The organism is Pseudomonas sp. TMW22091 (genome assembly GCF_022496705.1).
Lineage (GTDB): Bacteria > Pseudomonadota > Gammaproteobacteria > Pseudomonadales > Pseudomonadaceae > Aquipseudomonas > Aquipseudomonas saxonica.
This window is the reverse complement of sequence record NZ_SCFI01000013.1, coordinates 57,672-115,342: the sequence shown is the minus strand read 5'-3', so window position 1 is coordinate 115,342 and position 57,671 is coordinate 57,672. Positions and strand designations below refer to the sequence as shown.

General features: G+C 55.8%; 48 protein-coding genes (2 of these 48 cut by a window edge). 39 read left to right on the top strand and 9 right to left on the bottom strand.

What is annotated here, in order from left to right; all coding sequences use genetic code 11:
* The 18 genes from EQV93_RS19955 to EQV93_RS19870 form a co-directional block, all read left to right on the top strand.
* Nucleotides 1-253, top strand: the 3' portion of a protein-coding gene (locus EQV93_RS19955; RefSeq protein WP_240892291.1) for a DUF4150 domain-containing protein. Its footprint begins 125 nt before the window's first position; 253 of the gene's 378 nt are visible here — the last part of the coding sequence; the start codon falls outside the window, past its left edge; its stop codon occupies nucleotides 251-253.
* 3 nt (nucleotides 254-256) lie between these two features.
* On the top strand, nucleotides 257-1,552 hold the full coding sequence (locus tag EQV93_RS19950; RefSeq protein ID WP_240892290.1) for a polymorphic toxin type 15 domain-containing protein: 1,296 nt from the start codon (nucleotides 257-259) through the stop codon (nucleotides 1,550-1,552).
* 9 nt (nucleotides 1,553-1,561) lie between these two features.
* Nucleotides 1,562-2,227 (top strand): GAD-like domain-containing protein, encoded by a 666-nt coding sequence (locus EQV93_RS19945; protein ID WP_146387348.1) that lies wholly within the window; start codon nucleotides 1,562-1,564, stop codon nucleotides 2,225-2,227.
* Between the two features lie 129 nt (nucleotides 2,228-2,356).
* Nucleotides 2,357-2,647, top strand: a complete 291-nt coding sequence (locus tag EQV93_RS19940; protein ID WP_146387346.1) for a DUF3396 domain-containing protein — start codon at nucleotides 2,357-2,359, stop codon at nucleotides 2,645-2,647.
* Between the two features lie 85 nt (nucleotides 2,648-2,732).
* Nucleotides 2,733-2,975 carry a PAAR domain-containing protein gene (locus EQV93_RS19935; protein WP_240892289.1) on the top strand — a complete coding sequence of 81 codons (243 nt, stop codon included), beginning with the start codon at nucleotides 2,733-2,735 and terminating at the stop codon, nucleotides 2,973-2,975.
* 12 nt (nucleotides 2,976-2,987) lie between these two features.
* Nucleotides 2,988-5,000: a type VI secretion system Vgr family protein gene (locus EQV93_RS19930; RefSeq protein ID WP_240892288.1), complete on the top strand. Its 2,013-nt coding sequence runs from the start codon at nucleotides 2,988-2,990 to the stop codon at nucleotides 4,998-5,000.
* 9 nt (nucleotides 5,001-5,009) lie between these two features.
* Nucleotides 5,010-6,356: a DUF2169 family type VI secretion system accessory protein gene (locus EQV93_RS19925; RefSeq protein WP_240892287.1), complete on the top strand. Its 1,347-nt coding sequence runs from the start codon at nucleotides 5,010-5,012 to the stop codon at nucleotides 6,354-6,356.
* A 1-nt stretch (nucleotide 6,357) separates the two neighbouring features.
* Nucleotides 6,358-6,696, top strand: coding sequence for a DUF4150 domain-containing protein (locus tag EQV93_RS19920; protein ID WP_240892286.1), 339 nt, complete (start codon nucleotides 6,358-6,360; stop codon nucleotides 6,694-6,696).
* Between the two features lie 21 nt (nucleotides 6,697-6,717).
* A complete protein-coding gene (locus EQV93_RS19915; protein ID WP_240892285.1) occupies nucleotides 6,718-7,872 on the top strand; it encodes a hypothetical protein in 1,155 nt (384 codons plus the stop codon).
* Between the two features lie 96 nt (nucleotides 7,873-7,968).
* The gene (locus EQV93_RS19910; protein ID WP_240892284.1) at nucleotides 7,969-8,982 is read left to right on the top strand and encodes a hypothetical protein; all 1,014 of its coding nucleotides are present in this window, start codon (nucleotides 7,969-7,971) and stop codon (nucleotides 8,980-8,982) included.
* A 320-nt stretch (nucleotides 8,983-9,302) separates the two neighbouring features.
* On the top strand, nucleotides 9,303-9,590 hold the full coding sequence (locus tag EQV93_RS19905) for a DUF7832 domain-containing protein (RefSeq protein WP_442968922.1): 288 nt from the start codon (nucleotides 9,303-9,305) through the stop codon (nucleotides 9,588-9,590).
* A gap of 210 nt (nucleotides 9,591-9,800) precedes the next feature.
* A complete protein-coding gene (locus EQV93_RS19900; protein WP_240892282.1) occupies nucleotides 9,801-10,463 on the top strand; it encodes a GAD-like domain-containing protein in 663 nt (220 codons plus the stop codon).
* Nucleotides 10,464-10,695: 232 nt separating this feature from the next.
* Entirely contained in the window at nucleotides 10,696-11,778 is a 1,083-nt protein-coding gene (locus EQV93_RS19895) for a type VI immunity family protein (protein WP_240892281.1), read from the top strand.
* A 66-nt stretch (nucleotides 11,779-11,844) separates the two neighbouring features.
* Nucleotides 11,845-12,102 (top strand): PAAR domain-containing protein, encoded by a 258-nt coding sequence (locus tag EQV93_RS19890; protein WP_122785571.1) that lies wholly within the window; start codon nucleotides 11,845-11,847, stop codon nucleotides 12,100-12,102.
* A 25-nt stretch (nucleotides 12,103-12,127) separates the two neighbouring features.
* The gene (locus EQV93_RS19885) at nucleotides 12,128-12,349 is read left to right on the top strand and encodes a hypothetical protein (protein WP_146387330.1); all 222 of its coding nucleotides are present in this window, start codon (nucleotides 12,128-12,130) and stop codon (nucleotides 12,347-12,349) included.
* Nucleotides 12,350-12,391: 42 nt separating this feature from the next.
* Nucleotides 12,392-12,706: a DUF4150 domain-containing protein gene (locus tag EQV93_RS19880; RefSeq protein ID WP_240892280.1), complete on the top strand. Its 315-nt coding sequence runs from the start codon at nucleotides 12,392-12,394 to the stop codon at nucleotides 12,704-12,706.
* Between the two features lie 3 nt (nucleotides 12,707-12,709).
* Nucleotides 12,710-13,906 carry a hypothetical protein gene (locus EQV93_RS19875; protein WP_240892279.1) on the top strand — a complete coding sequence of 399 codons (1,197 nt, stop codon included), beginning with the start codon at nucleotides 12,710-12,712 and terminating at the stop codon, nucleotides 13,904-13,906.
* Between the two features lie 5 nt (nucleotides 13,907-13,911).
* The gene (locus EQV93_RS19870; RefSeq protein ID WP_146387324.1) at nucleotides 13,912-14,835 is read left to right on the top strand and encodes a hypothetical protein; all 924 of its coding nucleotides are present in this window, start codon (nucleotides 13,912-13,914) and stop codon (nucleotides 14,833-14,835) included.
* Nucleotides 14,836-15,141: 306 nt separating this feature from the next.
* On the opposite strand, the gene tnpB is transcribed toward EQV93_RS19870, so the two are convergent.
* On the bottom strand, nucleotides 15,142-15,426 hold the full coding sequence (tnpB, locus tag EQV93_RS19865) for an IS66 family insertion sequence element accessory protein TnpB (RefSeq protein ID WP_146387322.1): 285 nt from the start codon (nucleotides 15,424-15,426) through the stop codon (nucleotides 15,142-15,144).
* Nucleotides 15,427-16,038: 612 nt separating this feature from the next.
* Between tnpB and EQV93_RS19860 the strand changes: the two genes are divergently transcribed.
* On the top strand, nucleotides 16,039-17,040 hold the full coding sequence (locus EQV93_RS19860; protein WP_240892278.1) for a hypothetical protein: 1,002 nt from the start codon (nucleotides 16,039-16,041) through the stop codon (nucleotides 17,038-17,040).
* Nucleotides 17,041-17,234: 194 nt separating this feature from the next.
* Here EQV93_RS19860 and EQV93_RS19855 read toward each other — a convergent pair whose 3' ends face one another.
* Complete coding sequence (locus EQV93_RS19855) at nucleotides 17,235-18,008, bottom strand: L-iditol 2-dehydrogenase (protein ID WP_122785578.1); 774 nt, start codon at nucleotides 18,006-18,008, stop codon at nucleotides 17,235-17,237.
* 241 nt (nucleotides 18,009-18,249) lie between these two features.
* On the opposite strand from EQV93_RS19855, the gene EQV93_RS19850 reads away from it, so the two are divergent.
* Nucleotides 18,250-19,182 carry a helix-turn-helix domain-containing protein gene (locus EQV93_RS19850; RefSeq protein ID WP_240892277.1) on the top strand — a complete coding sequence of 311 codons (933 nt, stop codon included), beginning with the start codon at nucleotides 18,250-18,252 and terminating at the stop codon, nucleotides 19,180-19,182.
* Here EQV93_RS19850 and EQV93_RS19845 read toward each other — a convergent pair.
* From EQV93_RS19845 to EQV93_RS19835, 3 genes are all read right to left on the bottom strand, one after another.
* Nucleotides 19,172-19,573, bottom strand: coding sequence for a YybH family protein (locus EQV93_RS19845; RefSeq protein WP_240892276.1), 402 nt, complete (start codon nucleotides 19,571-19,573; stop codon nucleotides 19,172-19,174). The genes EQV93_RS19850 and EQV93_RS19845 overlap by 11 nt on opposite strands.
* 4 nt (nucleotides 19,574-19,577) lie before the next feature.
* Nucleotides 19,578-20,573, bottom strand: a complete 996-nt coding sequence (locus tag EQV93_RS19840; protein ID WP_240892275.1) for a thioesterase domain-containing protein — start codon at nucleotides 20,571-20,573, stop codon at nucleotides 19,578-19,580.
* A gap of 65 nt (nucleotides 20,574-20,638) precedes the next feature.
* Nucleotides 20,639-33,985, bottom strand: coding sequence for an SDR family NAD(P)-dependent oxidoreductase (locus EQV93_RS19835; protein WP_240892274.1), 13,347 nt, complete (start codon nucleotides 33,983-33,985; stop codon nucleotides 20,639-20,641).
* Between the two features lie 303 nt (nucleotides 33,986-34,288).
* Between EQV93_RS19835 and EQV93_RS19830 the strand changes: the two genes are divergently transcribed.
* From EQV93_RS19830 to EQV93_RS19810, 5 genes are all read left to right on the top strand, one after another.
* Nucleotides 34,289-36,607, top strand: coding sequence for a PfaD family polyunsaturated fatty acid/polyketide biosynthesis protein (locus EQV93_RS19830; RefSeq protein ID WP_240892273.1), 2,319 nt, complete (start codon nucleotides 34,289-34,291; stop codon nucleotides 36,605-36,607).
* Nucleotides 36,608-36,775: 168 nt separating this feature from the next.
* Nucleotides 36,776-37,759 (top strand): DUF1852 domain-containing protein, encoded by a 984-nt coding sequence (locus tag EQV93_RS19825; protein WP_240892272.1) that lies wholly within the window; start codon nucleotides 36,776-36,778, stop codon nucleotides 37,757-37,759.
* A gap of 27 nt (nucleotides 37,760-37,786) precedes the next feature.
* Complete coding sequence (locus EQV93_RS19820) at nucleotides 37,787-38,827, top strand: methionine synthase (RefSeq protein ID WP_146387313.1); 1,041 nt, start codon at nucleotides 37,787-37,789, stop codon at nucleotides 38,825-38,827.
* Nucleotides 38,828-38,836: 9 nt separating this feature from the next.
* The gene (locus EQV93_RS19815; RefSeq protein WP_122785582.1) at nucleotides 38,837-39,346 is read left to right on the top strand and encodes a flavin reductase family protein; all 510 of its coding nucleotides are present in this window, start codon (nucleotides 38,837-38,839) and stop codon (nucleotides 39,344-39,346) included.
* A gap of 236 nt (nucleotides 39,347-39,582) precedes the next feature.
* On the top strand, nucleotides 39,583-40,209 hold the full coding sequence (locus tag EQV93_RS19810; protein WP_146387309.1) for a TetR/AcrR family transcriptional regulator: 627 nt from the start codon (nucleotides 39,583-39,585) through the stop codon (nucleotides 40,207-40,209).
* Nucleotides 40,210-40,321: 112 nt separating this feature from the next.
* On the opposite strand, the gene EQV93_RS19805 is transcribed toward EQV93_RS19810, so the two are convergent.
* The gene (locus tag EQV93_RS19805; protein WP_240892271.1) at nucleotides 40,322-43,060 is read right to left on the bottom strand and encodes a beta-glucosidase; all 2,739 of its coding nucleotides are present in this window, start codon (nucleotides 43,058-43,060) and stop codon (nucleotides 40,322-40,324) included.
* A 463-nt stretch (nucleotides 43,061-43,523) separates the two neighbouring features.
* Here EQV93_RS19805 and EQV93_RS19800 point away from each other — a divergent pair, with 463 nt between their 5' ends.
* The 12 genes from EQV93_RS19800 to gspD all read left to right on the top strand — a co-directional run bounded on the left by EQV93_RS19800 (nucleotide 43,524) and on the right by gspD (nucleotide 53,749).
* Complete coding sequence (locus EQV93_RS19800) at nucleotides 43,524-43,751, top strand: hypothetical protein (RefSeq protein WP_122785600.1); 228 nt, start codon at nucleotides 43,524-43,526, stop codon at nucleotides 43,749-43,751.
* A gap of 84 nt (nucleotides 43,752-43,835) precedes the next feature.
* On the top strand, nucleotides 43,836-45,560 hold the full coding sequence (gspE, locus tag EQV93_RS19795) for a type II secretion system ATPase GspE (RefSeq protein WP_240892270.1): 1,725 nt from the start codon (nucleotides 43,836-43,838) through the stop codon (nucleotides 45,558-45,560).
* A 2-nt stretch (nucleotides 45,561-45,562) separates the two neighbouring features.
* Nucleotides 45,563-46,765 (top strand): type II secretion system inner membrane protein GspF, encoded by a 1,203-nt coding sequence (gene gspF, locus EQV93_RS19790; RefSeq protein ID WP_240892269.1) that lies wholly within the window; start codon nucleotides 45,563-45,565, stop codon nucleotides 46,763-46,765.
* A gap of 10 nt (nucleotides 46,766-46,775) precedes the next feature.
* The gene (gene gspG / locus EQV93_RS19785) at nucleotides 46,776-47,201 is read left to right on the top strand and encodes a type II secretion system major pseudopilin GspG (protein WP_240892268.1); all 426 of its coding nucleotides are present in this window, start codon (nucleotides 46,776-46,778) and stop codon (nucleotides 47,199-47,201) included.
* A gap of 1 nt (nucleotide 47,202) precedes the next feature.
* Nucleotides 47,203-47,640 carry a GspH/FimT family pseudopilin gene (locus tag EQV93_RS19780; RefSeq protein WP_240892267.1) on the top strand — a complete coding sequence of 146 codons (438 nt, stop codon included), beginning with the start codon at nucleotides 47,203-47,205 and terminating at the stop codon, nucleotides 47,638-47,640.
* A 29-nt stretch (nucleotides 47,641-47,669) separates the two neighbouring features.
* Nucleotides 47,670-48,005, top strand: coding sequence for a general secretion pathway protein GspI (locus EQV93_RS19775; RefSeq protein WP_122785601.1), 336 nt, complete (start codon nucleotides 47,670-47,672; stop codon nucleotides 48,003-48,005).
* Nucleotides 48,002-48,613: a prepilin-type N-terminal cleavage/methylation domain-containing protein gene (locus tag EQV93_RS19770; protein ID WP_240892266.1), complete on the top strand. Its 612-nt coding sequence runs from the start codon at nucleotides 48,002-48,004 to the stop codon at nucleotides 48,611-48,613. Before EQV93_RS19775 ends, EQV93_RS19770 begins: the two co-directional genes overlap by 4 nt.
* On the top strand, nucleotides 48,592-49,332 hold the full coding sequence (locus EQV93_RS19765) for a general secretion pathway protein GspK (protein WP_240892306.1): 741 nt from the start codon (nucleotides 48,592-48,594) through the stop codon (nucleotides 49,330-49,332). The genes EQV93_RS19770 and EQV93_RS19765 overlap by 22 nt, the downstream gene beginning before the upstream one ends.
* Entirely contained in the window at nucleotides 49,329-50,360 is a 1,032-nt protein-coding gene (locus EQV93_RS19760; RefSeq protein ID WP_240892265.1) for a general secretion pathway protein GspL, read from the top strand. Before EQV93_RS19765 ends, EQV93_RS19760 begins: the two co-directional genes overlap by 4 nt.
* Nucleotides 50,350-50,988, top strand: coding sequence for a type II secretion system protein GspM (gene gspM / locus EQV93_RS19755; RefSeq protein ID WP_240892264.1), 639 nt, complete (start codon nucleotides 50,350-50,352; stop codon nucleotides 50,986-50,988). The genes EQV93_RS19760 and gspM overlap by 11 nt, the downstream gene beginning before the upstream one ends.
* On the top strand, nucleotides 50,985-51,497 hold the full coding sequence (locus EQV93_RS19750; RefSeq protein ID WP_240892263.1) for a general secretion pathway protein GspN: 513 nt from the start codon (nucleotides 50,985-50,987) through the stop codon (nucleotides 51,495-51,497). The genes gspM and EQV93_RS19750 overlap by 4 nt, the downstream gene beginning before the upstream one ends.
* Nucleotides 51,494-53,749 carry a type II secretion system secretin GspD gene (gene gspD / locus EQV93_RS19745; protein WP_240892262.1) on the top strand — a complete coding sequence of 752 codons (2,256 nt, stop codon included), beginning with the start codon at nucleotides 51,494-51,496 and terminating at the stop codon, nucleotides 53,747-53,749. The genes EQV93_RS19750 and gspD overlap by 4 nt, the downstream gene beginning before the upstream one ends.
* An 18-nt stretch (nucleotides 53,750-53,767) precedes the next feature.
* Here the strand turns inward: gspD and EQV93_RS19740 are convergent, their stop codons facing one another.
* Both EQV93_RS19740 and EQV93_RS19735 read right to left on the bottom strand, forming a co-directional pair.
* Nucleotides 53,768-54,250, bottom strand: coding sequence for a nucleoside deaminase (locus tag EQV93_RS19740; protein WP_240892261.1), 483 nt, complete (start codon nucleotides 54,248-54,250; stop codon nucleotides 53,768-53,770).
* Nucleotides 54,251-54,268: 18 nt separating this feature from the next.
* On the bottom strand, nucleotides 54,269-54,928 hold the full coding sequence (locus tag EQV93_RS19735; RefSeq protein ID WP_146426842.1) for an ankyrin repeat domain-containing protein: 660 nt from the start codon (nucleotides 54,926-54,928) through the stop codon (nucleotides 54,269-54,271).
* A 109-nt stretch (nucleotides 54,929-55,037) separates the two neighbouring features.
* Here EQV93_RS19735 and EQV93_RS19730 point away from each other — a divergent pair, with 109 nt between their 5' ends.
* On the top strand, nucleotides 55,038-55,895 hold the full coding sequence (locus EQV93_RS19730) for a LysR family transcriptional regulator (RefSeq protein ID WP_240892260.1): 858 nt from the start codon (nucleotides 55,038-55,040) through the stop codon (nucleotides 55,893-55,895).
* Nucleotides 55,896-55,953: 58 nt separating this feature from the next.
* Nucleotides 55,954-56,514: a nucleotidyltransferase family protein gene (locus EQV93_RS19725; RefSeq protein ID WP_240892259.1), complete on the top strand. Its 561-nt coding sequence runs from the start codon at nucleotides 55,954-55,956 to the stop codon at nucleotides 56,512-56,514.
* Nucleotides 56,515-57,305: 791 nt separating this feature from the next.
* Here the strand turns inward: EQV93_RS19725 and EQV93_RS19720 are convergent.
* A protein-coding gene (locus EQV93_RS19720) for an MFS transporter (protein WP_146426840.1) crosses the window boundary here: on the bottom strand, nucleotides 57,306-57,671 show its 3' end. 915 nt of this gene lie beyond the right edge of the window; the window shows 366 of its 1,281 coding nt (coding positions 916-1,281); its start codon lies off the right edge, out of view; it ends in the stop codon at nucleotides 57,306-57,308.

Genomic DNA, 57,671 nt, shown 5'->3' with positions numbered 1-57,671 from the left:
CTACCCCGTCACCGCCCAACTGAAAACCGCGACGGGCGTGGCCAAGTCCGTGCGCGTCAACGGCTACCCGGTGGTGGTCTACGACATGAGCCTGGTGCCGACCACACAGGGCGATCAGGCCGGTGCGGCCAAGGGCATTAAAAGCAACACCGTGGGCGGCAAATGCTACCCGTTGGAAAAGAGCAGCAGCGTGCAGGCCGAAGGCAAATTGATCGTGCGCCATGACGACAAATTCTGGATGAACGGGATTTAGCGCATGACAGAACCGCTTGAAATCAACATCAGCAAATCCTTCGTGGAGTATGGCGGCAAACAGTGGGCGACCTATGAAAGTGGCGGCGGCGTTACCGTGCAGATCTGGAAAGGTCAGCAACTGGAACAACAACAGAACCTGAGTTACGCCGACTACGCCCTATTCCGGGAAAAAGCCCCAGAGATTGGTCTGCGCGCCTACCCCGACCCGGCACTGAGGCCCAAAGGTGGCACCTCAGCCAATGGCAATACGCTGGGCCGAGTCGTGGGACAAACAGCCCCTACGGCCGTGCCTGCGCAACAGGGCAATCCGCCGATTGAGGTTGAATCCGAAGAAGAAGGCATCACCGGGGAACAGGTGTTGGATGGCATCCAGCTCGGCCTTGACGTGGTGGGGCTAATCCCCGTCGTCGGGGAAGTGGTGGATATTGCAAGCGCGGCGGTCAGTGTTGTGCGCGGAGATTATGTCGGGGCTGGCTTGTCTCTGTTATCGGCGATTCCGTTTTTGGGCTATGCGGGCACCGCTGGCAAGGCCGCCCGCTACGGTGCGAAGATGGCCGAGGCGTCGGGTAAGGCGGGTAAGGAGGCTGTCGATAAAGCCGCGAAAGAGGCCGCAGACAAGGCGGTAAAAGAGTCTGCGGAGAAGAAGGCTAGAGAAGAAGCGGCACGTAAGCAGAAGCAAGGAGCGAAGGTCAAACCCAAAAAATTGCCGAAGAAAAAGCCAGAGTGTTTCGAACCGAGGAACTCTAAAAAATATAAAAATATGAGTGAGGCCGAACAAAAGAAATACCTGCGCGAATATGCCCGACAACTCAAGCGTCAGGAAGATGCCATAAACAACATGTCGGCCAAAGACTTTGCCAATGCACGACGTAAATTCAATGAAACCAAAGAAAAATCGCCTAACAACGAAGGGAGAAATCCCAAGGCCGCCGCAGCTCAAGATGCGTATCGGAACGAGCGAGCTAGTGAGGTCAAAGACAGTATTTATGAAGGCTATCTAAGGAGGAATCCAAAAATAGATCCAAGGATTGCTGAATCAGACGCAGCCGCTCGCGCCAAGGGAATAATGGAATCTTTAGCCGCGCTGCACGAACCGGACATGGTCGCAGGGGGTTGGCATGAACCCAAACCAGCAGCCTTGGGTAATAAAGGCGTAAATAGCGCCATTGGCGGAAGCTGGAGTCAAAAAGGACGCGTAACATTATTGGACGATGCTGCCAAAAAAGCAGTCGCACGCGGTGACGCATCAGACATGATGAATGTGGAATTAACAATCTGCCCGCCTGGAAAAAAATAGGAAAATGACATGACGACAGACCCTCATTTTGAGTATTTCATCGAAAAATTTGGAGAGGCTACACACAGCCTGCCTGTTCCCAACTCCATCCTTGCACAATGGAAAGACAAGCTTCCTCCTATATTGCTCACTCTATGGAGTGAAGAGGGATGGGCAGGTTACGCAAACGGTCTTTTATGGTTGGTTAATCCCGATGATTTCGAGGACATCAAAGACGCTTGGCTTGAGGGGACACCGCTACCCTGTATAGATAACTTCCACGTCATTGCCCGCAGTGCGTTTGGAAGTCTCTATTTATGTGGCGAGAAAACAGGGAGAAGCGTGACGATTTCTTGTCCTCATAACGAAATACTTGCGCTGAAAAAAAAGTTAAAACCTAAACCCTTGCAAGAACAGGATTTTTCAATTCAATCGTTCTTTGGTTCTCGTGACCCTGAGGACTTTGATTTCAAAGACACCAAAGGAAAATTCCTATTTGATCGTGCCATGAAAAAATATGGCCCATTGGAAGCTGATGAAATGTACGGGTTCGAGCCTGCACTCGTCATGGGTGGGGACGCTACATTGGATAACCTTCAGCGCGTTAAGCTGGATCCGTACCTGCTTATCCTGCGTCAGTTTGACGATCCGAAACTTCCCTTTTCCAAGCTGGATTTCGACACTCTAATCAAATAAGGGAAAGGCTACAGTAAAGCTTTCTCAAAAAATCACTATCGAGGGCTGTATTCCGTCTGACTGAACTTCCAGCAGCAGAACGTATAACAGCTCCTCGACGTCGTATTTAAGGGTAAGTCCTGCACAAACGTGCGTCACTATCACAATGCACAGATAAGCGTTAATGCAGTCATTAAACCGTTGCGGGTGAGTAATATCAGTTCACTGAATTACGGCTCAATTGCAGGTGAAGTCAGACTCAACGAGCGCACCAGCAGCCTATGGATGCGCCGCTTTGATCTTCCTGAAGGCAGCCCGAAACTTCCTCCTACATCCCTTTACCGCTGTATATCAGCAGAGGAACAACAACGAATTAATACCGACAACAAGATTCTTGACGACATTTCAAACAAACCTCATGACGAAAAGTTTAAGTTTTAAACAGAGCTATCAATCCGATTAAACATAAAAATAGAAGATAACGCTTGGGGCTCACTCTCGCTAAACATCTTTTAGAGGACGTTTTATGCCTGCAATTGTAATGCTCGGCCACGACCACACGTGTCCGCGATGTGGCCCCACCACTGTTACCAGTGGTGCAGAAGCCTTCGCTATCAGTAACCGCGCCGTTGCCTGTGTCGGTGATTCCTTGGGCTGCGGCGCCACCATCACCAGCGGTTCAGTTTCGCTAACCATCGAACCACTGACCAAGGTGGATCTCTGGAAAACGGCGATGCCAGTTGGCTTGTCGATTAACGTTTGCACATAACAAGGACTACCCATGCCCCGTCAAAGCGATCTGCGTTTTACCTTTGAACCCCTGCAAGGGGATGCCTTCGAGGTGGTCGAATTTACCCTCGAAGAAGGCCTCTCGCAGCCTTTCACATTGAGCCTGGAATTGGCCAGCCATGACCCGGCGGTGGACTTCAACCGCGTGCTCGACCTGGCGGCGCTGTTCACCCTGTGGCGCGGCGACACGCCGGTGCGCCATGTGCACGGTCTGGTCAGCCTGTTCACGCAGGGCGACACCGGCTTTCGCCGCACCCGTTACCGCGCCGTGGTCGAGCCCGCCCTTGCCCGTGCGGGATTGCGCTCGAACTGGCGCATCTTTCAGCAAAAAACCGTGCCTGAAATCATCACCGCAGTGCTCGCCCAGCAATCATCGAGCGACCTCAAAACCTTGCTGTGTTTCGATCATCACCCCCGTGAGTATTGCGTGCAGGCGGGTGAAACCGACATTGATTTCATCGCCCGCCTGGCCGCAGAAGAAGGCCTGATTTACACCTTTGAACACCGTCCTGACGGTCACACCCTGATCCTCACTGACCGTATCGGCGAACTGGGCACGCTCATGCCTGCCTCTGAGTGCTCGGTGCTCTACCAGCCCATGGGCGGTGGTGACAGCCCGCAACCGGCACTGCACCGCTTTAGCTACACCGAGCAGGTGCGCACGGCGCGTCAGGTGCAACGCGACTACACCTTCACGCACCCGCGCTACAACCAGCAGCACAGCGCCGATGGCGGCCTGAGCCTGAACAACCAGCACAAGGATTACGAGCGCTACGACTACCCCGGTCGCTACAAACGCGATGCGGTCGGCAAGCCGTTCACCCAGACCCGATTAAGTGCACTGCGCAGCGATGCGCGCACGGCGCACCTCGAAGGCGACGACGGGCGCCTGCAACCGGGGCTGGCCTTCGACCTCTGCGAACACCCGCGAGCCGACTTCAACGACCGTTGGCGCAGCATTGCCCTGGAACACAGCGGCAAGCAGCACAGCAGTTTGCTGGAAGACGCAGTGGGCAGCGAACACGGCACCGAGTATCACCTGCAGGCCAGCGCCATTCGCGGGGATGGCGACTGGAAAGCGCCCCTGTGCGCCAGACCCCGCATCGACGGCCCGCAAATTGCGACGGTGGTCGGCCCGCCGGGCGAAGAAATCTATTGCGATGAATGGGGCCGGGTCAAAGTCAGCTTTCCGTGGGACCGCGACAGCCCGCAAGACGACCACAGCTCATGCTGGATCCGCGTGGCCCAAGGCTGGGCGGGCACCTTGTGGGGCGCGATGGCCGTGCCCCGTGTGGGCCAGGAACTGATCATCAGCTACCTCGATGGCGACCCTGACCAGCCGATCGCCACCGGGCGCACCTACCGCGAAACCAACCTGCCGCCGTACGAACTGCCCAAGCACAAGACCCGCATGACCATCAAAAGCCGCACCCACAAGGGCAAGGGCTTTAACGAATTGCGCTTTGAGGATGAGCTGGGGCAGGAAGAGGTTTATATCCATGCCGAAAAAGACAAGAACGTTCATATCAAAAATGACAACACGACGTTTGTGGGCCATGACCGCAGCGAGCGGGTGGAGCACAACGAAACCATCTCCATCGGTGACCACCGCGTGGAGGACGTGGGTAAAAACGAAAACATCCAGATCGGCGCTAACCGCAGCGTCCACATCGGCGCCAACAAGACCGAAACCATCGTCCTGACCAAGGCTGAAACCATCGGGCTGGGCAAGGCGCTGAGCATCGGCGCTGGTTATCAAGTCAGTGTCGGCGCCGCCATGAACACCAGCGTGGGGCTGAGCCAGAGCGAACAGGTCGGTCTGCACAAATCCGTGGTGGTGGGCAAGCGTTTCACCATCGAGGCGGGTGATGAATTCAGCGTCGCGGTGGGCAAATCCAGCTTGACGCTGAAGTCCGACGGCACGGTGCTGATCAACGGCTGCACCTTCGATTTCAGTGCCAGCGGCCCGGTGCAAATCAACGGCAAAGACGTTGACATCAACTGAGGAGGCGTCATGCAATTTCGAAATCTGACGCCCTTCGATGCGTTGAGGTTTAGCGCCCTGGGTGTGGACGATCAGGAGTATCCGGTGCTGGCCATGAAGGTCGGCTACAGGTTGATGCCCATCGAGGGTCAGCCGGGCAGGTTCCGCGCCGAGGTGATGGACGACACGCCCGTGCCGTTGTGCATGGCCGACAGGTATTACGGCGAAGACGGTTCCTCCAGCGTCTGCGAAGAAAGCGACCTGGCGCCGTTCAAACCGCGCTGCGACGTGATTGTGGTCGGTCGCGCGTATGCGCCGCTGGGCTTTGCGGCCCCGTCGTGGCAAGCCGGCCTGCGCCTAAGCGTGCCCGTGGCGCCATTACAACTGGACGTGCCGCTGCCCGAGCCGCTAAGCCCCGGCGAACCATTGAACCAGTACCAGCTTCAGGACTGGCAAGCCCGACGCATGGCCGCAGCCCAAGCCCTGGCTAATGCACCGACCCGCCGCAATCTGCTGGACAAGCAGCTGCGCTTTACCGGGCCACGCCAGTTCAAACACAGCCTGTTCGGCGGCTGGCAACTGACCGAACCGCAGCCTGCGCTCAGCGTTCCGCTGCGTTGGGAATGTGCCTTCGGGGGCAGCAGCGTGGTGCGCAATCCCGAGCATTTGCTAAAGCCGGACATTCCCGAATACCTGCTCAACGAGGTCTGCTACAGCAACCCGCTGGGCTGTGGCTGGATCGAAAAACGTCAGGAGACCTTGGGCTATACACTGGATGCACCCCTGAGAGTGTTGCCCGCGCCGCAGATCGAAGCCATCGACACACCCGTCCTGCATCTGGACAAAGCCAAACATCCCGACGGGCAGCTCGACGCCACCGACATGCTGCGAGTTACCAGTACGTATAAGTATCAACCTGCCGGGTTTGGCGTGGTGGGTCGGGCCTGGGCGCCGCGTCTGGCGCTGGCAGGCACCTACGATGAGGCGTGGAAAACAGCGCGCTGGCCCGGTTTGCCACTGGATTTTGATTTCAGCTACTGGAACGGCGCGCCTGCCGATCAACAAATCGAATTCCCTCCACCCAACCTGCGCATCGAACTGTTCAACCTGACAGACCCGAGCCTCACCCCAGATGGGCAACTGTGTGTGGAAATGCCCGGCCATCGCCCGTTTGTCCTGCTGCGCCTGAACAACGGCGCCCTGCTACCACTCCCCCTGCTCACCGACACCCTGCGCATCGACACCGACGCCATGACCCTGGTGCTGACCCACCGCATCAGCCTGCCCGACGGGCTGGACATACGGGTGCTTGAAGCGCGCTTTGAGATCGACCCCACTGCACCACTGCTCAAGCGCACTTCGCAGGCGGTGCACTGACATGGCCGACAACGTCATCGCCCGCAAACAAGACCAGTGGACCGTGGTCAGCCTCGTCCCGGACGTCTGCAAAACGCCGATGGGCGCCGCCCTCCCGCCGGTGCCCTACCCCGTCACCGCCCAACTGAAAACCGCCACTGGCGTGGCCAAGTCTGTGCGCGTCAACGGCAACCCGGTGGTGGTCTACGACATGAGTCTGGTGCCGACCACACAGGGCGATCAGGCCGGTGCGGCCAAGGGCATCAAAAGCAACACCGTGGGCGGCAAATGCTACCCGCTGGAAAAAAGCAGCAGCGTAAGGGCCGAAGGCAAATTGATCGTGCGCCATGACGACAAGTGATGGATGAACGGGGTTTAGCGCATGGCAGAACCGCTTGAAATCAACATCAGCAAATCCTTCGTGGAGTATGGCGGCAAACAGTGGGCGACCTTTGAGAGTGGCGGCGGCGTCACCGTGCAGATCTGGAAAGGTCAGCAACTGGAACAGCAGCAGAACCTGAGTTACGCCGACTACGCCCTGTTCCGGGAAAAAGCCCCAGAGATTGGTCTGCGCGCCTACCCCGACCCAGCCCTGAGGCCCAAAGGTGGCACCTCAGCCAATGGCAATACGCTGGGCCGAGTCGTGGGGCAAACAGCCCCGACGGCTGTTCCTGCGGAACAAGCCAATCCGCCGATTGAGGTTGAAGGCGACACGGAGCAAAGTTGGTGGGGAAGCGCAAGCCCCTGGGTGCACGGGGGCCTTGACGTGCTGGGCTTTGTGCCCGGACTGGGCGCATTACCTGACGTTATCAATGCCGGAATTTATGCTGCGGAAGGCGATGCGGCCAATGCCCGCCTGTCAGCACTGGCGGCGATCCCCTTCGCAGGCGATGCGCTAAAAGGTGGAGTGCTGGTAGGTAAGGGCATTCATAAAGCAGGAGCACATGCGGGGAAAGAAATTGCAGAGACCACAACCAATACTGTTGGAAAGAAAACAGTAGAGCCACCGCCCCCAAAAGAAACAAGTGGTGGTAAATCCAAAGGCCAGAACAGAAACTGTCGTTTAAGGGCGTATGGGAAGGGCAAAAATTGCCCAATGGGTAAAACGGCGCATCATGTTGTCCCTGATCGCGTATTCAAGACAGAAAAAGGGGTACGTATCGCAGGGGGGGTTTCTCACTCGAATGGCTATTGCCTCTGTGTCGATGGAGCCACTCCCAGACGTAAAGGGGCCAAGGCGAACGAACATGGACTCATCCATAAAATCTACGACACTAATGAAAAACTGTTGGGCAGCAAGGGAAATCCTCCAGGAACGGCAACGCTGGCGGAACTGGAGATTCTGGGGGTGATGGCAGCTGCAGCGGTCACCGGGTGTAACCCCGTAGTCATGCTTGCGGAGCTTCATGCTTATCATGCAAGCAGAGGCATGGCCGCTGATGATTTATTTCGGGCAGACCCAAATGGAAGATGGATCAAGCATGTGGACATTACAACACTGGGTAGTCACACCACGAAAGGATCAGGCGGGCTATAAGCAGTCAAATAATCTGACCCGCGCTGTATACAAAAATTGGCAGCTGTTAGTTCTCGCAAACATTGCACCCACTTGTTTGATACTGGAATGTGACAAATGAATAATGCAAAAAACACATCAATTACCTTCGGAGCAAGTTGTGCGATAAATGATGACATGCTCTATGTCAGTTCATTTATTGATGCTCTACCACACGATACTGACTACACGCGCATGTTTGTGCTAAACCTGAAACTTCCAGGCGCATGGTTTTATCACGATATACCTGACAAAACAGTAACATCCGTCGCCATGCGGCATGCATCAAGTGAAGTGCCTAGAGCTACCTATGCATTATGTAGCGACGGCACGATAGAAATTTATAACTCAACGGCTGTCATTACTGAAACAATACCCATTCACAAGAATGCGGGAGGGATGAGTAGCATCACCCATATAGATGACAAGGTATATGCCTGCGGTGCCGGGAATCAAATATATTGCCGAGATTCAGATACCTGGATTGAAACAGCTGAGAACCTAAGAGAGCAAGCACAGAACATAGTGAATTCGATAATCGAAAAAATATCTTCTAAACAAGAAATAAACATAATTGAACTCACCGGCACTGCGCGCACATTAACCTCGCTTGAGTGCATTAAAGGCACCCATGATGACAATGTTTATGCCTGTGGCACAAATGGCACAGTCCTTCATTGGGACGGCCTTGAGTGGCAAACAGTACATAGCGGCACCCGGCAGCACTTACATGATATCCATTGTGTCACTGCAGACGACATTATTATGTGCGGACATAATGGCGTAGTCATTCGAGGCAATCATCGTATTGGCTTCAAACGCTTGCTCATTGAGAAAACCGACGTCAATTTTTGGTCTGTGCGGCTCTTTAATCAAACGTTGTACCTAGGTTCAACTTCCGGACTTTTTAACGTCCACGAGAAAAATTTAGTTAAGACCCGATTCGACTCATTGGCATTGCCCAGCCACATTAGCATCGAATCCATGGATGCCACCGATCAAACACTTTGGGTCGTTACCACTACCTTTGTTCTGCGGCTCAACTCTAATGCGTGGGAATTAATTGAACACCCCGACAATGTCCCGCTTTAACACATGATTAATGGAAACTATCTCCCACAAGCTGGCGGGCATCCCCCGTCCGCTGCAATACCCAATAAAGAATTGCCCGTCTACATAATTTTCACTGATTAGAAATAATTGTCCCTTTCCAGAACGGGACCTGTCAAATTTAATGACATCGCACCGAAACTTAGAAGACCATGAACATGGTCTCAGCATTCACCACAATCAACAGGCAGAAAAATGGACGACTTACTAAAGCCATTTCTTGAAGACGGAAAAAAATCCTTGAAACACAACCCTTTGACTTTTTCCCGATATCAAATGAGGCTAGCGAGGGCAGCGGAATTTTGCCATTTTTTTATTTAAGGTGGGCGACTGCCCACGATTTACTTTTGAACCAAAATGAACTAATCATAGTCATGAGCAACCAAGACTCACTCGAATCAAAAATCAAAAATATTAGAAAAATACTTGGCGACCAATTATTACCGTCCCACTTCAATCCAAATGGAAATGCGTTTACGCAAGATTATTATCGCCCAGGATGGAAATATTTCTACATAACAGACTTTGGAAAAACATTTGATGACTATGATAATTTAGACGATGTCACTGACACCAACTATAAAAAATAGGGGCGGTGCTAGAAGACCGTTTTTTTAATTGGTCATCAAAAAGTTAGTCCCCCTCCACGAAGGACAATAAAAGAACAGGGTGTACAGCAACATGCCACCTAACCAATACATACAAATTTACGCGGACAAGGAATTCGCCCACGGTGACGGTTCAGAAACCATGAATATGGAATTGACCATCTGCCCTCCTGGCACGAAAGGAGAATAAAGATGAAAGACCCTCATTTCGAATACTTCATCGAGAAATTTGGCGAGGCTACTTACAGAATGCCTGTTCCAGAAATCACCCTTGCACAATGGGCAGACAAGCTTCCTCCCATCCTGCTGACTTATTGGCGTGAAGAAGGCTGGGCGGGATATGCAAACGGTCGAGTGTGGACAGTGAATCCTGATGAATATGAGGACATCAAAGAAGCTTGGCTTGAGGAGACGTCGTTTGCCAACATAGACAAATTCCACGTCATTGCCCGCGATGCCTTTGGCGACCTCTACTTGTGCGGCGAAACAACAGGCGCAAGCGTTACCATTACCTGTATCCACAATGAAATACTTGCACTGAAAAACCAACTAAAACCCAAATCCTTGCCAGACCTTGATCCTTCCATCCAAGCACTATTTGGTTCCGCCAAGTTGGAAGACTTCGACTACAAAGACACCAAAGGAAAATACCTTTTTGATCGTGCCATGAAAAAATATGGCCCGTTAAAGCCTGATGAAATGTATGGTTTCGAGCCTGCACTCGTCATGGGTGGGGACGCTACATTGGATAACCTTCGGCGCGTTAAGCTGAATCCGTACCTACATATCCTGCGTCAGTTCGACAATCCGGAACTTCCCTTGTCTCAGCTTGATTTCGACACTCTAGTCAAATAAGGAAAAGGCAGCAGCAAAGAGTTACTCAGAAACTCGCTATCGAGAGCTGTATTTCGCGCGACTGAACTTTCAGCAGCAGAATGTATAACAGCCCCTCGACGTCGTAATTCAGGGTAGCCTCTGAACAAATGTGTGCAACTGTCACTCTGCGCAAAATGGAATCAGCGCCAACAGCATCAACTTACCACTGTACAGAACTATGTGTTTTGGGAAGATTTGCCGGAGACAAGCAATGAATGAAGATCTGTTTTTCAAGGATTTAGACGCTCATCGGTGGGATTTAACCGTCTTCGATGAGGAGAGCGTTGAAAAGCAACCCGTTCTAAGAGTAGGTTTAGTGGCGACTTTCTACCTTGTGGATGCCTATCTGCCTGTAAGGAGAAAGCATATCGCTGAAGCGTTTGAGCTGTATTGCAACCATTATGGTGACAAACTTACATGGGGGTATATGGGCAGTGAGGAGGTCATAACTCAAGATTATTGCCCGAGCACAATGCGTCATTGCCTTTCCTACATTCAATCTGATGGGTACTCTGATTCGGCTTCATTTATGTGGTCATCTCAACAGGGCTTTGAACATCCTGGGGAGTATATGTTTGAGGCTCTGCTTCCTGTTGAATGGTTCGAACGGATCCACAACGCTCTCTCAGTGATAAGATTTTATCTTCCACTAGAGGAAATCAAAGATAACGGGGCAGGAGGCATCGATAAACTTATATTTGACATGTGCAATATTCTACGCCCCCTGCATGGATCAGCAGGGTTAGGGATACAAAATTCTTATGAATTACAAAACTACCAACATATCGAGTACGACCTCTTGGAAAACTATAGAGGTTTAGATTTAACTCTATTAATTGCCAATGAGAGCTGGCGCACTGGCTACACAAACCTCAACTGGTACACCTATATAGCCCATCACTGGGTACGCAAGCTGGGCACAACCGAAGACTTGCTCAAACAACTCGATGATGTGCGTATTGGTATCTTGCCGTACGAATGGGGCACGATTTTTCGTGCCGGTGATTGGCCTGCCTTGGGAAAAGCAGATATCGATCCACGTCCAGAACTCTATGTGATGGTCAATGAAGTAATCAAACCGTTGCGGGTGAGCAATATCGGTTCACTGCATTACGGCTCAATTGCGGGGGAAGTTAGATTCAACGAGCGCACCAGCAACTTATGGATGCGCCGCTTTGATCTCCCAAAAGGCAGCCCGAAACACCAGCCCACACCGCTGTACCGTCGACTATCTGCAGAGGAGCAACAACGATTAAATACTGACAAGAAGATCCTTGACGATTTTCTAAAGTAACCCAAGACGAGAAATTAAAAATTTTCGCAGTTCCTCCACTTGAGCAGCATGTTTAGAGGACGTTTTATGCCGGCAATCGTATTGCTCGGGCACGACCACGTTTGTCCGTTATGTGGCCCCACCACTGTTACTAGTGGTGCTGAAGCTTTCACCGTCAATAACCGCGCCGTTGCCTGTGTCGGTGATTCCTTGGGCTGCGGCGCCACCATCACCAGCGGTTCAGTCTCGCTAACCATCGAGGGCAAAGGTGTTGCCCGCATCGCAGACACCACTGACCACGGTGGCTCTCTGGAAAACGGCGATGCCAGTTGGCTAGTCGATTAACGCTTGCACATAACAAGGAGTGCCCATGCCTCGTCAAAGCGATCTGCGTTTTACCTTTGAACCCCTGCAAGGGGATGCCTTCGAGGTGGTCGAATTTACCCTCGAAGAGGGCCTCTCGCAGCCTTTCAAAATTCGCGGGGAGGACGAATGGAAAGCGCCCCTGTGCGCCAAACCCCGCATCGACGTCCCGCTAATTGCCACCATGTTCGACCCGCAGGGCGACCACAGTGCTTGCTGGGTGCACTGACAGGCCGACAACGTCATCGCCCGTAAACAACACCAGTGGACCGTGGTCAGCCTCGTCCCGGACGTCTGCAAAACGCCGATGGGCGCCGCGCTCCCGCCAGTGCCCTACCCCGTGACCGCCCAACTGAAAACCGCCACCTGCGTGGCCAAGTCTGTGCGCGTCAACGGCAACCCGGTGGTGGTCTACGACATGAGTCTGGTGCCGACCACACAGGGCGATCAGGCCGGTGCGGCCAAGGGCATCAAAAGCAACACCGTGGGCGGCAAATGCTACCCGCTGGAAAAAAGCAGCAGCGTAAGGGCCGAAGGCAAATTGATCGTGCGCCATGACGACAAGTTCTGGATGAACGGGGTTTAGCGCATGGCAGAAGCCCTCAACCTACCGCCGCTGCACATACACGCGGTTCGCGTTCCCGTCCGCCGCCCCCCTGACAGCATCGCCGGCCCCGATGAAATGATGCTGCAACAAGGCGAGAACGGCGGCGTGCAAGTCGACATTTTCGGACGCGATGCCCAAGGCAACGCACTGCACGACAGCAAGGAGATGCAAGAAGACGAATACGAAGCCTTGCGGGCGAGCTACCTGCGGGCCGAACTCGCAACCATGCCACCGTTCAGTTCATTCAAAAGCGGCAATACCGTCGGACGTGTGGTGGGGGAATCCGCCCCGGCCGCTGTTGCGGCCACAGAGGCCAATCCGCCGATAGAGGCCGAAACGGAAGAAGAAGGCATCACCGGGGAACAGGTGCTGGATGGCATCCAGCTGGGTTTGGATGTGGTGGGGCTGATACCTGTGGTCGGGGAAGTGGCGGATATTGCCAGCGCGGCGATCAGCATTGTGCGCGGGGATTATGTCGGGGCTGGCTTGTCGCTGTTGTCAGCGATTCCGTTTGTGGGCTATGCGGGCACCGCTGGCAAGGCCGCCCGATACGGTGCGAAGATGGCCGAGGCGTCGGGTAAAGCGGGTAAGGAGGCTGTTGATAAAGCTGCGAAAGAAGCCGCAGACAAGGCGGCAAAAGAGGCAGCGGAGAAGAAGACTAGAGAAGAAGCGGCACGTAAGCGCGAACTTGAAACTAAAGATGGAGAAACTGGGGGAAATGTAAAACCTAGAAAAAACAGCAGAGAAAAAGGAAAGTGCGGTGAATGGTTGGCGTCAATGGATTTGATAAATGATGGTTTCGACGAGGTCATCAGTGTAGAGAACAATTCCGGGCATGGAGTAGACCTTATTGGCCGAAATAGTAGAACAGGAGAGGTCAAAGTTTGGGAAGTAAAAACTACCGATGGCACTGTTCCCGGTCGACTCAGCAATGCTCAGAGAGGCTTAGGTGGTGAGAGTTTCACAAATGATCGGCTCGCGAAGGCGGCCCGAGGAAGTGGTAATTACGGAAAAGTCCCGGCAGCAATGCGCAACGCTCGAAAAGCGCAAGGTTGGCTGCAAGATGCAAAAAAGAATAAACTCCCACCAACCTATGAAAAATATTATGTATTTGTGGACGACCTTGAAAAACGATGTAGAAAACATCCAAGCAGATCTTCTAAAGCTACCACATGGTGACGGCAATGAGTATTGCGGATAGAAAAACCAATCCAGCAGCAACAATTAAAAAACTTGATAAAAAAATCAAAATATGGATATCGAATTGGGTCAGCTCCCCAACTCCAAGAGCGCTTTTCCTAGATGAGCCCATGAATGCATTTACTGATTATTTGAAAGGCCAAGATATTTCGCATACTCTCGGTGATCAATCGGAAAACTTGGCAACTTGGCACCTTATCAATTATCAAAATACTGCACTTAATGGTGATCCCGACTACGAAGAGCTTGCACGTGCCTCTTTCCATTACGGTCAAATGTTGGAGCTTAAAAAATTACTGGCTGATAGTGATAGCGGAGCATCTATGCTACTTGCTGTATCAGCCCTATCATTTTCAATGGCAGCAATCTCTGGCTGGAAGGATGAATGCTCCTCACGCTTCAACATATTAAAAACAGGCTTAGATACATCATTACTGCAACTCCGGAGAAATGAAAAACATGAGGCCGGAAAATTATTTCGTCACTTTTGGTTTTTACTAGAGCTCTTTGCAACCAGTATCGGACAAAAAATTGATACATCATTATACTCGTACCCAACAACACTCTCACCCTATGACCAAGCGCTTCAGAGCTGGGACACTTCAGACCAGACTGTTTTGCAAGAAGTAATCTCACAAATGGCCAATTTCCACCTAGCACAAACTCTCTCCTCCGAAGAGGATGATGTACTAGAGTTTGATTATGAGGAACGCATGCTTTTCCCTTATGAAATTCTTGCATTTCTTAGAATCAGAGAATGGGCTAACCTTAAAAACCCCGTGACTTTTGATCACCCATTGATGCAACACCCTCTCGCCCAACTTCCTCCGGTGCTTAACATACCAAATATTCAATTATTCAAAGACGTCATTGATACATTTAATAAAGATTTATTTCACGAGAATTGAAGCATATGCACACGACGCATGGCCTAAGAGCGCGTCTGAAGCCTTTGTCACTTAGGGCAATGTCCGCTTAAACGCACTTGCTTTACAACTCGTTAGACCGTAGCGGGATACGGGTGTGTCGGTACTGAGCTAGAAGGCATAAATAATGATTGTCACGGGCAACCAATTGAAAGGTTTCACTGTCATCACTCGAAAAGAACTGAATACTGACTTCAATGCCATCACTGAACTAAACGGATATATCTATATCGCTACCACGGATGGCTTTTACACAATGGTGGACAGGGAAATAGCCTATATCGCCCATCATTGGGTAAGTAAACTGGGTACGATTGAAGACTTTCTGAGAACTCGATGATGTGGGTATTGGTATCTTGCCGTATGAGTGGGGAACGATTTTTCCGCGAGCCAGATTCCCAGCCCATCGTGCACCAGCACTTTCATGCGAGTGGCGCGACGATTGGCAAACAAATAAGCGCAGTGCCGCTGCGCCGCACCGAACACGGCCACCACCCGCGCCAGCGCGGACTCGGTGCCGGCCCTCATGTGCATAGGCTCGGTGGCGAACCAGATCGCGTCGAAGCGGATCATCGTGTCACACCGCGAAGAAACCGGGCACACCCTGTTGGGTCACCAGCCGGCCATGTCACGATCAGGGTCCATTGTTCGTACAGTATCTCGTTGTTGACCGATTCTTCAGGTTTTACCTGAGCCGCAGGTGGACGTTGTAAGGGTACTTCGCTTGAATCCTTGGGTGTGAGCGCCTGGATTCTACCGGTGGCTGGCTCTCTGCCTCACGTTTCAAGTGTTGCAGTTATTCCAAAGCGCTCTATGAGCCTATAAACCAGGCTGCGCTATCTCAAGTTTATTGATCTGTGTCGGAAATGGTCTGGAAGACCAATGGGAAAACGGTAACCAAGATATCAGCTAAGCTGTGTAGTAATGTGGCCGCAGTTAGTTTTGCCACCCGTGAATATACAGTGTTAGGGATGCCCTAGCCAACATGGCTTTAACTGGTAGAGGTTCCAACTCGCTCAGGGATGGTTGTACCTGGAAAATATAATGGCCTTATTTTCAAAAAATCAGCTGAACCACTCAGGTGAATATAAGCAGCGCCCTGACGATCGAGCAGCCTTTAAGGCTAGCGATGGGGCAACGCCGCCTTAGTCTCTGATGGAGTTCAATCAATAAAAGGGTTGTTCTATGTACAAACATCCTAGTGAAAAAAATCATCAGCGTAGAGGTTCATTACCTGATAGAGATGATTCCAAGCATCCAATAAATCAGCAGGTTTCGCCTGCCACAGCTTCGCGACAGCCCGTTTTCCTGTCCTCTTTGATCGGAAGGCAGCAGCAGGTTGCCCAGCAGAATCAGAGTTCGACCATAGCTTCCAGCTCCGGCTATTCAGGCGATTCAATTAATCCGCAGAAATCTCATATTTATCATATTGTTGATACGCGAAGCGAAAACGCTCTTGTGGGTAAGGCCACGATCAATTTTGATATGCCAAAGATTAGTCCTGGCAAAGACATAAAGGATTCTGAAGGGCGTACTTATAAAGGAACAGTTGATTACTACCTGAGCCACTCATCACCAGGAAATATGTATACAGGCGCATTAAATATTAAAACAGGACAGATAGATTTATACCCGATTTCTATTGACAGGGGTGACATGATAGATTTTGGCTGGGGACAAAAAGAATTTTTAAATAAAACCCATGACTCCGGAAACGCAATAATGCACCCGGGCCAGGGTAGCAATGTTCCCGTTGCTCACTTACAACTGTTATCAAAGTTAAACGCAAGCGATATAAGTGACGACTATATAGGTTTTACTTTTTGCGACACAAGACATATAAGAAAGCATGCTAATTTCCATACCAACTCCCAGGTAAGCATGCTATATGGTGCATCCCGAAGCTTAAATTTAAAGCATGTTAATATATTGAAAAACGATAGCGCCGCTGTTTCAGGCGCAAACAATCTAGACGCCCACAAAAGAAACGAATCGATATTTACGTACCACTTACCTATTGAAATCAAGAGAGATATCCTGACCGGAATAAAAGCTATTATGGATAATAGTGAGGGCTGGCAGAGCGAGATTGATAAGGAGTTATCCAGGGCGGATATGAAGGTAGATTATTATCATGAACAAAAGAATAAGCAGAGCAAACCTGAGCCCTTTAGAATTTATACCTGAATTCATAGAATACGTGCAACGCTTGAAAAACACATTGCTGGGCTGGACCCGTACCTGCATATCCTGGGTCAATTCGACAATCCGAAACTTCCCTTTTCCAGCAGTGATTTAGACAATCTCATGAAATACACAGGGCCGGGAGCAGCGGGCAATTGTACTTCTGCCGCCCGCACCGCCCGCCCACACGGCCACCCTCAGCTCATCCAGTTGCCCCCGTCGACATTGTAGGTCTGGGCTACCACGTACTCGCTGTCGGGGGACGCCAGAAATATGGCCATTCCGGTCAAATCATCAGCAGTGCCCATTCGACCAAAAGGCACCTCTTGCCCCACGCTTTTTTTCTTCTCGCCCAATGGGCGGTTCTCGTAGCGGGCAAACAGTGCATCTACGCCGTCCCAGTGTTCGCCGTCGACGACACCGGGGGCGATCGCGTTGACGTTGATGCCGTGCTTGATCAGGTCTAGGCCCGCAGATTGGGTCAGGCTGATCACCGCTGCTTTGGTGGCGCAATACACCCCCACCAGCGCTTCGCCCCGGCGACCGGCCTGGCTGGCCATGTTGATGATTTTGCCGCCATGACCCTGGCTAATCATCTGTTTGGCGGCCGCCTGCAAGGTAAACAGGGTGCCCGCCACGTTGATCGCAAACAGACGCTCAAAACTGTCCCGGCTGATGCCTACAATCGGAGCCAGGTCAAACAGGGCCGCATTGTTGATCAAAATATCCAGTTTGCCCGTCTGCGCGATGACGGCGCCCAGCGCATCGTCGATGGAGCGCTGGCTGGTGACATCCATTTCGACCGCGTAAGCCTGCGGCCCCAACTCCAGGGCCGTGGCGTGGGCGCGCTCAAGGTTGATGTCGGCGATGGCCACCGTAGCCCCCTCGCGAATGTAGGCTTGAGCAAAGGTGCGGCCGATGCCTCGGGCAGAACCTGTTATCAACGCGCTTTTACCTTCCAGTCGTTTCATGGGTTATTCATCCGTTTTTATTAGAGGGCAATGCCCGTGGGCATCAAGGCTGGGGATGATTTCAACAGGTTAAAAATTACCCGACAAATGCACAGCGGATGCCCGGCTGATACTTTTTTAATCGGGTAGCCCTGGGTTAAAAAAATATCAGCCCTGCGCAATGGATGATCTAGCCGCCGCCGACCACAAACGCGTATGTTGCTGCGACTCATCGCACACATAACGATAAAAAGGGCATGCCATGTCTGATCACCGAGCCGCCCTGTTTGAACAGCGGCCCGCCGAACTGGAGGTCATTCTCCCTGAGCCTCATCAGTGTTTTCGCTGGTATGAGCATGACTACCCTTATGAGCTGGCACGCTGGAACCATCACCCCGAGTTTGAAATCCATCTGATTCGCCAAGGCAGCGGCAAGTTGGTGGCGGGCGATTACATCGGTGCGTTTGCGGCGGGGCATGTCGCGCTGATTGGCCCCGACCTGCCCCATGACTGGATTGGCGATGTGGCACCCGGTGAGCACTTGGCCGGGCGTGATGTGGTGTTGCAGTTTGATGGTGCTGCGATTTTGGCCTTGCGCAGCACACTACCGGAACTGGGTGGCTTGCAGGATTTGTTTGAGCGGGCTCGCCGCGGCCTGACGTTTACCGGTTCAACCGCGGTAGAGGCCGCCCGCCTGCTCGAAGCCATCGGTTTGGCTGAGGGCCTGGAACGGCTGATTCTGTTTCTGCAAGTGATCAATGTCTTTATCAAGGCACCCGCGCAAGAGGTGCATTTTCTGGCCAGCGCCTGCTACAGCCCCTCCCTCAATGCGCACAGTTCAGAGCGCATAAACAAGGCGTTTGACTATTTGCTGGCTGAACTCACAGGCGACATTCGGGTGTCCGTCATTGCTCGCCAGTTGAAGATGAGCGAACCGGGGTTTTCGCGTTTTTTCAAGAGAATTACCGGTCACGGTTTCATCGACCTTATGCGCAAGTTGAGGGTTCAGCGTGCGTGTCGGCTGCTCATGCATACCGAGCTGTCGGTGGCCACCATTTGCTTTGAAGTGGGCTATGAAAATATCTCGAACTTCAACCGTCACTTTCGTGTTGAAATGGGCCAAACGCCGAGCGAGTACCGGCGCGCGACCGCCATGACGCTGTTTAATCGCAGCGCCCTAGGTGTTAACCCTTGACCTCAGGCGCGAGCAATGAAGCTTGCAACAGGCTAAAGGCATCCCTGTGGATGAGCCAGCCCTGTTCTTCATGGTACTTCCAGACAATCATGTAATCCCCTTTGACCACACACTGCTGGGCCCCAGTGAACATTTCATAACGCCCGACTTCGAGAACGGCGCCGCCCAGGTCTTCTGCTGTTTGAGTCGTAAAGATGGCGCTGTTTATATTCTGTTCAAACATCCGCCGGATGTAACTTTCTATGGCATGACTACCTGACAAGACGCGTTGATCACCGGCCAATAAACAAGCCTCGGGCGTATACAAGGCCATGACGTTTTCTATACACCCGGTGGCGATGGCCTCTGCCACTTTATTGATGGCCTGTTGAACAGTTGACTTCAAGTCCATGACTTCACCTCGCGAGTGTAACCGGGCCCAGCTGATAAAGGTTTCTGCATCGCTCAATGCACGGCATTAATGACTCGGCCTCAAAGAGCAACATGAAGTGAGTCGTACACGCAAGTTCTGTGATGCTGAAGTGACGACACTTTAATAGCCACTCGGTGTTGTAGTTTTCTTCAACCCCTCTGGACAAGTCATCACTCATTAAAATATAAGGCGCCGCGGAGCCTTGCATGGCCCGGCTTCGATTAACGAAAAGATAGCCTTGTACTTCACAGTGTTCAGGCAAGGTGCGGTTGTAGCCGTTGCAGACCAGGCTTTCCAGCAATTGATGGTCCTGGATTACCCTGAGCATAAACTGATCTTTGGCAAGCCTTAACCCGCGCTGCACGCCCACGTCATAAATACGCTCGATAAAAGCTTCCAGGTTCTCGTAACCTGACACTTCGTCTCGATGGATAAGCGTTCGCTGGGCACTGCGCCCCTCTGTCCACTCATCGAGCAGCAAAGAAAAATTCATGGTTCTAAGCACCAGGGATTGCGCCCCCAGTTCACTGTTGTTATGAGCCGCAGCCCATGCCTGAACACTCGACATGTCTGTCGGGTCGATCAGCACCAGTGTTTGCACCTTGTGCCCCATCAACACCAGCTGCCGGGTCACTTCATAAGCAAGGGTACAACCCATCGAATACCCGCCCAGATCATACGGCCCCTCAGGGTCGATTGAAGTAATCAGGGCGATATAGTACGACGCCCTGGCTTCAATCCCGGATAACCAATAGTGCGTAATATCAATAGAGGGCGGTTTAATGGCATACAGCGTACGCTGACTGACATTGGCAATGCGTTGATATTGCCAGATTGAACTTCCTCCTGCCGCAGCATGTATCCAAAACACCGGTCGGCCAGAAGCAGCCTGTTTAAAACACACCACTTCGTGTGGTAGCGCTTTGAACGCCAATGACGGAGCTGGCGCCTGATTCACATTACCGGTCATTGAATGCATTTACTTTTCCATCGCACATGAAAACCACCCTTGTCAGGCCCCAGGAAAGTTGATCCGTTTAATATTCAATCTTGCGTGTTGCGTACAAATAAATGCTTCCAGACACTTTCAACATCGGCCTTCAAGGCACTTGTACCTGCCAGATAAACCCTGTCATTAGCCGGCTCGATGTGTGCAACGTCACGCTCGGGTTCAGCGGCTGCGCTCCTCGGAATGTCGACGGGCTGCTCAGCGGCCTCAATGTACAAAGATAAGCGTTTGACACTGGGATACTCATCCAGCACGGCATTCGAGAGCGACAGTTCAAAGTGTTGATTGAGTGCTCTCACCAACTCCATTCGAATAATCGAGTCGATCCCATAGCAGGCAATATCGACGTCATCACGCAACTGCTCATCCCTTAAAGCCAGCACGCGCTTGAATATCCCGCGTAATGCCTGGCGAACGCTTGCAGATGCCTCGTTGCTCGCCGCTGGCATTGATGGGCTGACACGGTTGACAGCAGGAGTTTGCGCCGTGGTAGGCAGTGGCCAATACCGCTCACGGGCAAAGGGGTAAGTCGGTAGACGAATCCTGCGCCGTGAGGCTCTGTCAAAGATTCGCTCCCAGGGTAATTCAGCGCCCTGCACATACAGGCTGGCCAAGCCAGACAAGGCCTCTTTCAACCCTTGAGGTGATGAAGCGTTCTGGCAGGTCTCCAACAGTTGCCGCACGGCAGATTGCGCCTGCAAAACGTATGAACTGGCGTGACCACTGATCACCTCTCGCGACTGCTGTTCATCGAGCCATTGGTTCAGTTGCTCGCACACCTGTGCAATGTCGGCTGCTACACAGGCCAGTCGGACGTCGTGATGGCGGCGCCCCATCAGCAGCGTGTAACTCATGGCCCCCATATCAACAGGCTGGCGACTGATCTGGTGCGCAAGGTGTTGAGCCAATTGACGCAGTTGTTCTGGGGTGCGCGCCGATAGAACAATCAAAAAGAACGGTCGATTGGATACAGGCTCGGTGCGGCTGGGGGCTTGTGCGATGACTGCATGGGCATTGGTGCCACTAAAACCAAATGAGCTGACCGCCGCCATGCGTTCACTCCCCTGAGGTACCTCCCAGGCAACCGCTTGCGTCGGGACGTAGAACGGGCTGTGAGCGAAATCGATGTGACGATTACCTTGATGAAAATGAAGCGAAGGTGGAATCTGCCGGTACTCCATTGCCAGCAGCACTTTGATCACGCCCACCACACCTGCCGCTGTTGCAGCATGCCCCAAATTGCTTTTGATTGAAGCGATCGCGCACTTGGCCCTGGGTAACGCAGTGCCATACGCATCTGCCAATGCATTGAATTCAATCGGATCACCTAAAACGGTGCCGGTGCCATGCGCTTCAACCAGTTGAATGGCGGCGCAGTCAATGGCGAAGCGCTCATACACTTCGCGCACCAAACGCGTTTGCGCAGGGCCGCTGGGCGCCGTGATGCCATTGGTGGCTCCGTCGTAATTAATGCCGGAACCACGGATCACGCCATAGACCGTATCGCCATCCGCCTGTGCGTGTGACAGTCGCTTGAGCACGATGGCCGCCACGCTTTCACCGGGTACAAAGCCATCAGCCTGTTCGTCAAACACACTGCACCGCCCCGTGTTCGAGAGCATGCCGGCCTGATTGGCCTGGCGGAAAAGGCGCTGCGTGCACTGCACAAACACCCCGCCCGCAAGGGCCATATCGACTTCATCATCACGTAACGCCTGACAGGCCTGATGAATCGCGACCAGCGAACTGGAACATGCCGTATCTGTGGCGACGGCAGGACCTTGCCAATTCAGGTGGAAGGCTATTCGAGCAGGAATAACCGACGCCGCATTCCCCCAAAACGCCTGAGCGGGTGCCGCCTCGCCCAGCAGATCCAGGTAGTCGCCTGCCGAACAACCGACATACACGCCGCAACGCGCACCTTCTATGGCCCGCCCCGCATGGCCTGCATCTTCCAGGGCATGCCATGTCTCCTCGAGCAGCAATCGCTGCTGAGGATCCATCGCTGCCGCTTCCATGCTCGAAATGTTGAAAAATAACGGGTCGAAGCACTCAATATCCGATAAGAAACCACCCTGTTTGCAGGACGAACCTGCTGACTCGGAACTCAGTGACGACAACTCCCAGCGCGACACCTCTTCAACCAAATCCACACCGTTCACCAGTGCGTCCCATAACGCCTCTGTCGTCGGAGCACTGGCAAAACGGCCGCTCATACCAATGATCGCAATAGGCTCCAGATCATTTGAGGCCGCTGGCACTCCAGCGCTTTCTTGGAACTGCAGTGCCGGGGGAATACTCACCACGCCTTTGCCTATATGGTCACGCGATTGCAGCCAACGGTAAGCGCTGTGAACGTCATCGAACGGGAAAGTTTTGCTCAACGTCGCAGCGATAGCACCTTGCTCAAGTAGCTCCACCATCGTTTGAAAGTTGTTGCGTAACCGCTCGGGCCGCTCCAGACCCAACTTGCGCATGTCAATGCAGTGCACCGATTGGTTGTTGTCCAGCAACGATAAATCTATGGCGCGAGCCGACTTCAAGGCCGTCATTGCGATTTCGATATAGCGCCCGCCTGCACTCAGGCAGCGCAAACCTTTTTGCATCGCATCACCGTCGAGTGTATTGAGCACCACGTCGACACCTTGGCCTTGTGTCATGCGGTGAATGGCGTCGGCAAAATCCTCTTGCGGGTAGTTAATCAAGTGACGCACACCGAGCGTCGCCAGATAGTCGAGCTTTTTTCGAGAGCCGGCCGTCGCAAAGACCTGCGCGCCGATGTGTTGGGCCAGTTGCACGGCCATCAGGCCCACACCACCTGTCGCGGTCTGGATCAGAATTCGCTCGCCCGCCTTGAGCTGTGCTCTGGCGAAACACTCGATCACTGTCAGCGCCGCGGAGGGCATGGCGCACGCGGCCTCGAACGACAGACCCGCAGGGCACGGAAAGACTTGCTCTTGTGAACAGGTCATAACCGTGGCGTGCGCCCCCAGCGCGTGGTCGGCCAACGCCACGACGCGGTCTCCCGGAGTAGCCCTGACGACTTCAGCACCCACGGCGGTGACTATACCGCTCGCCTCATAACCGGGGGTGAACGGGTACTCCGGTTGAGTGGGGTAAAGCCCGCTTACGCACAGCAGATCACCGAAATTCAGGGAAAAAGCCTGAACGGCGATCCGCACGTCGTTAGGCCCCAAGGCGGCAAGGGGCTCATCGACCACGCGTATCTGGTCAATAGAACCGGGACGCTCCAGCAGAACGCGGCGATAGGTTTGGGCAGCTGATAAGGGTTGGGCGCTCACGAAAAGCGCTTTTACAGGTGCCCTCGTCACCGGGGGGACCGGCGGTTCGCTCATCGCAGAGTCAGTAATCTCTGGCTGTAGCACCGCGGTCTCTGGCACCGCGATCTCTTGCAAGTGGGCGCACAAACGCGCCAGTGTCGGATAGTCATACAACACTGTGGCCGGCAGCCGCAGACCTAATCGGCTATTGAGGGTATTGACCAGCGCCACGCTGCTGATCGAGTCCACGCCATAACTGATAAACGCTTGATCATCCTGCAACTGGGCCTCCTTGAGGCCCAGGGTTTCCAGTAAACAGGCACGAAGTGTCTGGCGCAGGCTGGCGTGCGCGCCCACAGCCGCGGCTGTGACCCGAACCGGCGCGGCTGATTCAACGTCACGGGTAACCGGCTGAGGGTCTTGCGCCTCACCCTCAAAGCAGAGAATGGCGTCGCTAAAGCCTTCTATGATGTGCTGCCCCAGTTCACAGCTCGCCGGTTGAGTGATTCCTATCGAATTAAAGCCCGCCTCTGTCAGTGCTTCACGCCAGGCAGCGGCGCTCAGGGCAGGCGTGTCGGCGATACGCCGATCCCTGTCTTGCGCCAGCCACCAGCCATCCAGCACTCCAAAGACAAGGTGCTGAAAAAGGCTGACCCCGGATAATTCGTTGAGTAGCAGTAAACCATTGCCTTTAAGTAAGGCCTTGGTATTGCGCAGCGTGTTGCGGATATCGCGTGTGGCATGCAACACGTTGGTGGCGACGACAACGTCGTAATCCCCCTGCCTGAAACCTTGGGCCATTGGGGAGCGTTCAATATCGAGCAACTGCGTGTGCAGGTACGCTACCGAAGCGCCGAATTGCGCGTGCCCATGGCCTAGAAACACGCCCGCCAGATCGGTGTAACAGTATTGATCGATATGGGCGGCGTACGGGCCAAGTCGTGCAATCAAGATGGTAGTCGTGCCACCGCTGCCTGCGCCCACTTCCAAAATCCGCAAGCGGGCCTGCGGATCCCGGGCAAGCCGCTGCTCGATATAAGCCTGCAGCCGATCCCCAAGCAAGGTGTTGAAATAGTTAGCCACCGGGTGCTTGCCATACACCGCTTCAACTTGCTGCACCTGCCCTTGGGAAAACACCACCTGCGTGGCCTTGACCTCGTCGCGCAGAATCTCTGGCAAGCGTTGCAAAACGTCATTCGCCAAACGAACTTGAGCCCCTGTCTGAGCATCGTCCTTGTGCGATTCCACATAGGCACTCCATTGCACGCCAGGTGCCGCACCCGGCTCATCCAGCGCACTGGATGAATGTATGCGGCGTAAGCTTGCCTCGTACCAAGGGCGGTGCTTGTGACTCACCGACTGTGATTCTATCGCCAGCAACCGCTGCCGAAACACAGGGGCCAATTGCTGCTCAAAAATACGCTGCGCCGGTTCAATGCCGGCTGGCGGTGAGGGTGGGGGCTGATCGATTGGCATTTCAACGCTGGGCAACCAGGGCGCCACTTCGACAACCATTTGCAGGTACACACCCAAGGCGGCCGGGAGCTCAGTCTGACTGGTTTTAAGGAACACGGCTTGTGCAACAGGTGAGGCCACGAATTGATCCAGTACAGCCATGGCGGGACCCGGTTCAATAGAACCCAAGCCCATCTGAGCCAAACGATTCTGATAGGTCGGGGTGGCCACCACTCCGACAGTGCCCCAGTAGCCCCAATGCATAACCTTGACAGGATACGGGCGCTGTTGCCCGAGCACGCCAGCCAGAGCGTCTGAATAACAGCAGCCAGCGGCATAATTGCTTTGCCCTTGTGCCTTCAAAAAACTCTGCAATGAGCCAAAAAACAACACAAAGTCCAGCGTGTGATGCCCGAACACCTCATCCACTCTCTGTGCCGTCAACGCCTTGGCGGACACGGCCGCCTCGAACGTGACTTCATCCATACTGGCCAGACCTTTGTCCGCCAGCACCATTGCACTGTGAATCACCCCATTGGGTGGGCCAAAACGTTGCACTATCTCAATCTGTGCAAGTGCCAACGCATCACGGTCTGTCGCATCGACCTGAAGATACAAGGGCGTAGGGCCCAGCTCACCAAGCCGGCCACGGGCTTGGGTGATAGCGTCATCCTCCTCCCGGCGCCCCAGCCACACCATCTGTGCCCGGCACTGACGAATCAGGTGCTCACTCAGCACCACCCCCAACCCGCCTGCGCCGCCGACCACTACGTACACGCCGCTGTCGCGATACACCCTGGTGGTTACAGGCGCCAGTACACAGCGCGCCAACTGTTGCTGATACCAGCAACCCTCTCGCCACAGGCGGGCATTGCCATACGTGTTGACAGGCTGAGCCAGCAGCACATCTTCGGGAAGGCTGTGCGCCTCAGGCAGGTCCAGTAATCTAATGCGCCAATGGACGTATTGCTTGGCCAGCGAACCGATTAACCCATGCAGGGCTGCCTGTTCAGGGTCAATTTTTTCATTTGCACTCAGCCCCTGTGCTTGCCGGGTCACCACCGTCAATTCCAAAGGTTTGTCAGCAAAACCCGACGCCAGCAACGCCTTGATCAGCCGCAGGCCCATTCTCGCCAAGTGCACTTCACCCTGCGGAACATGCCACAGCAGACGCGTGAATGTGCTCAGCCCTGTCAGGTGTTCAAGCAATGTTTCGCTACTGTCTGCGGCACGCCACTGTACGGACACCTGACCTTCAATAAACTCGGGATCTGCCATTAGTCGCACAACCTGCCCCGTCTCATGAGCAGGACTCACGACGTGTGCGGGCACTGGCAACCAGACAGGTGTGAGGGTCAGCTCATCCGCTTCAGCCGGCTGTGGTGTCACCCTCACACGCGCACTAAAACCACACATACGCAACGCAACGCTGCCATCGGCATTGACGATGTCGATATCAAAGCTGGGCGTCAGTTTTTCGCCATCACTTATCCGACGTGCAACCACTCGCGCGGTTTCAGGCATCGCCCCCCATTGCTCGACGCTGTGTACCGCAAACGGCAGCGCTAACGTCGTCTGCGAACTCAGTTGCGCACCCACCTGCAAGGCTCCATCCAGCATGCCGGGCGGTAACACCCAGCCTGCGCCGGGCTCAAAACCTGTCACCGCTTGCAGCTCTCCCAGCGCCACGGTTTCAGCCAGTTTGACCTGACGTATTACCTGAAAAGCCGGGCCAAGTTCGAGACCTGCGGCGGCAAACCGGGCATAGCAATCCTCACCGCTAAGTTGAGCCAGGGAGTGCTCACCCACGCTGGCCAGGTCAACCCTTGGGGCGGCACGGTTCGGCGCGTCGATCTGCTGCACCCAGCCTTGGCTATAGCGCACGACATTTGCACCCTCGCCCCTATAAATGTGGAAAGCGATCCGCCCTTGCCCTTCCTGCACCAGCTCGATATGCACCTGTAATTCGGCGTCGACGATCAAGGGCACTAGCCAGGCCACTTGCTCCAGACGAACAGGCAGATCGTTACCCAGCCACAAGTGCACGGCGGCCCTTGCCCATTCCAGATGGGCAACACCCGGCAAGATACGTGCCCCTGAAACACGGTGATCGCGCAGCACCGTTTCCTCTCCCGTCAGTCGCGTGGTGTAGCGCTGACGGTCCGCAGTGCGGGTATCGCGATGCACCAGAGGATGCAACACCTGTGGTGTTGAGGGGGCTATTGCCCAAAAGCGCTCGCGCTCAAACGGATACGTCGGCAAATGGATACGTGTCGGCAAATGATCGCCAAACAGCAACCCCCACGCTAAGTCATAGCCCTCGCGATACCGCTGCCCCAGCGTTTCAAGAGTGGCCCTGAGTGCTTCAGGATCATAGCCAAGGGCTGTGTGTGCGAGCAAAGCGTGTGCCTGCTCGAGCCTGGCTTTATCCACGGTAAAACCTCGCGCAACCTGCCCATATCCAATGGCAGTATCTTGCCCAGCATCAAGGCATCGTTGCAGTTGGCTAGCGGCGTGGTCTTTGTCCTTGATCACCACGGCGCAACGCCAGGCAAAATGATGCCGGCCACTTTGCAAGGTATGACTCATTTTTTGCAGTTCGGCTTGACTCCATTCGCGTGCTTGCAGTGCGCCAATCAGGGCTTGAAGCTGCAAGCGCAGCGCCGCTTCGGTTTTTGCCGACAGCACCATCAAGGCATAGGCAAACGTAGGTGAGTCTATGGCTGCGGGCAACGCCTCAGCCCCTCGAATGACCACATGGGCATTGGTGCCACTCATGCCAAAAGCACTGACAGCGCCCAGACGTGCTGCGCCTGATCTTTGCGGCCAGGGACGCGCAGCCGTGTTAACGAAAAACGGACTGCTCGCCCAGTTGACGTAAGTGCTCTGCTGTTCGGCATGCACGCTCGGCGGGATTGTTTCATGCTCAAGCGCTTGCACCAGGTTAACCACGCTCACCAGACCCGACGCGGCCAGGGAGTGCCCCACGTTGGGCTTGTTCGACGTTAGCGCACAGAACTGCTGCCGTTGGGTAAAGGGGGCAAACGCGTCACACAGGGCATTGACCTCAACCGGGTCACCCAACGGCGTTCCGGTGCCGTGAGTGACGACATACTCCAACTGATCCGGATTGACGTGGTAACGCTCGTAAACCGTCTGTAACAGCTTGGTCTGAGCCTTACCGCTGGGGGCTGTAATGCCCTGGGTTTTACCATCGTAGTTGATGCCGCTGCCTGCGATCACGGCGCGGATCGGGTCACCGTCGGCCAGTGCATCTGACAGGCGTTTGAGCACCACCGCCACTGCGGCTTCGCCGGGCACCATGCCGGTCGCACGTTGATCGAAAGCGTAACAAACACCCTGCGCTGCCAGCATGCCCGCCTCGGCCATCTGGTCGTACAGCTGGGTACTCAACAGCAAGTTTACCCCGGCCACCAATGCCGTATCGCACTCCCGCGCCCTCAAACTCTGGCAAGCCTGATGCAGCGCCACCAGACTGGAGGAACAGGCCGTGTTGATGGCGATGGCGCCACCGCTCAGGTTCAAGACATAGGCCAGACGAGAGGCCAGTATGGCTTCATGATTGGCCGTCAGCGTATTGCGCTCGGCGATCAATCGACCATAGTCCCCGGCTTCTACACCCACAAATAAACTGATGGTGTGTTTGAGTAACTGGGGTTCACCGTAAGCCGCATCCTCCAGCGCACGCCAGGCTTCCTGTAACAACAAGCGCTGACGAGGGTCGATGAGGGCCGCATCATGGGGGGATATTTCAAAAAAAAGCGGATCAAACTCCTCCAACCCCGGCACAGCGGCCAGCCATCGCGGGTGTAATGCATCCGCCGTTGAAACGCGTGTGTGGGGGAAGTCTTTAACAGCAGAGCGTGCGCCGCGCAAAATATCCCACAGTTGATCCACGCTGCGGGCATCGGCGAAACGCCCACTCATGCCAATAATGGCAATCTCTTCATCAGAGGCCTGGCGCACGGGTGCAGCAGCATCCGCACGGACTGACTGAGATGCGCTTGGCGGGTGCTCAGGCGAGACGTCGGGAGCGTAAAAGCTGATCATCGCGGGTGTAAAAAACTGCAAAAGATAGGCGGCAAACTGCAGCAGATTGGTGTGGCTGAAAAACAATGACGGCGACAGTGTCAAACCATAGCGATCGCTCAATTGGCGGGCGTACTCCATCAACAAGATGGAGTCAAAACCGTAGGTGTTCAGGTTCAGGCTCGGGTCTATTCCGTGAGCGGGCAATTTCAGCAAGCGGCAGGCTTGATCAGTCAGGTCTTCAATCACGGACTGTTCAAGATCAATAGGGGGGTCGATTTCGCCAAGGGCGGCACCTTGAATCGGCGTGACGGAAGGCGCACTGGTGATGCCCAACATCCGGGCAACGATGTCCTTGGAAGTCTTGGCAAACAACAGGTGCGCTAGCGGGCCGGCCAACAATTGTTCCAGCAGGGCCATAGCCTCCCCCGGCGGGATGGACGTCATACCGATTTGCGCCATAAACGCTCGGTACGCGGGCGAGCAGCCTCCTCCGGTATCGCCCCAGTGCCCCCAGTGCATGACCTTGACCGGGTAGCCACGACGCTGAAAGTTATGCGCGCACGCATCAGCAAAACAGCACCCGGCCGAATAATTGCTGGCATTGGCGGTTTTGAGGAAGCTGTTGATCGACGAGAAAAACAGCACAAAATCCACGGGTTGCCCGCCCACCAAGGCGTCCAGATTGTGGGCCGTCATCTTGGCTTTCAGCCCCACTACAAACGTTGCTTCATCCATTTGGGCAAGCGGGCTGTCCGCCAACTCCATCACCGAATGCACCACACCGTGTACAGCACCAAAATGCTCGCGTATCACCTCATGTGCGCGGCGCAGTGCCTGGGGATCATTGGCGTCTGCCTGCAGATACAAAGGCATCGGCCCCAAAGCGGCCAACCGGGTACGCTGCTGAGTAATCAGCTCATCTTCCGCGCGACGACCGAGCCAGACCATCTGTGCGCCGTAGCGTCGGATCAAGTAATCACTGAGCACAACACCGAGCCCGCCCGCTCCGCCTACCACGACATAAACACCGCCCTCGCGGTATACCGGAACAGGCGCAGCCCCCGCCTCGCAAGGCACCAGACGCTGCCTGAACCACCCCTCTTTGCGCCACACCAAGACGTTGCCCTGCGGATTGGCTGAGCGTCGAATCCACGTGTGCAAGGGCACATCACACTCAACAGGCCGATCCAATACACCCACCTGCCAATGAGGATATTCCTTGGCCAACGATCCCATAAGTCCCAGCACGCTGGCGTGATACGCATCTATTGGCTCATGCGCGACAATGGCCTGAGCCTGACGAGTGACTACTGTGAGGTTCAATGCCTGGTGCGCGTACCCCAGGGTCAATAACGCTTGTATCAGACGAAACCCCATCACAGCAGCGCCAGGCTCCTCAGACGGAACCAGCCAGACCAGGTGATCCCAGCCACGGGTTGCCTGCAAACGTTCAACCAGCACCGCACTCGTGTCGGCGGCAACAAAGGGTATCGCCGAAGGGCGTTGCGCAAACTCGATGCTTGATGGATCAGCACTCAGCCACAGGTCCTGAGACGTACCTACCTCAGTTCCCTCGTTTGTCCGTTCCCATGTTGGGGTGAGCAGAAGCGAGCGCTCCACAACCGGTGCCAGTGCAACTGCAGGTGTCCTCATGAAGGGCAACCAAAAGCGCTCATCTGCAAAGGGGTACGTCGGCAGGTTCAGCCGTCGAGGTTTTACTGCGCCATAGAAACGGTGCCAGTCTACCTGTCCACCGTTGACCCAGCCCTCAAGCAACGATTCTGAAAATGGCCCCTCATCCGCCACTAAGGGTGCGGCTGTTTTGCCAGCACCTGAAGCCACACCCTTAAAGATCCCCTGAGACAGGCGGCCTGCGCCAAGCCAACCCTTCAATAGCGTCCTGACTTCAACGACTGAGCGGGCCATAAAGGCCAGCCGGACTGCCATCGCATCACGGCCCGTTTGCAACGTATAAGCCAGCGCGTTTAATTCAACGTCTTGCTGCTCAAGAACAAGGGATAACTGCTGCGCCCGCGACACCAGTTGCGCGTCTGTACGTGCGGACAAAATAATGGCACACGGCAGATCGGTGGCTATATCAGCAACGGGCTGTTGCGAATACGCCTCGACAATAACGTGAGCATTGGTGCCGCTGAACCCGAACGAACTGACACCGGCACGCTTGTTGCCTTGCGGCCATACACGGGTTTGATTCACTACCTGAACCGCCAGCGTTTCCCATGGGATATGGGGGTTGGGCCGATCAAAGAGCACCTGTCCGGGAATCCGCTCATGTTGCAGGCACAACACCGTTTTGATCAGCCCCGCAATGCCTGCCACCGCTTCTAGATGCCCCACACTGCTCTTCACTGAGCCGATCAGCAACGGCCTGTCCTGTGACCTGTTCAAGCCCAGCACCTGCATGGCCGCCTGGACTTCTATCGGATCTCCCAAGGGGGTTCCCGTGCCATGCGCTTCGAGATAGGCAATCGACGGCGCGTCAACATTCGCACTCGCCAATGCGGCCTCGATTACCGCTTGCTGGGCCTTGGGATTGGGAGCCGTCAGACTCGCACTGCTCCCGTCTTGATTAATGGCACTGCCTCGAATCACAGCCACAATCGGGTCGCCATCCGCTTGCGCATCAACAAGACGTTTAAGCACCAGTGCTGCGCAACCTTCGGCGCGCACATAACCGTCGCCACGCTCATCAAAGCTGTGGCAGCGCCCGGTGGGTGACAGCATTGCGGCCCGATCGAATGCCTCAAAGCGGTTGTCATCGAGCAACACACTCGCACCGCCCGCCAACGCCATACCACATTCGCCTGTTTGCAGGCTGCGGCACGCCAGATGCACCGCCACCAACGATGAGCTGCATGCGGTGTCGACTGTCAGAGCCGGGCCTTGCCAGTCAAGAAAATAGGCCAGTCTCCCCGCCGCCACCGAGCAGGCGCTGCCCGTAGCAAACTGTGCCTCAATACCTTCGGATTCGCCCTGGCCCAGAAGCGCAGCATAATCACTGCCCATCAAACCAATGAACACGCCATGTTTGCCGCCTCTCAGGCTGTTCGGGGCGATGCCGGCGTCTTCAAGTGCCGCCCACGACGTCTCCATAAGCAGGCGTTGCTGCGGGTCTAACCACTCGGCTTCCTTGGGCGAGATGCGAAAAAATCCCGCATCAAAGCGATCGATGTCTTCCAGGAAACCTGCCTGCCAACGAAAATCCCCATCACCCCCTCTGCGCAGTGCTCGGCGCGCCTCAGGCATTGGGCCTATAACATCACGCCCTTCCAACAGCGCTTCCCAGAATTGCTGTGGGTTGTTCAGCCCTCCCGGCAAGCGACACGCCATACCGATAATGGCAATGGGAACAGTTGAGGTAACTGGCGCTGAAGTTTCAGAAGTAACGGTGGGCGTCACAAGCCGCTCAGCCCAGTAAGCCACCACCGCGTCAGGTGTGTTGCAATAGAAAAAGAACGTGGCATCCAGCTCAAGGCCAGATGCAGCGCTCAACAGTCTTCGCAACTCCAGCAACTCAAGCGAGGTGAGGCCCATTTCCATCAGTGGAATATGCGCAGCATAGGCTTCAAACCGTTGCGGGCCCAACACTTGAAGCAGCAGGTCATGGACCGTGCGCTCAATCTGTTCACGGCTCTGAACCTGCGGCTTTGATGCGCAACGAACTTCATCAAGTGCTTGAGTACGCAGTGGCAACTCAAGCTCGTACTGGATTAAAACGCCAGCCCCTTCATTGTCCACATCGCCTGCTCGAAAACCGGGTAAAACCTCACGCACCCGCGCCCCATGGGACACATGAAAATGCAGCATGGGATCCAGTAATTGGCCGAGTGTGTTTTGTGCACGGATATAGGTGTGCATGCCAAATTCAAGGCGATGCTTTGGATAATCGGCACAGCGGGTCACCCCCACCACTGACTTCACGCTTCCCAACAGACGGGCATACAGGAGCATCGACTCAATCAAAACATCGCTGTAGCCTCGCCCTCGCATTGAGGGCAACACATATAACCCCAGCAATTGCACATGCTGGCCATCGTTACGCTGCAGACGTTTACAGTCCGCGTAATCAGTGCCGCGCAGCGCTTCTATGGCATCAATTCTCTGGCTGTAGAGCGCCGCCCCAATACACCCCGAAACATCTAGCAGCAGCGTGGTTTGCGGTGTTGTCGTGACCCGCCGTATGAGTTCTTCGACAGGCGTGTGCAAGCCCGAAGGCTGGGTAAGCCGATCAAGCTCAAGTAATTGCGCGATGTCATCCAGCGTCGGATGCCGCACAAAGAAGGTTTGAGCAGTGCCCGACGGGTCGGCCAAACCCGTCATGGCTTGGGAAAGGAAGGCAGTACGGGCGTTGAACGTGAACACATCCGGGCGAACTATTTCCAAATAGCCCAGTTCACACAGACACAACAGTGCGCCACGCAAGTGATCGCGTTGGCTTTCCTGCTGTGTCAGGTCGTCCAAGGCAAAAGGAAAATGCTCAGGCGTCGTCTGCCAAAAAGATGTTTGGGTAATGGCTTCAATAGCCAGAACAACTAACCGACTGGCGGTCAAATCATCGACTAAAAATTTCAAAGACACCTCTAAAACCAAGTCGCGCGCACACTTACTGCGCGTCAATACAGGCAGGCATCCATGTCAAATGGGGAACGCGGACAACTCATCTCGGTGCAATGAAGCTAACAACTGATCACATAAGAAAGTATTGTTCACATCCGCACAAACGCAATAAACGCTTGTCGCTTATCTCCTACAAAAAAACGTGCACATAATCAATTTCTTTACAGCCCTATATCCACTTCATCTATCAGCGCCTTTACATTGTTTAAGATCACGCCAGACTTTAAACATCCAGCCCACTCAAGAAGGTGTGATGCCATGAAAACGCTACTATTCCCCGGTCAAGGTACTCAATACAGGGGAATGGGCGGCCAACTGTGGAATGACTTCTCGGAACTTGACGAAAAAGCCTCAACCTTATTGGGTTATTCACTGAAAAAGTTATGCCTTGAAGACTCCGACAACCAACTACGGTTGACCCAATACACACAACCTGCCATCTATGTTGTGAGCTCAATGCACTATTATCGTGCACGCGAATCCAACTTAGCGCCCGAGGCCGTAGTTGGGCATAGTGTAGGTGAGTACGGAGCACTACTGGCTGCGGGATGTTTTGATTTTGAAACGGGGTTACGCCTGGTACAAAAGCGCGGTCAACTGATGAGCCAAGTTGGTGCAGGCAGTATGGCGGCCGTATTGGGATTGCCCGCCGACGAGGTGCAAAACCTTCTAAACGCACGAGGATTGACGACCGTCAGCCTTGCGAACTTCAACTCACCCACCCAGTCGGTCATTGCGGGTGATACGCCTTCTATCCTGGCGGCAGAACAATACTTCACTAAACGAGGCTTGCACTGCATCGTTTTGAACGTCAGTGCAGCCTTTCATTCCCCTCATATGCTCCCTGCACAAGCGCTGTTTGCAGAATTTTTAAACGATTTCACCTTTAACGACCCCAACATTCTTGCCATCGCCAATGCCACAGGTCGCCCTTATCTCAGCGGACAGGTTGCTGCCCTGTTGGCCCGTCAAGTGGCGTGCCCGGTGCTGTGGGTCGACAGCATCCGTTACCTGATCGCTCAGGGTGATTTCACTTATGAAGAAATAGGCGCTACCCCCGAACGAGCGGGCAGTCATGTGCTCAGCAAGCTGGTTGAAGAGATACAACGAACAAGCCCGTCACCTCCCCTACAACATGCGCCCACTGAACCTGCTTGCGACGCGCCAGTGATGACACCCGAGCACTCGCAAACAGAGGCTCAACGATTGGGCAGCGCTGTGTTTCGCGAACGCTATGGTTTGAAATACGCCTATGTGGCGGGAGGAATGCTACGCGGCATCAGTTCGCCAGCGCTGGTTGCCCGTATGGCACAGTCAGGCATGCTTGCTTATTTGGGTACCGCAGAGATGAGCCTGGCCGACGTAGAGAAGGCGATAAAAACCCTGCAAGCCACGCTTTCCCATGATCAACCCTACGGCCTGAACCTCATGGCTAACCCCGCGCTGCCAGGGGATGATCGAGCTTTAGTGAACCTGTTTTTGAAGTGCAACGTACAGCATCTGGAAGTGTCTTGGTTCGACAAAATCACCACCGCGCTGGTGCTGTTCCGCGTCAAGGGCCTACGCCGAAATGCCGGCAAGATTGAGTGCACGCATCGGATTTTAGCCAAGGTCACGAACCTCCCGATCGCACAGGCATTCATGAGCCCTGCACCCGACTATCTGGTTCAGGACTTGTTGAACGAAGGCGCTATCAGTGCTGATCAGGCCGAGATGGCCAAACACATCCCCATGAGTGACGACCTGTGTGTCCAGACCGATTCAGGCGGTATGAATACACGAGGTAGCCTCTTCGTACTGTTTCCCGCCGTCCACGAGTTGCGTCAGGTTATGACAAAACGCTTTCAGTACCAGGACCCAATGACCTTGGGCCTAGCTGGCAGTATTGGTACGCCATCGGCGGCAGGGATCGCTTTCATGTTAGGGGCGGACTTTATTCTGACCGGCTCAATCAACCAGTGCACCGTCGAATCAGGCGCCACGGACAACGTCAAATTCTTGCTGGAAAAAGCCAGCATTGAGGACATGACCTACGCACCGAGTCACATCCTGTATGAGAGCGACTCAACGATCCAGGTACTTAACAACAGGTCGTTATTTACCGCCCGCGCGACTTGGCTTACCACGCTCTACCAGCGCCATAACAGCCTTGACGACATTCCGCCAGACGAGCGAGCGAGCCTGGAGCGCGATGTGTTCAGGCGCAGCCTGGCAGAGGTGTGGAGCGAACTTTTGCAAAGGCTCACAAAAGAAAACCGTTGTCGTGACATCAAACATGCTCAATCCAACCCCAAGGTACGCATGGCCCATGTCTTTCGCGAGTACTGGCGTTACTCCATGGACCTTGCATTGAGCAACACAGGCGAAGACCCGGTGAACTACCAGATCCAAACAGGAACGGCGTTAGGCGCCTTCAATCAATGGTGCAAAAACTCGCCTCTTCAACCTTGGCAACACCGACACGTTGACGCGATTGCGCTCGCTCTTTTAAACGGCGCAACAGATCCAGGTTGCAGGCAAGGTCACATCCCAGTTTCACTTGATCCACTGACCGCGCCCGATCATGAACAGCGCTAACGATTCAGTGAAATCAATTCATTGTATTCATCTCAATGCCTCAGCCTAAACTAGGCCCTAACAAACACTCTCAAGACAACTGAGTGAACCGCCGAGAATCTGAAATGCAGATGGACACTTCCCGTCCGCCATCAGATTTAACCTCAGTCATCAAGGCACCGAATCAAGATGAATAATCACTTTACCTTTACCATTAAGAGTATTCCATTCAACGAACATTATCAGCCGTCTGAAAACACCCGCACGACCACTAACTTTGCCAACTTGGCCCGAGGCCAGAGTCGCCAGGAGAACCTGCGCAACACCCTCAACATGATAAATAATCGTTTCAATGCCTTGGCCCATTGGGACAACCCCAACGGCGATCGCTACTCAGTTGAAATCGATATTATTTCAGCCGAAATGAACATTGATACGCCGGGCACTGGCCCTGCCATACCCCTGATTGAAATTTTAAAAACACAGATCATTGATCATAATACCAATGAGCGTATCGACGGCATTGTGGGGAACAATTTTTCCTCTTATGTACGCGATTATGATTTCAGCGTGCTGTTGCAGGCGCACAATAAAGACAGTGCCGAGTTCAGCTTGCCCGAGACCTTTGGTGACCTGCACGGGCAGTTATTCAAGTGCTTCGTAAATTCAAGCAGTTACACCGACAACTTTCATAAGCCGCCTGTCATCTGCCTGAGCGTTTCGAGCAACAAGACCTACCATCAGACTGAAAACCAACACCCGGTACTGGGTGTTGAATACCAGCAAGATGAACACTCCTTGACGGATGATTACTTCAAAAAAATGGGGTTAAGCGTTCGTTACTTCATGCCGCCACACAGTGTTGCGCCGTTGGCTTTTTATTTCTCCGGCGATTTACTGCGCGATTACACAGCGCTTGAACTGATCAGCACCATTAGCACGATGGACACGTTCCAAAAGATCTACCGTGCAGAAATCTATAATGCCAATTCGGCCGCAGGAAAATCCTATCAGCCAAGTTTGAAGCACCAGGATTATTCACTGACTCGAATTGTTTATGATCGAGAAGAACGTAGCCAACTGGCGATTGAACAGGGCAAGTTCGTGGAGGAGCACTTCATCAAGCCCCACCATGCCCTGCTGGAGCAGTGGTCCTCGCAGTACGCCCTTTGACTGTCAAGAAATACAAGGCTAACTTTCATGAAAAAATTACTACCCACTTCAACCGCTGGCAGCTTGCCTAAACCGTCCTGGCTTGCACAACCCGAGACACTGTGGTCGCCCTGGAAACTGCAAGAAGAAACATTGGCTGAAGGCAAACAGGATGCTTTGCTTTTGTCATTGCAAGCACAACAACAAGCGGGCATCGATATTGTCAGTGACGGTGAACAGACTCGCCAACACTTTGTCACGACCTTTATTGAACACCTCAACGGCGTTGATTTTGAAAAACGCGAGACGGTCAGAATTCGTGACCGTTACGATGCCAGCGTACCGACGGTCGTGGGGGCCGTAAGTCGGCAAAAATCCGTGTTTGTCGAAGATGCCAAGTTTTTACGTCAGCACACCGGCCAACCTATTAAATGGGCGCTGCCTGGCCCCATGACGATGATCGATACCCTGCATGACGCTCATTATAAAAGCCGCGAAAAACTGGCTTGGGAATTTGCCAAGATTCTCAATGAAGAAGCCCATGAATTAGAAGCCGCCGGCGTGGATATTATCCAGTTCGACGAGCCCGCTTTTAATGTGTTCTTTGATGAGGTGAATGAGTGGGGGGTGGCCACTTTAGAACGGGCCATTGAAGGCCTGAAATGTGAAACGGCGGTGCATATTTGCTATGGCTATGGCATCAAGGCCAATACCGACTGGAAAAAAACACTGGGGTCAGAATGGCGTCAATATGAAGAAGCGTTCCCCAAGCTGCAAAAATCCAGCATCGACATCATTTCACTGGAGTGTCATAACTCGCATGTCCCTATGGAACTCATGGAGCTGATTCGCGGTAAAAAAGTAATGGTGGGGGCAATCGATGTGGCGTCTCACAGTATTGAAACACCCGAGCAAGTCGCCAACACCCTGCGACAAGCCCTGAAGTTCGTCGATGCCGACAAACTGTATCCCTGCACCAACTGTGGCATGGCGCCTCTCCCTCGCCAAATCGCAAGAGGCAAGTTACAGGCATTGACTGCAGGTGCGGACATCGTCCGAAGAGAACTTCAAACGAGTGCCCCTTATTAAGGCTTGTTCATGTCTCTTACCTGCATGGCTATCGATCCATTGAGTTTTCGCGAAGCCCTGGGGCACTACGCCTCAGGTATTACGGTGATCACCTCTTGCATTGATGGCGAACCGATAGGCTTCACTTGCCAGTCGTTCTATAGCGTGTCGATGAATCCACCGCTGGTGTCGTTCAGTGTCATGGCCCGTTCGGCCAGCTATCCCCGGATACGCCAGGCAGGTCGATTCGCCGTCAATATCCTGTCCGCTGAACAAGTCAGTATTTCCAACCAGTTCGCTCTTCGGGGCACGGACAAATGGCACGGTGTCGAGTGGCAGGCATCGCCACTGGGCAATCCGCTGATTGCCGGCAGCCTGCACTGGCTGGATTGCGAAATTCACGCCGAATACGTCGCGGGTGATCACTTGATCGTGATGGGTGAAGTGAAAGCGTTAAACCTGCAAGTAGCAGCGTCGACGCAGCCGTTGCTGTATTTCAAAGGGCAATACTGCAACCTCGCGGCCAGCAGTGCCGTTTGAGCGCAGATCTGCGTGACCCTCTTCGTGCTGAAACCCCAGCCAGTGCCTTAACCTGCCCGAGTGCAACGGTTGGGGCCATTGGCCTGCACCTGGGGCTGGCCATTTTCGCTTGATTAAAATCAGTTGCACCGTTACACAAGTGACCTGTCGAGGTATGGGGCCGCACGCCTATACAATGTGCACCTGCTCGAATCGCTGCAAGACCTGAAACGAAGGGAAGCGCCAGGAAATCACTTATGCCCGAAAATACATCAGACACTGCCCCCCGAACACGCCGAGCGCCCAAAGGCGAGAAACGTCGCGAAGAACTGCTGGATGCCGCACTGGTCATGTTCTCAATCAAGGGGTATGCCGGGGCGTCGATTGCCGGGATTGCCGAACACGTCGGTATCTCGGTCGCCGGTGTGCTCCATCATTTCCCCAACAAAGTCTCACTGCTGATGGCGGTGCTGACCCGGCGCGACGAAATTAACCAGAGAGCCTCCGACGCGGCACAGACTGAGCCGACGCTCGATGGTTTTATTGAAGGGTTGCAGCAGATCAATCGATCGAACGCGACAGCCCCGGGTGTGATTCGGGCGTTCAGTATTCTCAATGCCGAGAGCCTGGTGGACACCCATCCGGCCTGGGAGTGGTATCAGTCGCGCTACCAGGCTATCCATGAGCGGATGCGCGCCCGCCTCGACCATCTGGTGGTAGCGGGTGAAGTGCGCGGGGATGTGGATCTGGATGCAACGATTGCCCACGTGCTGGCCATGATGGACGGCTTGCAGTTGCAGTGGCTGCGGTTTCCGGAAAAAGTCGACCTGATCTCGCGCTTTGAAAGCTTTATGGCTTCGGTCAAGCGGGACATTAAAGCCTGAAGCCCCGAGGTGATCCTTTATCGCTGGATCACCCCGGGGCTTCGACTCATTTCAGTGGCAACAAAACCGGGGGCTGGCTTTCACGCCCTTCCCCGCCCTGGCGCCCCTACGGTCAGTAGTCAGCGTTGCCTTCGTAATCGGCATCACCGTTGTTGTCATTGACGTTCTCGCTCTGGTCGAAAACACCGCCGGTCGTGACGGCTGGCAGCGTGACTTTGACCGAGTTCAAGGCCGAACGGGGCAACGGGTTGCTGGTGGTGGTCGACAGTTCCTGACGGAATGAGTTGACCAGCTTGGCGTTCAAACGAATGTCATCCGATGCGGCACCCAGGCTGATGTTAAAGGTGTCGGCATCGACCACCCACTGCTTGCTCTTGTCGTCGTAGTAAGCCAGCGAACGATCATTCAGTTCGATGGTGACGTGACGGGTTTCACCCGGTTTCAGGAAGACCTTCTTGTAACCCTTGAGTTCTTTGACCGCGCGTTCAACGGTAGGGTTCTGCTGACCGACATACAGCTCAGCCACTTCGGAGCCGGCGCGCTGGCCGCTGTTGGTCAGGTCGAAGGAGACCTTGATCGGCGTATTGCCCACCGCAACACCCGGCGTCACCGAGATGTTGTTGTAGGTGAAGTGGGTATACGACAGGCCGTGGCCGAAAGCGAACAACGGCTTGGTGCCGGTTTTGTCGTAACCGCGATAGCCCAGCATGGTCAGGTCGTTCTTGTAGCTGATTTCTTTCAGGGTGCGGGAGTTGTCGAAGTTCGGGAAGTCCGCGTACAACGGGTTGTCTTCGATGTTGCGTTCGATACTGATCGGCAACTTGCCCGACGGGTTGACCTTGCCGAATAGAATTTCAGCCAATGCCTGACCGCCGTTTTGCCCCGGATAGAACGCATGCAGCGCAGCCGGCACCTGATCGATCCAGTCGCTCATCTTCAGGCCCGTACCGCCGTGCAGAGTGACGATGGTGTTGGGGTTGGCCTTGGCAATGTTACGAATCAGCTCGTTCTGGTACTCAGGCAAGTCGAAGCTGTGGTCGAAACCTTCACCTTCGTATTCGTTGCTGTTACCCACGGCAACCACAACGGCGTCGTATTTGGACAGGTCCTGGGGTGCGGCCAGCGAAGCCCAGGCCATTTGCACGCCAACCAGTCCGCCCATGGTGGACAGGAAACCGTCGCGACGCGAGTACTCAAGCTTCACGTCATAAGACTTGCCGGCTTGCAGCTTGATCTTGCCCGACACCGGAATGGTCGGCGGGATGCTCTTGTTGGTGATGTTTTCGCCATCGCCATTGTCGATGATCTTTTCACCATTGACCCACAAACGCACGGCACCGTCAGCGCGCACCTTGAACACCTGTTCGCCGCTGGTGACCGGCGTCATCTGGCCGCTCCAGCGAATCGAAGTATTGGCCGTATCGCCATTGCTCGGTAGATCGTCGGTGGACCAGTCCATGTTGACGTAGCTGTCGATGCGCGTCGCCGCCGGGTCACCGGACCAGTTGGCATTGGCAAAGTACTCGGTTTTCATGCCGGCTACGGCGTTACCCTTGCTGTCGTGGGTCGTCCACTGCGACGCGGTCGGGTCCAGCGACAGGCCATCAAGAAACTCGACTTTGGCGCCGGGAGCCATTTGCTGCAAACCGCTCAGCTCACTGATGTAACGGGTGGCGTCAACGTGGGCACTGCCGAAGCCGGTGGGCGGCGCGTACTTGGCCAGATCACCGACCACTGCGATGCGTTTGACCTTGGCCTTGTCCAGCGGCAATACGTCGTTGTGGTTCTTGAGCAGCACGATGCCTTCACGGGCGATGTTCAGCGCAACTTTGTTACTGGTAGCGCTGTTCATGTTGTGCGTGGTCAGCGGTGCGAACTTGTCGAACTGGTACAGGTAGATGTTCTTGAGGATGCGGCGAACCTTGTCATCAACGGTTGCCATGTCCAGCTCGCCACTGTCCAGATACGGCTTGAGCACCGAGCTGTTCATCTGGCCACCCATCATGTCCAGGTCGGAGCCTGCCTGAGCCGCCGGCAGACCATGGACAATGGCGTTGTAGTCGCTTTGTACCAGACCTTTGTAACCCCACTCTTTTTTCAGGATCTGGGCGATCAGGTGTTTGTTTTCGCACGCGTACTCGCCATTCACCTTCTGGAACGCACACATCATCATTGCCACAGTGCTGTTCTTGGTGGCCGATTCAAATGGCGGCAAGGTCAACTCGCGCAGCACACGCTCAGGCATCACCTGATTAAGGATGAAGCGATTGGTTTCCTGATCGTTGGCCGCATAGTGCTTGGCTTCAGCCCAGACACGGCGCTGCTGGATACCGTTGATGACCGCAGGCCCAAGGCTGGCTCCCAGGAACGGGTCTTCACCGGAGAGGTATTCAAACGCACGACCGCTCCACGGCATGCGATAGAGGTTCATGCCCGGCCCCGTGACGAACTGATAGCCGCCGGTGGCGGTGTCGTAACCCAGCGCACGGCCAAAGTCGATGGCGCGACGCGGGTTGAAGGTGGCGGCCAAGTTTTGGCCGGACGGATAGACCACACCCGAGTCGTTACCTTCGCTGGTGTAGCGAATCCCGGCGCCGCCGTCGGCACCATGAATCTGCGGCACGCCGTATTGCGTCAGTGGTTTAACGTCCCAGCCACCGATCCCGCCGATGTAGGCCAACTTCTCTTCCTGGGTCATCTTGGCCAGGGTTTTTTCGGCGGCCTTGTCAGCACGAACTTCCTTGGCGGCCAATTGCTCTTGAGTCGTGGTCGACGCCGCGTTGGCGTGCCCGACTGCCAGACTCAACAGGGCCAGTGCCGAATGAGCACCTAAAGTTCTACGGGTTCGCATCAGAATAACGCTCCATATATCGCCGCGCGCAATTGCCGCAGTTGACAGGCCAAACCTCTTTATTCAAGGCAATAGTTCGCCTATACCGAGGCTTCAAACAGAAACAGCGGACAAAGAAAAATGACGCACCTGCAAGCAATGAACTTGGGCGACAGACTAAATAAATACAAAGTTACTGGCACAGTGCCAGTTAATAGCGCGGTAGACCCTCGCTCCATTTAAATTAAGGCAGTTGTTTTTAGTTGAAGTCAAACAAAAATATACATTCGGTAAAATATTGAAATTTTTTGATACATTTGCTGAACTCTTCCTAAACCAACATGTCTGTAGGTTTAGTGAATTTGTCGACGCCCCTTGCAACCCTCTGAATTCGGGCACCTGAGAAGGAATCGCCTTGGACGGAGCCGTTGCACAGCAAAGTTGCCATCATTTCAACACTGCCACCCGCACGGAGATATTTAATATGAAATTGCCACTACTTGGTGCTGTCGCTGCCATGACATTCGCAATAGCCACTACGGCAATGGCCGCAGAATCGAATACGACAGATACCGCATCAGGCGCACCTGACTCCACCGTAATGACTCAGACCAAAAAGGAAAAAGTCGATAACAAGGCACATAAACAAGTTAAAGCGGACGAAAACAAACGCGGTCGCCCGACAGCAAAATCCGACACTCGCAACAACTAACGTTATTCGCACTTAATTATTACCCACGAATGACAAGGGTCTTGATTTAGTCCCTTGTTGTTCGTCGTTATTTGAAGTCACTTCGTGCCCACATCTTTGATTCCCGTCCACCTCGAACACCTGAGTGAGCACTCGGCTCATGCCTTGTGTGCCTGGTTATTGGCCCATGCAGGCCTCAAGACCGGTGACCTGGACCGGGCACGCCGTCTGGCACAAGAATCTGCGGGCAGTTCATTGACTGAGCTGCTGACACGCCTGGGGCTGGTGTCCGAACTGGACGTAGCCCGGGCATGGGCCTCGACCCTTGGCGCACCGCTGCTGATGGCGGACGCCGTACCGCTGCCCGGCGATGCGCTGCCAAGCCTGAGTGAGCGTTTTATGCGTCATCACCGACTGCTGCCGATCGGCACCCATGCTGACGGTGTACATGTGTTGACGGCCAACCCCGGCAACGCCTATGCGTTACAAGCCGTGCGCTACGCCTGCCAGACGCCGGTGTATGTGTCGGTAGGGCTGGCCAGCGACGTGGACGTGCTGATCGAACGATTCTACGGTCAGGGCCGCTCGGCCATGGGCTCGCTGATCGAGACGCTGGACGAGCATAGCGGCGCCGAAGATGACATCGAACATCTCAAAGACCTGGCCTCGGAAGCGCCGGTGATCCGTCTGGTCAACCTGATCCTGCAACGCGCAGTCGAACAGCGCGCCTCCGACATCCACATTGAGCCCTTCGAAAGCCAACTCAAAGTGCGTTACCGCATTGACGGTGTGCTGCACGAATCAGAGGCGCCGCCCTCCAGCTCTTCGGCCGCCATTATTTCGCGCCTGAAAATTCTGGCCCGGCTGGACATTGCCGAGCGCCGCTTGCCTCAGGACGGCCGGATCATGTTGCGCATTCAAGGCAAGGAGCTGGACCTGAGGGTCAGTACGGTGCCCACCAGTTTCGGCGAGTCAGTGGTGATGCGCCTGCTCGACCGTCAGACCGTCAGCTTCGACTTTCCCAGTCTGGGCATGGACGGCGAGCGCTTGCAGAACTTTCTCGACGTGCTGGATAACCCCCACGGCATTCTGCTGGTCACCGGCCCCACCGGCTCGGGTAAGACCACCACTCTGTACACCGCGCTGTCACGCCTCAATACCGCCGAACGCAAGATCATTACGGTCGAAGACCCGGTGGAGTATCAGCTCGAAGGCATCAACCAGATTCAGGTCAAGCCTTCCATTGGCCTCGACTTCGCCGGTGCACTGCGCTCCATTGTGCGTCAAGACCCGGACGTGATCATGATCGGCGAAATGCGCGACCTGGAAACCTGCCGCATCGCCATTCAGTCTTCGCTCACCGGCCACCTTGTACTCTCCACCCTGCACACCAACAGCGCAGCTGCGAGTATCACGCGGCTGCTCGACATGGGGGTCGAAAGCTACCTGATTGCCTCAACGGTCAAAGGCATTCTGGCCCAGCGACTGGTGCGCAGGCTCGATCCCGCCACGCGCATCGCCTTCGAAGCACCCGCCGAACTGGTGGCGGCCCATGGGCTGGAGCGCTTAACCGATCAACGTCCGATCATGCTCTACCAACCCGCCAGCGATCAGGCCAACGGCGGTTATCACGGGCGCAGTGCGATCACTGAACTGTTGGTGATGAACGAAGAACTGCGCAGCCTGCTAATGCGTCAGGCCGATGCCTCAACCCTCGAACAGGCCGCCCGCCGCGGCGGCTTGCGTACGCTCTACGAAGAAGGGTTGCGGCAGGCCGTGGCCGGTGTCACGTCACTCGAAGAGGTGCTGCGTGTGACACGCGGCGATTGATCATGGCGCATTTCAAATACCGCGCACTGGACGCCGATGGCGTTGCGCAAAACGGCACGCTGCAAGCCGCTGACCAAAGCGCAGCGGCGGCCACCCTGCAAAAACGCGGACTGTTGCTGCTCAGCCTGCAAAACAGTGCCAGCAGCGGGCCGGGCATTGTTATGCGGCGCAGTGCCCTGAGCGGTGCGGCGCTGGTCAGTTTTACCCAGCAGTTGGCCACGCTGATCGGTGCCGGCCAGCCACTGGAGCGGGCGCTGGGCACGCTGTTGCGACAGAACCATGATGCCAAGCGTCAGGCCCTGCTGGAACGGGTGCGCGAGCAAGTCAAAGCGGGCAAGCCTTTGAGTCAGGCGCTGGAAGAGGAGCACGGGCAGTTTTCCAGCCTCTACATCAGCATGGTGCGTGCCGGTGAAGCCGGGGGTTCGCTGGAGAGCACCCTGCGTCAGCTCAGCGACTACCTGGAACGCAGCCAGAAACTGCGCGGCGAAGTCATCAATGCACTGATTTATCCGATCTTTTTGGTGGTCGGCGTCCTCGGCTCGCTGGCGTTGCTGCTGGCCTATGTTGTGCCGCAGTTTGTGCCGATCTTTCGCGACCTGGGCGTGCCCATTCCGCTGATCACGCAGGCCATTTTGTGGCTCGGCGAATTTTTGAGTGCCTACGGCCTGCTACTGCTGGGGGCCAGTGTGGCGTCGATCTGGGGCGTTGCAGTATTGAGGCGTGACCCACAACGGCGTCAGCGACACGACCGCCGCATATTGACGCTAAAGGTCATCGGCCCGTTGTTGCAACGTGTCGAAGCCGCCCGACTGGCCCGCACCCTGGGAACCTTGCTGAACAACGGCGTGCCCCTGCTTCAGGCCATGAGCATTGTTCGCCAAGTGTGTGGCAACCATGCGCTGCGTGCTCAGGTCGAACATGCCACCGACTGGGTCAAGGCTGGCGGCACCCTGGCTCAGGCTTTCGGTGAGCAACCGCTGTTGCCCGAGCTGGCTCTGCAAATGATTGAGGTCGGCGAACAGGCCGGCAACCTCGACAGCATGCTGCTCAAAGTCGCCGACGTTTTCGATGTCGAAGCCAAGCGTGGCATCGACCGCATGCTTGCAGCACTCGTACCCAGTTTGACCGTGATCATGGCCGTCATGGTGGCGGTGATCATGCTGGCCATCATGCTCCCGCTGATGAGCCTGACCAGTAATATTTGAGGAAACCCCTATGACTCGATTCAAACCCGCCCAACGCCGTCGTCAGGGCGGATTCACCCTGCTGGAAATGCTCGCGGTGATTGTACTGCTGGGGATTGTGGCCACCATTGTGGTGCGTCAGGTCGGCGGTAACGTCGACAAAGGCAAGTACGGCGCCGGCAAGGCTCAACTGGCCAGCCTCGGCATGAAAGTCGAAAGCTACGGCCTGGATGTCGGCACGCCCCCGGCCAATTTGCAGCAGCTGATCACCAAGCCTGCCAACAGCAGCGGTTGGGCCGGGCCGTACGCCAAACCGAGCGACCTCAAGGACCCTTTCGGCCATTCATTCGGCTACCGATACCCCGGTGAGCACGGCAGCTTCGACCTGATGTTCTTCGGTCAAGATGGTCAACCCGGCGGCGATGGCTACAAGGCCGACCTGGGTAACTGGGAATAACATGCGCCCCCTGCCCCGCGCGCGCGGCTTTACCCTGTTCGAGTTGCTGGTGGTGATTGCCCTGATCGGCATCAGCATCGCGCTGGTGGGCTTAGGCGTGGGCAAAGGCCTGCACAGCGCCCATGAGCGCCGCGCGTTGAGCGAGGTGGTTCATGCGCTGCGCGCGGCACGGGTTCAGGCCATCGTTACGGGGCAGCCGGCGCAGACTCGTTTTGATCTGAACAGCGGCCGCTTTCAGGGGCCCCTGCAAAAAGTCCGGCAGTTGCCCGCAGACATGCACGTGCAACTGCACACCGCAGAAGGGCTCGGTTCGGCGTTTGAGTTTTACCCGGATGGCGGCTCTAGCGGCGGCAATCTGTTGCTGACACGCGACGCCCAACAGTGGCGGGTCGATATAAATTGGCTTACCGGCAGCGTTCAGTTGCGTGCGCTCAAGTGAACGGCCAGCGAGGTTTTACCTTGTTGGAGATGCTTGCCGCCCTCGCCGTGCTGGCGGTGTGCAGCAGTGTTTTGGTGGCCGCGTTCGGGCAGAGCGCCCGCGCCCTGCAACAGGCACAACGCAGTGATCGGCTGAGCTTGACAGCGCGCTCACTGATGGCCGAAGCCAACGTGGGCCGCTTGCAGGCAGGCGTCACGGAAGGACGCTGGTCGGGGGTGACGTGGCGGCTGAATGTCAGTGCGCTAGCGGCAGGCAATGCCCCGCTTACGGCCTGGCGACTCGAGCTTGAGCTCAGCGACGGCACTCGGCACGCGCACTACAGCACGCTGCAAGTGCGCAGCGCCGGTTCGGGGGTGAACCCATGAAGCGTGCTGCGCAAGGTTTTACGTTGCTCGAAGTGCTGGTGGTGTTGAGCCTGCTTGGCATTTTGCTGGCCCTGATTGCAGGGGCGATCACCGGCGCCAATCGAGCGATGGTCAAGGCCGAACGCTACAGCACGCGACTGGATGAAGTGCGCTCCACGCAGAACTTTCTGCACACCGCCATCGGCCAGACGTTACCGCTGGCAGCCTCCGGCCCCGATGCTACGCAGGCGCCGGTGTTCGTCGGCGAGCGACACAGCGTGCATTTTTACGCGCCGCTCTCGTCCCATCTGGGCGGCGGTTTGTATCGCTACAGCGTGACGCTGGCGGCGGGTCAGCGGTTGCAGGTGATTGTGCAACGTCTGCGCAATCAGGCTTTGCTGCCTGCGCAAGAACCGCAGGTGCTGCTGCATCAAGTGCACAGCGTGAACTTCAGCTATCGCGGCATCTCGCCCAAAGGTGAGGCCACCGACTGGCTGGACCACTGGCCCTGGCCCGCACGCTTGCCGATCAGTGTGCGCGTCGATGTACAGCTGGCAGGGCCGGTGACGTGGCCGTTGCAAAGTATCGACCTGCGCCTTGATCTGGCATCAGAGGCTCGAACGTTATGAAGCGCCAGCGCGGTGTGGCGCTGTTGTTGGTGCTATGGGTGCTGGCGCTGCTGAGCACCTTGCTGGCCGGACTGGTGGGCTGGGTGCATCTGCAAAATCGGCAAGCCTTATGGCAGCGCCAACAGACCCAGGCACTGCTGGCGGCCGAAGCGGGCATCGGGATGGCAGTGCTGGCGCAACTGGACCGCGACCCCGTGCGCCACTGGCGTGCAGACGGTCAGCCGCATGCGCTGCAGTTTGACGAAGCCTCTTTGGCGGTCAGCCTGACCAGCGAAGCGGGAAAACTGGACATTAACGCAGCTCCCGTCGACTCGTTGGCACGGCTGGTAGTGGCCTGCGGCGGCTCGGCCGAGCAATCCGCGCAACTGTCGCAAGCCCTGAACCAGCGCCGTAGAGGCGAGCGGGCACCCCTGCGCACGATTGAGGAAGTGCGCGAACTGGCGGGCATGGATCAGCACCGCTACACCTGCGCCAGTGCGCACCTGACCCTGTGGAGCGGACTGCCCGCACCGGATGCGCGCCTGGCTTCGCCCTGGTTACGCCGTGCCCTGAAACTGCCTCAAAGCAGCGCTACGACCACAGAGGCTGGCCCCGTCATTACCCTGCAAAGCCGGGCGACATTACCCGGCGGCTTTAGCAAAACGCTCAGCGTCACGCTGTTACTGAACCCATCGAAGGAGGGTGTGAGGCCTTACCGGGTCCTGCGCTGGCAAGAATGAAGCACTTACTTTCAAAGCGACTCGCCCCGCTCCAGGCTGACCTAAATGGCCAATGGCGGGACAGCCGTGCCCGACAGTTATGGCTGGCATGGCTGAACGAACTGCACGCCCTGTTACCTGCGGCTGCGCGGGCGCGATTATTCAAACAGGCAAACGAGCGATTGATCCACTGGCCATTGACCGGGCCGATTGATGTGCATGAAAACGAGCGGCTGATTCTGGTCTTGCCGGTGAACATGCTGCTGACCCAGACGCTGTTGCTGCCCACCGCGGCCTTGCGGGATCTGCACAGCGTCATTGGCTTTGAGCTGGATAAATACACGCCCTACCCTCGCGATCAGATGCACTACGTCGCCCGTGTCACCGGCAAGCTCGGGGCGCAGGCGCAGGTGCTGCTCGTCGCGATTCTGCGCGAACGGCTGCAACCGGTGATCGACGCCTGCACGGCACAAGGGCTGGCGTTGCATGCCGTCGACGGGCTCGATGACGATGGCCGGCTATTGGGCGTTGACGTGTTGCCCACTGAACAGAAACCACCGCGCCGCCGACACGCTCGATTACCCCGCTATCTGGCGCTGGCGTGCTGCCTGTTGCTGATCAGTTGCATGGCGCTCTGGCTGAATGCACGCACACGCATGGTCGAAGCCATGCAGCAGCGTGTCGAGGAACAGCGCGAAGAGGTGCAGGCGGTGCAAAACCTGCGCCGCGAATTGAGCAATACCCAGGGCGCCGCACAGTATCTGGCCCGCAACAAAGCCGCGCAGCCAACCCTGTCCAGTGTATTGGTCGACCTCACCGGCTGCCTCGGTGCCGACACCTGGGTCGAACAACTGGAAATCGCTGACGGCGGTGGCGTCTCCCTTTCCGGGCAAAGCGCCAAGGCCAGCGCATTGATCACCCGTATGAAGGACTGCAAGACCCTCGGTGACGTGCAGTTCCAGGGCATCATCCAGCCCGATGCCGACACCGGCAAAGAGCGGTTTTCCCTGCGCGCGCAACTGCGCAAGGAGGCCACTGATGCGCCGTGAATTAACCCCGCGCGAGCGCCGTGGTGCGGCCTTGATCGTGCTGACCTTGTTGCTTTGGGCCGCCTGGTGGCTGCTGGTGCAAAGCTGGTTTCTCGACCCGTTGAATGACCTTGAGGAACAGGCCGACACACTGCGTGCGCAACAGCAACGCTATGCCGGGATCGTGCAACAACGCACCGGCCTGCAACAACAATTGCAGGCCGCGCGCCGCGACCCGTCCAGCCGCTCCAGCCTGCTGCCCGGCGAAGACCCCAGTGCAGTGGCCGCCGACCTGATGCAATACAGCCTCGACCGGGTCAAGGCACACGCCAACCAAGGCCCGGGGTGTCAGGTTACGCAGCGCATGCCCATCACACCGGAGCACGACAGCACCGAACCGTATCGTCAGGTAAAAGTCAGTCTGACCCTGGACTGCGCGATGGAACCCTTGGCCAACCTGCTGCACGACTTTGAATACGGGCAACCCTTTCTGTTCGTCGATAACCTGAGCCTGCGTCGCGCCACGTCAGCCCCCACCAGTGGCGGCGCCGGACGCTTGCAAGTGCATCTGCTGCTGCGCGGTTATCTGCAACAGGCACCGACGCAGCCAGAACGCCGCCCTGTCACGACCGGGAAGCCTAAAGCATGAGGTTCGACCGTCTTCCTCTCGTGCTACTGATCAGTACAGCCCTGCTCACCGCCACGGCCCTCAGCCTGTTGATGGGAGCGGGCCAGACCGTTGACTGGCTGCCGGCTGGAACCCCACGCCAATCCGCACCGGTCAAGCCACCCCAAGCCCTTCGGCCCCTGCCTTCGCAAGCGCTGGCACTGACCTGGCAACAGTCAATGTTCAGCCCCCAGCGCAGGCCCGATCTGATCACCGGCAAAGGCCAGGGCTCGCTCGACGGAGTCCGCCTCACGGGCGTGATCATCACCGGGCAAGCGCAGTGGGTACTGTTGCGCATGCCAGACAAACACACCCTGAAACTGGCCGTCGGCAGCACGCTCGATAACGGCTGGACGCTGACCGGCGCCTCGCCACAACACGCCACCTTCAGTCATCAGGGCCAGACGCGCGAACTGCGCCTGCCCCTGCTGCGCCTTCCGCCCCCCTCGAAAGCGCCCCTAATTACCCTTCCAGACGTACCCACACCATGAACAATCGCTACCTTGAGTTTCCCCGTTTGCGCAGCTCCCTGCTGTGCCTGGCCACCGCAGTTGCACTGGCCGGTTGCGCCACCACACCGGAGCATTTTGAAAACGACCCGGCGCTGATGCAGGAAGCACTCCAGGGCACCGGGTCGCAGCGTGCGCCCTTGAGCGAACCTGATCGACTGCCACCGCCGACCGGCGCGAGCGCCAAGGCCTCACCGCGCCAGCAGATCAAAACAGGCAACCAGACATTTGTCCGCCCTCCCGCCCCGGCGGCATCCTCCTCAACTGCAAACAGCCCCGCAGACGCAAGCGGCGACATTGTTTTCAACTTCACCAATCAGCCGATCGAAGCCGTGATCAACAGCGTGATGGGCGACTTGTTGCACGAAAACTACAGCATCAATCAGGGCGTCAAAGGCGAGGTCAGTTTCTCGACGTCCAAGCCGGTGAACAAGCAACAGGCGCTGTCGATTCTGGAAACCCTGCTGTCATGGACCGACAACGCAATGATCCGTCAGGGCAGCCGATACGTGATCCTGCCCGCCAATCAGGCGGTGGCGGGCAAACTGGTGCCCGAGATGCCCGTGGCACGCCCCTCCACTGGCCTGTCGGCGCGGCTGTTCCCGTTGCATTACATCTCGGCCACCGAGATGCAGAAACTGCTCAAGCCTTTCGCCCGCGACAACGCCTTTTTGCTGGTCGATCCGGCGCGCAACGTGCTCAGCCTCGCCGGCACACCCGATGAGCTGGCCAACTATCAGGACACCATCGACACCTTCGATGTTGACTGGCTCAAGGGCATGTCTATTGGCGTGTATGGCTTGCAACGGGCCAGCGTGGGTGAGTTGATGCCGCAACTGCAAAAAATCTTCGGTCCTGACAGCGGCATGCCGTTGGCGGGCATGGTGCGTTTTCTGCCCATAGAACGAACCAATTCGGTGGTGGCCATCTCATCGCAACCGCGCTACCTGAGCGAAGTGGGTGACTGGATTCATACCATTGATGAGGGTGGCGGCAATGAGCCGCAAATGTACGTGTACGACGTTCGCAACATGAAGGCCGCTGATCTGGCCAAATACCTGCGCCAGATCTACGGCAACGGGCAGATCAAGGATGAGAGCGCGGCCAAGGTCGCGCCCGGCTTGCGCACCCGTTCCCTGTCCTCTCTCTCGGGTGGCGCCAGCAGCACAAGCGGCATGGGCCTTAACGCCAGTAACGACAGCCAGGGTGAACTGCAACAGAGCGAGGATGACAGCGAAAGTGAGGTGGTCGACGATAACGCCGGGGGCATGGAAGGCACCAGCATTGAGACTGCAAGTAGCGAGGCGGGCGCCAGCCAACGCCTGGATAACAGCACGCGCATTACGGCGCAGGTCAGCAGCAACCAGTTGCTGATACGCACACGCCCCGCGCAATGGGCCGAGATCGAAGCGGCCGTCAAACGCCTGGACAATGCGCCGATGCAGGTGCAGATCGAAACACGGATTCTCGAAGTCAACCTCAGCGGCGAGCTTGACCTTGGCGTGCAGTGGTATCTGGGTCGTCTGGCCGGCAACTCCGCCAGCACCACCGTGGCCAATGCCTCCGGCAGTCAGGGTGCGCTGGGTGGCGGCGGTGCGGGGTTGGGTGCAACCGACTCGTTGTTCTATTCCTTCGTCAGCAGCAACTTGCAAGTGGCGCTGCATGCGCTGGAAACCAACGGCCGAACACAAGTGCTGTCTGCACCGTCGCTGGTGGTCATGAACAACCAACAGGCGCAGATTCAGGTCGGTGACAATATTCCCATCAGCCAGACCACGGTCAATACCAACGTCTCGGACACCACACTGAGCAGCGTTGAATACGTGCAGACCGGGGTCATTCTGGATGTCATGCCGCGCATCAATCCGGGTGGCCTTGTGTACATGGACATCAAGCAGCAGGTCAGTGACGCCAACACCAGCACCACCTCGGACAACAACGGCAACCCGCGTATTTCCACCCGTTCGGTATCCACTCAAGTGGCGGTCCAAAGCGGCCAGACGGTATTGCTCGGGGGGCTGATCAAACAGGACAACAGCGACACGGCGTCAACGGTGCCGTACCTGGGGCGCATTCCGGGGTTGCGCTGGTTGTTCGGCACAACCAGCAAAAGCAAAAAACGCACGGAGCTGATCGTTTTGATCACCCCGCGCGTGGTCACCAGCAATAGCCAGGCGCGACAGGTGACGGATGATTACCGCCAACAGTTGCAACTGATCAAACCGACGCAATAAAGCACGCCCAGCGCCTGATTATTCGCAACCCGTGTCTCGGGCCTGCTGCACTTGACGAGCCTGCCAGTCGCGATAAATCCCGATCATGGCAGGCCGGCCAAGGTGTTGCAGTGGCAACGCCTGATCGCTCAAGGGCTGCGCCAGCTGCCGGTAAATCGCGGCGGTAGATAACCCGAAAGGTTCGCCCTGCTCATTGCTGGCGGCATACACCACCCGTGAAATACCGCACACGTACATTGCGCTTAAACACATGGGGCATGGCTGGCCACTGGCGTAGATCACGCAGCCGTCCAGACGCGCTCCCAGTTGCTGGCTGGCACTGCGTATCGCCAGCATTTCAGCGTGCGCGGTGGGGTCCTGGCTCAGATGAATGCTATTGACGGCTTCAACCTGGACCTGATCGTTTTTCACCAGCACGGCACCAAAGGGCCGTCCACCCTCAGCCACATTCCTGGCCGCCAATTCCACGGCCCGGTTCAAGTAATACTCATCGTTATGCATACAAACTCCCGTCATCAATCAGTGTGCACCAGCGTTGCGCAACATGAGGGCAATCTCGTTCTGACCGCGTTTTTGCGCCTGTTGCAACGGGCTCACGCCGTTGCTGTCGGGCAGGTCAAGGTCGGCACCGGCGTCGATCAACTGGCTGACAATGTGCTGATGGTCTGCCCCGCCGTCAGACAGCACGATGGCCTCCATCAAGCAGGTCCAGCCCAGTCGATTGACATGGTTCAGGTCAACCCCGGCGGCAATCAGCAGGCGAACGGTTTCAACATGACCGCGCTCACACGCCGGGATCAGCGCCGTGCCCCCATAGCGGTTAGTGCTCTTGAGGTCGGCTCCATGGGCCAGAACCTGTTGAAGAATTTCATTGTGCCCGCTGGCACCTGCTAACAAGTAAGGACTGTCGTGGATGAGGTTCTTCTGGTTAACGTTGGCACCGGCCGCGATCAGTGCCTGAGCGATGTCGATCTGATTGGCGCGGGTGGCCAGCAGCAGTGCACTGCTGCCATCCAGTGTGCGGACGTTGACGTCGGCACCTTCGCTGATCAATTGCTGCACCCTGCCCAGCTCACCGTCTTTTACAGCCGTGAGCAGAGGCTTGTCGCTTGCCATGACCACCCCCGCCATCAACAGTCCGGCCGTCAGCAACGCTTTTTTACCGACTACCCCCGCCATGGTCTCTGCCTCTTATCAACGAATTGAAAAGCCAGTATGGTCAGCCCTACTAGCATTCTGAAATTAAATATAAACATGCCTTCCAGTGGCTATGCGAATGGCGGTACCCATGTTCGATCCTATTCTGCTACGCAGCTTTATTGCGGTCGTGGACTGCGCCAACTTCACCCGCGCGGCGCAGCGCTTGCACCTCACCCAGTCCACGGTGAGCCAGCAAATACGCCGTCTGGAAGACAGCCTTGGGTGCAAATTGCTTGACCGCGAACAGCGTCGGGTCATGCCCACCCCCGAGGGCGAACGCCTGCTGGCGTATGCGCGACGCATCCTGGCGCTACAAGAAGAAGCCCGCGACGTGCTGTCCAATCTGAAAAGTGAAGGGGTATTACGTCTGGGCGTGCCTGAAGACTTTGCTGCTGAACGCCTGATGCCCATCCTCGCGCAATTCGGTCTGGAGCATCCGGGCGTACGACTTGAAGTCACCAGCGGTTTGGGCCCGGATCTGATGCGTCTGTATCGTCAGGGGGAATTCGACCTGTTGCTGGTCAAACAGATGGGCCCGGGCACAGATTGCCTGGGATGCTGGCCAGAGCGCATGTGTTGGGTGGATAGCCGTTCAACCCCCGCGTTGCGACGTGAGCCCTTGCCTCTGGTGGCCTTTCCCGTAGACGGTTTGTACCGCAATGAAATGCTTCATCATTTGGAAATGGGTGGCTGGAACTGGCGCATCAGTTACTCAAGTGCCAGCTTGGCCAGCGTTTGTGCTGCCGTGGCTGCTGGGTTGGGTATCAGTTTGCTGCCAGAGCGAGTCATCAATGCGCAGCATAAAGTGCTGGAAGCGGACAGTGCCCTGCCAGATATTCAGGGCGTATTTTTGGCGCTCTACGGCCAGCAGGGACTCAGCCATGCGGGTAACCTGCTGAAACTGCAACTTGTGACACTTTGCGAAACACTGGCTGCCAGGGGTTAGTCCAATGGCCCCATCGTCAAGCCTGAACATTTCAAAAAATCATCAACAAGGTCTTCCCATGATCACGCCCCACTCGCCTGTCGTCCTAATCCTTGCCGCGGGCCGTTCAACGCGGTTTATCGCGTCGGGTGGCACACTGAACAAGCTGCAGACACCGTTGTGCGGGCTCACCGTACTTGATCATGTCATTCGCGCGGCCCAAGCGTCTGGTTTGCCGTGGCATGTAGTGACCAAGGCCGATGGCGAGGGCATGGGCGACTCCATCGCTGCCGGTGTGCGGGCCACGCCCGACGCGGGTGGCTGGCTGATTTTGCCCGGCGACTTGCCGTTGATTAGCGCCATGAGTCTGCGCAGCGTCGCTGAAGGTCTTGGTTCGGCGCTTGTTGTGGTGCCCACCTGGAATGGGCAAAAGGGCCATCCGGTGGCCTTCGGCGCGGAGTGTTTCATTGAGTTGGCGCAACTCTCTGGTGAGCGTGGGGCGGCACGTATTGTTGAGGCTCATCGAGCCAATAATCAGGTGCTTAGGGTTGCGTTGGCGGATAGAGGCACCGTGCTGGATGTCGATACTGTGGACGACTTGCAGTATGTCCAGTCACTGATGGGAACAGATGGGCAGTAGGTCTAGCTTCTTGCTTTTAGCTTTTAGCTTCAAAACAATCTCACTGCTGCCACCGAAACAGTGGGGGCGACACTGGGGCCCATCACAGGAGGCTGAACGCAGGTGCTGTTATGGGGGTGGCGAGGCAGGACGCCGAGCCAGCCGCGATCGGGCCAAGGATGGCCCGTCGCGGCGGGCCCCCATAACAGTGCCGGAGTGAAGGCACCGGGCGAGCCTAGGCGAGCCCGGCCGTATGGTAGGGCAAGGACTTTTTGGGTACTTTTGTGGCTGTTTGACAAAAGTGCCTCGCCGTAAGGGCGAAACCCGTAGAAAGTATTTACACATCCAATGGATATGTACTCAGTGCTCCAGCTATATAAACCGCGTACATATCCATTTCATGTATCACGGCTTTCTACGGGTTCCGCCCTTACGGCGGCTCACTTTTGGCAAACAGCCCCAAAAGTAAGCAAAAGGTCCTTGCCCCTGCGTACGGCCCTCGCTGCGCTCAGGTGCCCCTCGCTCCGGTCCCGCTCCGTGGGCACGCTGCGACGGGCCATCCTTGGCCCGATCGCAGCTCTCCCGGCATCCATGCCGGTCGACCCACTCCGCAGAACCTCCACTCGGCCTCCCGAAAGGGGCGGTAGATCAAGATCAAAAGCCAGATCACAAGCCAGATCACAAGCAGATCACAAGCAGATCACAAGCAGATCACAAGCAGATCACAAGCAGATCACAAGCAGATCACAAGCAGATCACAAGCGGTTTAGAGCACACTGCGCTCATGAAAAAATACTAGAGCCGCCCCTCCCCTACCCGGCTTGCCTCTGCTCTTCTTCGCCGTCGTGCTCATGATCAAATACAGCTTGGGCAAGGTCTTCGGTTACACGCATTTCAACACCCACTGCCGACATCTGCGCCGCTGCGGTAAAGGGCGCTGCCGTCACCGGCTCTGAACGCTGGCCACGACGCCAGATAAATAGCACCACAAGCCCCGCATTCAACCCTGCCAACGCCCAGAACAATCCGCCTTCGCCCACTTTGGTCATCAACGGTGAAATCACCAGAGGGCTGATGGCACACCCTAGTGAGTTGATCAGCAGTAGGCCCTGGATCATCCGCACGATGGCCCCGGACGACGCGTGGTCTGCAGCGTGACTGACCGCAACCGGGTAGAT

What these genes read in the sequence shown, in the direction of transcription:
- EQV93_RS19950 (WP_240892290.1), top strand. Translation starts at nt 257, where the DNA reads ATGACAGAACCGCTTGAAATCAACATCAGCAAATCCTTCGTGGAGTAT.
- EQV93_RS19945 (WP_146387348.1), top strand. Translation starts at nt 1,562, where the DNA reads ATGACGACAGACCCTCATTTTGAGTATTTCATCGAAAAATTTGGAGAG.
- EQV93_RS19935 (WP_240892289.1), top strand. Translation starts at nt 2,733, where the DNA reads ATGCCTGCAATTGTAATGCTCGGCCACGACCACACGTGTCCGCGATGT.
- EQV93_RS19930 (WP_240892288.1), top strand. Translation starts at nt 2,988, where the DNA reads ATGCCCCGTCAAAGCGATCTGCGTTTTACCTTTGAACCCCTGCAAGGG.
- EQV93_RS19925 (WP_240892287.1), top strand. Translation starts at nt 5,010, where the DNA reads ATGCAATTTCGAAATCTGACGCCCTTCGATGCGTTGAGGTTTAGCGCC.
- EQV93_RS19920 (WP_240892286.1), top strand. Translation starts at nt 6,358, where the DNA reads ATGGCCGACAACGTCATCGCCCGCAAACAAGACCAGTGGACCGTGGTC.
- EQV93_RS19915 (WP_240892285.1), top strand. Translation starts at nt 6,718, where the DNA reads ATGGCAGAACCGCTTGAAATCAACATCAGCAAATCCTTCGTGGAGTAT.
- EQV93_RS19910 (WP_240892284.1), top strand. Translation starts at nt 7,969, where the DNA reads ATGAATAATGCAAAAAACACATCAATTACCTTCGGAGCAAGTTGTGCG.
- EQV93_RS19900 (WP_240892282.1), top strand. Translation starts at nt 9,801, where the DNA reads ATGAAAGACCCTCATTTCGAATACTTCATCGAGAAATTTGGCGAGGCT.
- EQV93_RS19895 (WP_240892281.1), top strand. Translation starts at nt 10,696, where the DNA reads ATGAATGAAGATCTGTTTTTCAAGGATTTAGACGCTCATCGGTGGGAT.
- EQV93_RS19890 (WP_122785571.1), top strand. Translation starts at nt 11,845, where the DNA reads ATGCCGGCAATCGTATTGCTCGGGCACGACCACGTTTGTCCGTTATGT.
- EQV93_RS19885 (WP_146387330.1), top strand. Translation starts at nt 12,128, where the DNA reads ATGCCTCGTCAAAGCGATCTGCGTTTTACCTTTGAACCCCTGCAAGGG.
- EQV93_RS19875 (WP_240892279.1), top strand. Translation starts at nt 12,710, where the DNA reads ATGGCAGAAGCCCTCAACCTACCGCCGCTGCACATACACGCGGTTCGC.
- EQV93_RS19870 (WP_146387324.1), top strand. Translation starts at nt 13,912, where the DNA reads ATGAGTATTGCGGATAGAAAAACCAATCCAGCAGCAACAATTAAAAAA.
- tnpB (WP_146387322.1), bottom strand. Translation starts at nt 15,426, where the DNA reads ATGATCCGCTTCGACGCGATCTGGTTCGCCACCGAGCCTATGCACATG.
- EQV93_RS19860 (WP_240892278.1), top strand. Translation starts at nt 16,039, where the DNA reads ATGTACAAACATCCTAGTGAAAAAAATCATCAGCGTAGAGGTTCATTA.
- EQV93_RS19855 (WP_122785578.1), bottom strand. Translation starts at nt 18,008, where the DNA reads ATGAAACGACTGGAAGGTAAAAGCGCGTTGATAACAGGTTCTGCCCGA.
- EQV93_RS19850 (WP_240892277.1), top strand. Translation starts at nt 18,250, where the DNA reads ATGTCTGATCACCGAGCCGCCCTGTTTGAACAGCGGCCCGCCGAACTG.
- EQV93_RS19845 (WP_240892276.1), bottom strand. Translation starts at nt 19,573, where the DNA reads ATGGACTTGAAGTCAACTGTTCAACAGGCCATCAATAAAGTGGCAGAG.
- EQV93_RS19840 (WP_240892275.1), bottom strand. Translation starts at nt 20,573, where the DNA reads ATGCATTCAATGACCGGTAATGTGAATCAGGCGCCAGCTCCGTCATTG.
- EQV93_RS19830 (WP_240892273.1), top strand. Translation starts at nt 34,289, where the DNA reads ATGAAAACGCTACTATTCCCCGGTCAAGGTACTCAATACAGGGGAATG.
- EQV93_RS19825 (WP_240892272.1), top strand. Translation starts at nt 36,776, where the DNA reads ATGAATAATCACTTTACCTTTACCATTAAGAGTATTCCATTCAACGAA.
- EQV93_RS19820 (WP_146387313.1), top strand. Translation starts at nt 37,787, where the DNA reads ATGAAAAAATTACTACCCACTTCAACCGCTGGCAGCTTGCCTAAACCG.
- EQV93_RS19815 (WP_122785582.1), top strand. Translation starts at nt 38,837, where the DNA reads ATGTCTCTTACCTGCATGGCTATCGATCCATTGAGTTTTCGCGAAGCC.
- EQV93_RS19810 (WP_146387309.1), top strand. Translation starts at nt 39,583, where the DNA reads ATGCCCGAAAATACATCAGACACTGCCCCCCGAACACGCCGAGCGCCC.
- EQV93_RS19805 (WP_240892271.1), bottom strand. Translation starts at nt 43,060, where the DNA reads ATGCGAACCCGTAGAACTTTAGGTGCTCATTCGGCACTGGCCCTGTTG.
- EQV93_RS19800 (WP_122785600.1), top strand. Translation starts at nt 43,524, where the DNA reads ATGAAATTGCCACTACTTGGTGCTGTCGCTGCCATGACATTCGCAATA.
- gspF (WP_240892269.1), top strand. Translation starts at nt 45,563, where the DNA reads ATGGCGCATTTCAAATACCGCGCACTGGACGCCGATGGCGTTGCGCAA.
- gspG (WP_240892268.1), top strand. Translation starts at nt 46,776, where the DNA reads ATGACTCGATTCAAACCCGCCCAACGCCGTCGTCAGGGCGGATTCACC.
- EQV93_RS19780 (WP_240892267.1), top strand. Translation starts at nt 47,203, where the DNA reads ATGCGCCCCCTGCCCCGCGCGCGCGGCTTTACCCTGTTCGAGTTGCTG.
- EQV93_RS19775 (WP_122785601.1), top strand. Translation starts at nt 47,670, where the DNA reads ATGCTTGCCGCCCTCGCCGTGCTGGCGGTGTGCAGCAGTGTTTTGGTG.
- EQV93_RS19770 (WP_240892266.1), top strand. Translation starts at nt 48,002, where the DNA reads ATGAAGCGTGCTGCGCAAGGTTTTACGTTGCTCGAAGTGCTGGTGGTG.
- EQV93_RS19760 (WP_240892265.1), top strand. Translation starts at nt 49,329, where the DNA reads ATGAAGCACTTACTTTCAAAGCGACTCGCCCCGCTCCAGGCTGACCTA.
- gspM (WP_240892264.1), top strand. Translation starts at nt 50,350, where the DNA reads ATGCGCCGTGAATTAACCCCGCGCGAGCGCCGTGGTGCGGCCTTGATC.
- EQV93_RS19750 (WP_240892263.1), top strand. Translation starts at nt 50,985, where the DNA reads ATGAGGTTCGACCGTCTTCCTCTCGTGCTACTGATCAGTACAGCCCTG.
- gspD (WP_240892262.1), top strand. Translation starts at nt 51,494, where the DNA reads ATGAACAATCGCTACCTTGAGTTTCCCCGTTTGCGCAGCTCCCTGCTG.
- EQV93_RS19740 (WP_240892261.1), bottom strand. Translation starts at nt 54,250, where the DNA reads ATGCATAACGATGAGTATTACTTGAACCGGGCCGTGGAATTGGCGGCC.
- EQV93_RS19735 (WP_146426842.1), bottom strand. Translation starts at nt 54,928, where the DNA reads ATGGCGGGGGTAGTCGGTAAAAAAGCGTTGCTGACGGCCGGACTGTTG.
- EQV93_RS19730 (WP_240892260.1), top strand. Translation starts at nt 55,038, where the DNA reads ATGTTCGATCCTATTCTGCTACGCAGCTTTATTGCGGTCGTGGACTGC.
- EQV93_RS19725 (WP_240892259.1), top strand. Translation starts at nt 55,954, where the DNA reads ATGATCACGCCCCACTCGCCTGTCGTCCTAATCCTTGCCGCGGGCCGT.